Source organism: Streptomyces sp. NPDC031064, assembly GCF_055570965.1.
The window spans coordinates 458,632-500,807 of record NZ_JBVIGF010000007.1 but is presented as its reverse complement, the minus strand read 5'-3'; the positions used below and the strand labels follow the sequence as shown (position 1 = coordinate 500,807).

Annotated in this window: 38 protein-coding genes and 1 rRNA gene; 31 read left to right on the top strand and 8 right to left on the bottom strand. The window is 73.2% G+C overall.

What is annotated here, in order from left to right:
- The 3 genes from rrf to ACZ46W_RS26660 form a co-directional block, all read left to right on the top strand.
- A 5S ribosomal RNA gene (gene rrf, locus ACZ46W_RS26670) occupies positions 1–92 on the top strand; the annotation flags it as partial.
- 264 nt (positions 93–356) lie between these two features.
- Complete coding sequence (locus ACZ46W_RS26665) at positions 357–1,226, top strand: hypothetical protein (RefSeq protein WP_468342387.1); 870 nt, start codon at positions 357–359, stop codon at positions 1,224–1,226.
- Positions 1,166–1,888, top strand: a complete 723-nt coding sequence (locus ACZ46W_RS26660; protein WP_468342382.1) for a tetratricopeptide repeat protein — start codon at positions 1,166–1,168, stop codon at positions 1,886–1,888. Before ACZ46W_RS26665 ends, ACZ46W_RS26660 begins: the two co-directional genes overlap by 61 nt.
- A 55-nt stretch (positions 1,889–1,943) precedes the next feature.
- Here the strand turns inward: ACZ46W_RS26660 and ACZ46W_RS26655 are convergent, their stop codons facing one another.
- Positions 1,944–3,230 (bottom strand): DUF1015 family protein, encoded by a 1,287-nt coding sequence (locus ACZ46W_RS26655; protein WP_468342302.1) that lies wholly within the window; start codon positions 3,228–3,230, stop codon positions 1,944–1,946.
- Between the two features lie 74 nt (positions 3,231–3,304).
- Between ACZ46W_RS26655 and ACZ46W_RS26650 the strand changes: the two genes are divergently transcribed.
- The 4 genes from ACZ46W_RS26650 (at position 3,305) to ACZ46W_RS26635 (ending at position 7,464) form a co-directional block, all read left to right on the top strand.
- A complete protein-coding gene (locus tag ACZ46W_RS26650) occupies positions 3,305–4,336 on the top strand; it encodes an HAD-IIA family hydrolase (protein WP_468342299.1) in 1,032 nt (343 codons plus the stop codon).
- A 52-nt stretch (positions 4,337–4,388) separates the two neighbouring features.
- Complete coding sequence (locus tag ACZ46W_RS26645) at positions 4,389–5,447, top strand: FecCD family ABC transporter permease (protein ID WP_468342296.1); 1,059 nt, start codon at positions 4,389–4,391, stop codon at positions 5,445–5,447.
- A complete protein-coding gene (locus ACZ46W_RS26640) occupies positions 5,444–6,487 on the top strand; it encodes a FecCD family ABC transporter permease (protein WP_468342293.1) in 1,044 nt (347 codons plus the stop codon). The genes ACZ46W_RS26645 and ACZ46W_RS26640 overlap by 4 nt, the downstream gene beginning before the upstream one ends.
- A gap of 80 nt (positions 6,488–6,567) precedes the next feature.
- Positions 6,568–7,464 carry an ABC transporter ATP-binding protein gene (locus ACZ46W_RS26635; protein WP_468342290.1) on the top strand — a complete coding sequence of 299 codons (897 nt, stop codon included), beginning with the start codon at positions 6,568–6,570 and terminating at the stop codon, positions 7,462–7,464.
- 178 nt (positions 7,465–7,642) lie between these two features.
- On the opposite strand, the gene ACZ46W_RS26630 is transcribed toward ACZ46W_RS26635, so the two are convergent.
- Entirely contained in the window at positions 7,643–7,990 is a 348-nt protein-coding gene (locus ACZ46W_RS26630; protein WP_468342287.1) for an SCP2 sterol-binding domain-containing protein, read from the bottom strand.
- Between the two features lie 42 nt (positions 7,991–8,032).
- On the opposite strand from ACZ46W_RS26630, the gene ACZ46W_RS26625 reads away from it, so the two are divergent.
- Genes ACZ46W_RS26625 through ACZ46W_RS26615 form a run of 3 tightly spaced genes read left to right on the top strand, consistent with a single transcriptional unit; the run spans position 8,033 to position 10,060 of the window.
- Positions 8,033–8,314, top strand: coding sequence for a hypothetical protein (locus tag ACZ46W_RS26625; RefSeq protein ID WP_468342284.1), 282 nt, complete (start codon positions 8,033–8,035; stop codon positions 8,312–8,314).
- 7 nt (positions 8,315–8,321) lie between these two features.
- Positions 8,322–9,137, top strand: a complete 816-nt coding sequence (locus tag ACZ46W_RS26620; protein WP_468342281.1) for a TlyA family RNA methyltransferase — start codon at positions 8,322–8,324, stop codon at positions 9,135–9,137.
- Positions 9,134–10,060 (top strand): NAD kinase, encoded by a 927-nt coding sequence (locus tag ACZ46W_RS26615; protein WP_468342278.1) that lies wholly within the window; start codon positions 9,134–9,136, stop codon positions 10,058–10,060. The genes ACZ46W_RS26620 and ACZ46W_RS26615 overlap by 4 nt, the downstream gene beginning before the upstream one ends.
- Before the next feature lie 235 nt (positions 10,061–10,295).
- Here ACZ46W_RS26615 and ACZ46W_RS26610 read toward each other — a convergent pair whose 3' ends face one another.
- Entirely contained in the window at positions 10,296–11,609 is a 1,314-nt protein-coding gene (locus tag ACZ46W_RS26610; RefSeq protein ID WP_468342276.1) for an FtsX-like permease family protein, read from the bottom strand.
- 196 nt (positions 11,610–11,805) lie between these two features.
- On the opposite strand from ACZ46W_RS26610, the gene recN reads away from it, so the two are divergent.
- The 3 genes from recN (at position 11,806) to ACZ46W_RS26595 (ending at position 15,548) form a co-directional block, all read left to right on the top strand.
- Positions 11,806–13,524, top strand: a complete 1,719-nt coding sequence (gene recN / locus ACZ46W_RS26605) for a DNA repair protein RecN (RefSeq protein ID WP_468342379.1) — start codon at positions 11,806–11,808, stop codon at positions 13,522–13,524.
- Positions 13,525–13,598: 74 nt separating this feature from the next.
- Positions 13,599–14,378, top strand: coding sequence for a hypothetical protein (locus ACZ46W_RS26600; RefSeq protein ID WP_468342273.1), 780 nt, complete (start codon positions 13,599–13,601; stop codon positions 14,376–14,378).
- A gap of 90 nt (positions 14,379–14,468) precedes the next feature.
- Entirely contained in the window at positions 14,469–15,548 is a 1,080-nt protein-coding gene (locus ACZ46W_RS26595; RefSeq protein WP_468342270.1) for a glycosyltransferase family 4 protein, read from the top strand.
- A gap of 508 nt (positions 15,549–16,056) precedes the next feature.
- Here the strand turns inward: ACZ46W_RS26595 and ACZ46W_RS26590 are convergent.
- A complete protein-coding gene (locus ACZ46W_RS26590) occupies positions 16,057–17,688 on the bottom strand; it encodes a PucR family transcriptional regulator (RefSeq protein WP_468342377.1) in 1,632 nt (543 codons plus the stop codon).
- 169 nt (positions 17,689–17,857) lie between these two features.
- Here ACZ46W_RS26590 and ACZ46W_RS26585 point away from each other — a divergent pair, with 169 nt between their 5' ends.
- Positions 17,858–19,384 (top strand): APC family permease, encoded by a 1,527-nt coding sequence (locus ACZ46W_RS26585; protein WP_468342267.1) that lies wholly within the window; start codon positions 17,858–17,860, stop codon positions 19,382–19,384.
- Between the two features lie 11 nt (positions 19,385–19,395).
- Positions 19,396–21,015, top strand: coding sequence for a flavin monoamine oxidase family protein (locus ACZ46W_RS26580; RefSeq protein WP_468342264.1), 1,620 nt, complete (start codon positions 19,396–19,398; stop codon positions 21,013–21,015).
- Here the strand turns inward: ACZ46W_RS26580 and ACZ46W_RS26575 are convergent.
- A complete protein-coding gene (locus ACZ46W_RS26575) occupies positions 21,012–22,817 on the bottom strand; it encodes a glycoside hydrolase family 15 protein (protein WP_468342261.1) in 1,806 nt (601 codons plus the stop codon). The genes ACZ46W_RS26580 and ACZ46W_RS26575 overlap by 4 nt on opposite strands.
- Positions 22,818–23,321: 504 nt before the next feature.
- Between ACZ46W_RS26575 and ACZ46W_RS26570 the strand changes: the two genes are divergently transcribed.
- The 11 genes from ACZ46W_RS26570 (at position 23,322) to ACZ46W_RS26520 (ending at position 36,038) form a co-directional block, all read left to right on the top strand.
- The gene (locus ACZ46W_RS26570) at positions 23,322–24,986 is read left to right on the top strand and encodes a CTP synthase (protein WP_468342259.1); all 1,665 of its coding nucleotides are present in this window, start codon (positions 23,322–23,324) and stop codon (positions 24,984–24,986) included.
- A gap of 85 nt (positions 24,987–25,071) precedes the next feature.
- Positions 25,072–25,698, top strand: coding sequence for an NUDIX domain-containing protein (locus ACZ46W_RS26565; RefSeq protein WP_468342256.1), 627 nt, complete (start codon positions 25,072–25,074; stop codon positions 25,696–25,698).
- A gap of 152 nt (positions 25,699–25,850) precedes the next feature.
- On the top strand, positions 25,851–27,908 hold the full coding sequence (locus tag ACZ46W_RS26560; protein WP_468342253.1) for a tetratricopeptide repeat protein: 2,058 nt from the start codon (positions 25,851–25,853) through the stop codon (positions 27,906–27,908).
- 142 nt (positions 27,909–28,050) lie between these two features.
- Positions 28,051–29,166: an alanine dehydrogenase gene (gene ald / locus ACZ46W_RS26555; RefSeq protein WP_468342374.1), complete on the top strand. Its 1,116-nt coding sequence runs from the start codon at positions 28,051–28,053 to the stop codon at positions 29,164–29,166.
- Positions 29,167–29,612: 446 nt separating this feature from the next.
- Positions 29,613–30,638 (top strand): ParA family protein, encoded by a 1,026-nt coding sequence (locus ACZ46W_RS26550; protein ID WP_064072041.1) that lies wholly within the window; start codon positions 29,613–29,615, stop codon positions 30,636–30,638.
- The gene (locus ACZ46W_RS26545; protein WP_468342370.1) at positions 30,635–31,159 is read left to right on the top strand and encodes a hypothetical protein; all 525 of its coding nucleotides are present in this window, start codon (positions 30,635–30,637) and stop codon (positions 31,157–31,159) included. Before ACZ46W_RS26550 ends, ACZ46W_RS26545 begins: the two co-directional genes overlap by 4 nt.
- 50 nt (positions 31,160–31,209) lie before the next feature.
- Positions 31,210–32,361, top strand: coding sequence for a segregation and condensation protein A (locus tag ACZ46W_RS26540; RefSeq protein WP_468342250.1), 1,152 nt, complete (start codon positions 31,210–31,212; stop codon positions 32,359–32,361).
- Positions 32,361–32,942 carry an SMC-Scp complex subunit ScpB gene (scpB, locus tag ACZ46W_RS26535; RefSeq protein ID WP_468342247.1) on the top strand — a complete coding sequence of 194 codons (582 nt, stop codon included), beginning with the start codon at positions 32,361–32,363 and terminating at the stop codon, positions 32,940–32,942. Before ACZ46W_RS26540 ends, scpB begins: the two co-directional genes overlap by 1 nt.
- A complete protein-coding gene (locus ACZ46W_RS26530; RefSeq protein WP_366131497.1) occupies positions 32,942–34,060 on the top strand; it encodes a pseudouridine synthase in 1,119 nt (372 codons plus the stop codon). Before scpB ends, ACZ46W_RS26530 begins: the two co-directional genes overlap by 1 nt.
- Positions 34,061–34,269: 209 nt before the next feature.
- Positions 34,270–35,013, top strand: coding sequence for an NUDIX hydrolase (locus tag ACZ46W_RS26525; protein ID WP_468342244.1), 744 nt, complete (start codon positions 34,270–34,272; stop codon positions 35,011–35,013).
- Positions 35,010–36,038 (top strand): ADP-ribosylglycohydrolase family protein, encoded by a 1,029-nt coding sequence (locus ACZ46W_RS26520; protein ID WP_468342241.1) that lies wholly within the window; start codon positions 35,010–35,012, stop codon positions 36,036–36,038. Before ACZ46W_RS26525 ends, ACZ46W_RS26520 begins: the two co-directional genes overlap by 4 nt.
- A gap of 13 nt (positions 36,039–36,051) precedes the next feature.
- On the opposite strand, the gene ACZ46W_RS26515 is transcribed toward ACZ46W_RS26520, so the two are convergent.
- The 3 genes from ACZ46W_RS26515 to ACZ46W_RS26505 are packed head-to-tail and all read right to left on the bottom strand — an operon-like array spanning position 36,052 to position 37,590.
- Positions 36,052–36,744: a nucleotidyltransferase domain-containing protein gene (locus tag ACZ46W_RS26515; protein ID WP_468342239.1), complete on the bottom strand. Its 693-nt coding sequence runs from the start codon at positions 36,742–36,744 to the stop codon at positions 36,052–36,054.
- Positions 36,745–36,754: 10 nt separating this feature from the next.
- Positions 36,755–37,201, bottom strand: a complete 447-nt coding sequence (locus tag ACZ46W_RS26510; protein ID WP_468342236.1) for a Rieske (2Fe-2S) protein — start codon at positions 37,199–37,201, stop codon at positions 36,755–36,757.
- A 53-nt stretch (positions 37,202–37,254) separates the two neighbouring features.
- Complete coding sequence (locus tag ACZ46W_RS26505) at positions 37,255–37,590, bottom strand: DUF952 domain-containing protein (RefSeq protein WP_468342233.1); 336 nt, start codon at positions 37,588–37,590, stop codon at positions 37,255–37,257.
- A 100-nt stretch (positions 37,591–37,690) separates the two neighbouring features.
- Here ACZ46W_RS26505 and aroH point away from each other — a divergent pair, with 100 nt between their 5' ends.
- The 5 genes from aroH to der all read left to right on the top strand — a co-directional run bounded on the left by aroH (position 37,691) and on the right by der (position 42,077).
- A complete protein-coding gene (gene aroH / locus ACZ46W_RS26500) occupies positions 37,691–38,053 on the top strand; it encodes a chorismate mutase (protein ID WP_366131503.1) in 363 nt (120 codons plus the stop codon).
- Positions 38,050–39,135 (top strand): prephenate dehydrogenase, encoded by a 1,086-nt coding sequence (locus ACZ46W_RS26495; protein ID WP_468342229.1) that lies wholly within the window; start codon positions 38,050–38,052, stop codon positions 39,133–39,135. Before aroH ends, ACZ46W_RS26495 begins: the two co-directional genes overlap by 4 nt.
- A 132-nt stretch (positions 39,136–39,267) precedes the next feature.
- On the top strand, positions 39,268–39,930 hold the full coding sequence (gene cmk, locus ACZ46W_RS26490) for a (d)CMP kinase (protein ID WP_468342367.1): 663 nt from the start codon (positions 39,268–39,270) through the stop codon (positions 39,928–39,930).
- A complete protein-coding gene (locus ACZ46W_RS26485) occupies positions 39,927–40,571 on the top strand; it encodes a lysophospholipid acyltransferase family protein (protein WP_468342226.1) in 645 nt (214 codons plus the stop codon). The genes cmk and ACZ46W_RS26485 overlap by 4 nt, the downstream gene beginning before the upstream one ends.
- Positions 40,572–40,628: 57 nt before the next feature.
- Positions 40,629–42,077 carry a ribosome biogenesis GTPase Der gene (gene der, locus ACZ46W_RS26480; protein WP_468342223.1) on the top strand — a complete coding sequence of 483 codons (1,449 nt, stop codon included), beginning with the start codon at positions 40,629–40,631 and terminating at the stop codon, positions 42,075–42,077.
- The last annotated feature ends 99 nt before the right edge of the window (positions 42,078–42,176 follow it).

Sequence of the window (42,176 nt, the reverse complement as noted above, 5' to 3'; positions counted from 1 at the left end):
CGCCCGGTTACATTCCGAACCCGGAAGCTAAGCCTTTCAGCGCCGATGGTACTGCAGGGGGGACCCTGTGGGAGAGTAGGACGCCGCCGAACAATCTTTGAAGGACCCTTGGTCCCAGCGTTCATGCTGGGACCAAGGGTCCTTTTTGTTTTTGCTTGATCTTTTCTCGAAGCGCGTCGGGCGCCCGGCTGCGCGAGAATGACTGCGGTACCCGAAGACAGGAGCCATAGCCATGTCCACCAACTCCCCCGACGATCGTCCGGAGCGCGAGCCGCGTCGTAGGGACGGTGGTGAGCGGGGCGGCTTCCGTGGGCCGCGTCGCGACGACAACCGTGGCGGTGGCGGCGGGTTCCGTCGTGACCGTGACGACCGTGGCGGTCGCCCGGCCGGCGGCGGTGGCGGCTTCCGTCGTGACGATCGGCGCGACGATCGGCGCGACGACCGTGGCGGGTTCCGTAGGGACGACCGCCGTGATGACCGTGGTGGATTCCGCCGCGATGACCGCCGCGATGACCGCCGGGACGATCGGCGTGACGACCGGGGTGGGTTCCGTCGGGACGACCGTCGGGATGACCGGGGTGGATTCCCGCGTGACGACCGTGGGTTCCGTCGGGACGACCGGGGCGGGTTCCCGCGTGACGACCGCGCGCCTCGCCGGGACGACCGTGGTGGCCGTCCGGCGGCCGGCGGTGGGGGTTTCCGGCGCGATGACCGGGACCGGGACCGTGGCGGCTTCCGGCGTGACGACAACCGGGGCGGCGGTGGCTTCCGCAGGGATGACCGCCGCGACGATCGTGGCGGGTTCCGCCGGGATGACCGCCGGGATGACCGCCGGGACGATCGGCGTGACGACCGTGGTGGGTTCCGGCGCGACGACCGTCGGGATGACCGGGGCGGTTTCCCGCGCGACGACCGTGGGTTCCGTCGGGACGACCGCCGGGACGACCGGGGCGGTTTCCCCCGCGACGAGCGGGCGCCTCGGCGGGACGACCGGCGGGACGACCGTGGTGGGTTCCGTCGGGACGACCGCCGGGATGACCGGGCGCGTGGGCCTCGGCGTGATGACCGTGACCGGGGTGGGTACCGCGGGCGGGACGACCGCGGTGGGTTCCGCGGGCGGGACGACCGGGATCGGCGTGACCGGGAGCGGGAGCCCATCAAGCGGCTGCCCATTCCGCCGGAGGTCACCGGTGACGAGATCGACAAGGACGTCCGGCAGGAGCTGATGAGCCTGCCGAAGACGCTGGCCGAGGACGTCGCCAGGAACCTGGTGATGGTGGCCAAGCTCATCGACGAGGAGCCGGAGAAGGCGTACGCGTACTCGCGCATCGCGCTGCGGCTTGCCTCGCGCGTGGCCGCCGTCCGGGAGGCCGCCGGCTTCGCCGCGTACGCGACGCAGAAGTACGCGGAGGCGCTGGCCGAGTTCCGGGCCGCCCGGCGGATGACCGGGAGCGTGGAGCTCTGGCCCGTCATGGCGGACTGCGAGCGCGGTCTGGGGCGGCCTGAGCGGGCGCTGGCGATGGCCGGTGAGCCCGAGGTGCAGAAGCTGGACAAGGCCGGCCAGGTCGAGATGCGGCTGGTCGCCGCTGGGGCGCGCAGGGACATGGGGCAGCTCGACGCCGCGATCGTGACCCTTCAGAGCCCGGAGCTGGCGTCCAGCTCCGTACAGCCGTGGACGGCGCGGCTGCGGTACGCGTACGCCGACGCCCTGCTGGAGGCGGGGCGTGAGGACGAGGCGCGGGAGTGGTTCGCCAAGGCGCTGGAGGCGGACAAGGACGGTTCGACCGACGCCTCCGACCGGCTGGCGGAGCTTGACGGCGTCGAGTTCGTCGACGCCGCCGTGGAGGACGGGGAGGAAGTCGAGGCGGACGACGAGTCGCGCGACTGACTGACGTGAGAAGGGGCGGTACCCTCGCGGGTGCCGCCCCTTTCGTCTGTCTGCGTCAGTCGACGTCCAGGCTGCGCAGCACCAGGCCCGTGGCGGGCTTGGGGCCGAAGGAGGTCGACTTGCGGGGCATCGTGACGCCCTGGCGGGCCAGGTCGCGGACGACTTCCTCGCGTACCGGGTGCATCAGGACCGCCGTGCCGCCGCGGCGTCCGGCCTGGGCGACGGCGGCCTCGGCGTCGTGGATGTAGGTGATGTCCTCGGGGGTGTCGGGGACGCGCCAGATGTCGTCGATGAGCGAGGCGTGCAGGACGGTGGCGTCGAGCGTGCGCCAGGCCTCCGGGCGGTTGGCGGGGACCGTACGGGCGAGGAGGTCAGGGGCGGGGCGGTCGATGAGGTGGAAGGGGCCGGTGCCGCCGCCGGTGAGGAGGAAGGCGTTGCCCTCCGAGGCGGCGTCGGCGAGGGCGTCCAGGGCGGCCGGGAGGGGGCCGTCGACCGTGCGGACGCGGAAGGTGTCGTCCAGGGCGGCGAGCGCGTCGGCGACCGGGAGGCGGTTGAGGAGCCGGTGGATGGCGCGGACCTGGAGCGGGTAGCGGGCCGTGTCGATGAGGAGGACGAGGCCGTAGTTCCAGGGGCCCGGCGTGGGGTGTTCCTCGCGGAGGCGCAGGTAGGTGGCCCAGCGGTGGTGGCCGTCGGCGATCAGTGCCTGGTGCCGGCCGAGGTCGTCGGCGACCTCGGCCAGGGCGGCCGGGTCGGTGACGGACCAGAGCCGGTGACTGATGCCGTCCTCGGTGGTCGTGGCGAGGAGGGGCGCGCGGAGGACGGTGCGCTCGATGACGGCGGTGGCGCCGGTGGCGGTGCCGTTGCCCCGGTAGGTGAGGAGCAGCGGGTCGAGGTTGGCCGCCGTCGTGCGCATGAGGGAGGCGCGGTCCTCGACGACGTGCGGTATGACGTCCTCGTGGGGCAGGACGATGCCCTCGGCGGGGGTGGTGAGTTCCAGGGCCCCGATGAGGCCGCGCTGGAGGAGGTCGCCCTTGCGCTGCTCGTACACGTAGAGCGCGGGCTCGGCGTCGGCGGCGAGGACGCCGTCGGAGAGCCAGGCGTGGAGGGTGTCGGCGGCCTGGCGGTGGCGGGCCTCGGTGGTGGCCGCTTGCGGCAGGATCAGCCGGACGATGTTGTGCGGGTCGGCCGACTCCAGGTGGTGGACACCGTCGGGCCGTACGACGACGTCGTACGGCGGTGAGGTCACCGCGGCAAGGCTCCCGACCCGTTCGGGGACATAGCGCAGCCCGCGGAAAGGTGTCAGGTGCAGACCGCCGTTGGCCGCAGAACCTGTGGTGTTCATCCCTGCATCGTATGTGGATCGAGGGTATGAGCGATGATCGGGGCATCGGCTTTCGTGAGCGAGGAGTTCGGGACATGGGGCAGCGGGGCAGGAACCGGCCGGGTGGCAGTGCGCGCGCGCTGAGCGAGGCGTACGACACGGCGCTGCTCGATCTGGACGGGGTGGTGTACGCGGGCGGGGAGGCGATCCCGTACGCGGTGGAGGCGCTGGGGGTGGCCCGTGACGGCGGGATGCACCTGGCGTACGTCACCAACAACGCGCTGCGGACGCCGCACGCGGTCGCCGCGCACCTGACGGAGCTGGGGGTGCCGGCCGAGCCGTCCGATGTGATCACCTCGGCGCAGGCGGTGGCGCGGATGATCGCCGAGCAGCTCCCGCGGGGCTCGCGGGTGCTGGTGGTCGGCGGTGAGGGGCTGCGGGTCGCGCTGCGTGAGCGCGGGCTGGAGCCGGTGGAGTCGGCCGATGACGACCCGGCGGCCGTGGTGCAGGGGTACGGGGGGCCGGAGCTGCCGTGGGGGCGGTTCGCTGAGGCGTCGTACGCCATCGCGCGCGGGGTGCCGTGGTTCGCGTCCAACACCGATCTGACGATCCCGAGCGGGCGGGGCATCGCTCCGGGGAACGGGGCGGCGGTGGAGGTGGTGCGGATCGCGACGGGTGCCGAGCCGCAGGTGGCGGGCAAGCCGCTGCCGCCGATGCACCGGGAGACGATCCTGCGGACGGGTGCGCAGCGGCCGCTGGTGGTGGGGGACCGGCTGGACACCGACATCGAGGGGGCGTTCAACGGGGGTGTGGACTCGCTGCTGGTCCTGACCGGGGTGACGGACGCGGCCGGGTTGCTGGCCGCCGTGCCGCAGCACCGGCCGACGTACGTGGACGCCGATCTTCGGGGCCTGCTGACCGGGCAGCCGGAGGTGGCCGGGTCGGCGGAGTCCGGCTTCGGGTGCGGCGGGTGGACGGCGTCGGTGAGGGGTGAGGCGTTGGCGCTGGAGGGGGACGGCGACGTCATCGACGGGCTGCGGGCGCTGTGCGCGGCGGCGTGGACGTGCGCCGGGGACGGTTCGTGCGCGCTGGACGCGGGGAAGGCGCTGGCCCGGCTGGGGTGGTGAGGGCCGGCGGTCCGCCTGCGTAGGGCAGGGAAAGGTAGGCTAACCTAACCGGGTGTTGATCGACAGTCCTCCCGAACAGAGCGCGGATCCGACAGCCGCAGCCGAGCCGGCCCGGGGCCGACGCCGTGCGGCGCGCGCGGCGGGGCTGCTGGTCTCCGTCGGTGTCCTGCTGCTGATCTGTGTCGCGAGCATCATGATCGGGGCCAAGCCGGTCCCGCTCGGCGATGTGTGGCACGGCCTGTTCCACAACTCCGGTACGGGCAACGACGTCCTCATCCAGGACCTGCGGGTGCCCCGGACCGTCCTCGGAGTGATCGTCGGTGTCGCGCTGGGCCTGTCCGGCGCGGTGATGCAGGCCCTCACGCGCAACCCGCTCGCCGAACCCGGCCTGTTGGGCGTGAACGCGGGCGCCTCGGCCGCCGTCGTGACCGCCATCAGCTTCCTGGGCGTCACCTCGCTGACCGGCTACGTGTGGTTCGCGTTCCTGGGCGCCGCCGTCGTGTCCGTGGTGGTGTACGTGCTCGGCGGCAGCCGGAGCGCCACCCCGGTACGGCTCGCGCTCGCGGGCACGGCGGCGACGGCCGCGCTGTACGGGTACGTCAACGCCGTGCAGTTGCTGGACTCCGCCGCCCTGGACCGGCTGCGCTTCTGGACCGTCGGCTCGCTGGCCAACGCCGACATGGCGACGATCCGCAGCGTGGCGCCGTTCATCGGCGTGGGCGTCGTCCTCGCGCTGCTGATCGCGCGGCCGCTCAACGCCATGGAGATGGGCGACGACACCGCCCGCGCGCTGGGCGCGCACCTGAACCGGACGCGCGCCCTCGGCATGGTGTCGGTGACGCTGCTGTGCGGCGCCGCGACCGCCGCGTGCGGCCCGATCGTCTTCGTCGGCCTGATGGTCCCGTACCTCGTGCGTGCCCTGACCGGCCCCGACATGCGGTGGATCCTGCCGTACGCGGCGGTGCTCTCGCCCGTGTTGCTGCTGGGCTCCGACGTGCTGGGGCGGGTCGTGGCCCGGCCCTCCGAACTCCAGGTCGGTATCGTGACCGCGCTCGTCGGCGGGCCCGTCTTCATCCACCTCGTACGCCGCAAGAGGATGGCCCAGTTGTGACCGCACGTACCGTGAAGGCCATCCGTACGCCCGGGGGCCTGTCCGTCCGCTACGAGCCGCGCGCGGCCGTCGTCGTGCTGCTGCTGGCGGTGGTGACCCTGGCGGCCGGCGTCGTCCTGATCGGCAGCGGCGACTTCCCGATCGAGCCCGGCGACGTCGTCGCCACGCTGCTGGGCAACGGCACCATGGCGCAGGAGTTCATCGTCCAGGACCTGCGGCTGCCGCGCGTGCTGGTCGCTGTCCTCGTGGGCGCGTCGCTGGGCCTGGGCGGAGCCGTCTTCCAGTCCGTCTCGCGCAACCCGCTGGGCAGCCCGGACATCATCGGTTTCGGGCAGGGCGCCACGGTCGGCGCGCTGAGCGTGATCGTGCTCTTCGGGGGCAGCGCCACGGCCGTGGCGGGAGGCGCCGTCGTGGGCGGTGTGGTGACCGGCGTACTGATCTACCTGCTGGCCTGGAAGCGGGGCGTGCACGGCTTCCGGCTGGTGCTCATCGGCATCGGCGCGGCGGCGATCCTGACCGCCGTCATCCACTACCTGATCACCAAGGCGAACCTGATCGACGCCACCCGTGCCGTGCTGTGGATGACCGGCACCCTCGACGGCCGTGACTGGGCCCAGTTCTGGCCGCTGCTCGCCGTGTGCGCCGTGCTCGTGCCGCTGGTGCTGGGGTACGGGCGGCCGCTGCGGATGCTGGAGATGGGCGACGACGCCGCGTACGCGCTCGGGGTGAAGGTGGAGAAGACGCGCCTGGTGCTGATGGGGTCGGCGGTACTGCTGGTGTCCGTCGCCACGGCCGCCGCCGGCCCGATCACCTTCGTCGCACTGAGCGCTCCGCAGCTCGCCCGCCGGCTCACCCGCGCGCCCGGCCCCAACCTCGCCGCCTCCGCCCTCATGGGCGCCGCGCTGCTGCTCGTCGCCGACTGGACCGCCACCAACGCGTTCGGCGAGCGGGAGCTGCCGGTGGGCGTGGTGACCGGCGTGGTCGGCGGCGTGTACCTGCTGTGGCTGCTGGTGACCGAGCGCAAGGCAGGCCGCATATGACCCCCGCCTCCGTGAACCCCGCGAACCCCGTGAACCCCGCGAACCCCGTGAACGACGAGAAGAACGCCAGGAGTACGTCCATGCAGCAGCGCCTGAGCGCGGAGGCGGTCACCCTCGCCTACGAGCAGCGGATCATCGCCCGTGACCTCTCGGTCGAGATACCCGACAATTCGTTCACGGTGATCGTCGGCCCGAACGCGTGCGGCAAGTCGACGCTGCTGCGGGCCCTGTCGCGGATGCTGAAGCCGACGGCGGGGCGGGTGCTGCTGGACGGCCGGGCCATCCACTCGATGCCCGCCAAGAAGGTGGCCAGGACGCTGGGCCTGCTGCCGCAGTCCTCCATCGCGCCCGACGGCATCACCGTCGCGGACCTCGTCGCACGCGGCCGCTACCCGCACCAGGGCCTGCTGCGCCAGTGGTCCCCGGAGGACGAGCGGATCGTCAGTGAGTCGATGGACGCGACGGGCGTGGGCGAGCTGGGCGACCGGTACGTCGACGAGCTGTCGGGCGGACAGCGCCAGCGCGTGTGGATCGCCATGGCCCTCGCCCAGCAGACCCCGCTGCTGCTGCTCGACGAGCCGACGACGTACCTCGACATCCAGCACCAGATCGACGTGCTCGACCTGTGCGCCGAGCTGCACGAGACCCAGGGCCGCACCCTGGTCGCCGTCCTGCACGACCTGAACCACGCGGCCCGGTACGCCACGCACCTCATCGCCGTACGGGACGGGGAGATCGTCGCGGAGGGCCCGCCGTCCGAGGTGGTCACCGCCGAGCTGGTCGAGCGCGTCTTCGGGCTGCGCTGCCAGGTCATCGACGACCCCGAGACGGGTACGCCGCTGGTCGTACCCGCGTCCAGGCAGGCCCGGTCGCGCGGGTCACGGCCGGCCGCGGCGGGGGCTGGGGCTGTGGCGGGGAGTGCGGCTGTGGCGGCGGGGAGCGCGGCTGCGGCGGGGGAGCAGGGGCTCAGCGGGTGAGCAGCGGCGAGTAGCGGGCTCGGGACGGGGGGCTGGGTGGCCTGGGCTGGGGTGGAGTGGGCTGGGGTGGAGTGGGGCTGGTTACCCGGTCCGGGATGGGTCGGGTGCACGGGCTTGGGGCGCTTGGGTTCCGGTCGAAGGTGGATCGGGCGCCAGCGCTCGGCCACCGGGGGGTGCGCTACAGGAGGGACCTCAGGCGGAGGAGGTCGCGGAAGCCCGCCTCCAGCCTGATCCGGCCCGATGCCCACGCCTTCGCGAAGTTCAGCTCGCCGTCCACCAGCGCCACCAGGTCGTCGCCGGCCATGGCCAGCCGGATTTCGGCCTTCTCGCGGGGCGGGCCGTCCAGCCGGTCCCGCACCTCGATCCGGCCGCCCACCAGGCGGCCCGTGAAGGTGCTGTCCAGGTCGGTGATGTGGCAGCTCAGGGTGCGGTCGAGCGCCGCGGCGCTGCGCACCTCGCCGTTCGCGTGCCGGAGGTTGTCGGAGAGTCTGTCGAGTGCGCTGCGGCACTCCTCGATCGTGGCCATCGTGACCGACCGTACCGCAGCCCTTCGCGGTAGCGTCTGGGCATGAGCGACGTGATGCCCGAGATCCCCGACATCCAGGAAGGTGCCGGGGACCGGACCGTGGAGTCCCGCGAACCGGCCGCGCCCGCGCCCCTCGGCGTCGAGCGGGTGCCGACCGGGCACCCCCGGGTGGACGCGGCTCTGGAGCGGCTCAGTGACGCCGACCACCTCCCGGCGGACGGGCACGTGGAGGTGTACGAGGATGTACACCGGGGGCTGCGGGAGGCGCTGGCCGCGCTCGACGCGGGCCCCCAGCCTTCGCCTTCGTACGAACACAGGAGCTGAACCGAACGTGGCAGGAGTCGCACGCCGCCGTCTCGACGCCGAGCTGGTACGCCGGAAGCTGGCCCGCTCGCGGGAGCACGCGAGCCAGCTCATCGCGGCGGGGCGGGTGACCGTCGGCGGCACCACCGCCACCAAGGCCGCCACCCAGGTCGAGACCGCCGCGGCCATCGTGGTCGCGCAGGACGACGCCGACCCCGACTACGTCTCGCGCGGCGGCCACAAGCTCGCGGGGGCGCTGGCGGCGTTCGTCCCGCGCGGGCTGAAGGTCGAGGGCCGGCGGGCGCTGGACGCGGGCGCGTCCACGGGCGGGTTCACCGACGTCCTGCTGCGCGCCGGAGCCGCGCACGTGGTGGCCGTCGACGTCGGCTACGGGCAGCTCGCCTGGTCGCTCCAGAGCGATGAACGCGTGACCGTCAAGGACCGTACGAATGTGCGTGAGCTGACCCTGGACGCGATCGACGGAGAGCCGGTGGACCTGGTGGTGGGCGACCTGTCGTTCATCCCGCTGGGGCTGGTACTGCCCGCCCTGGCGGGCGTCTCGGCGCCCGACGCCGACCTGGTGCTGATGGTGAAGCCGCAGTTCGAGGTGGGCAAGGAACGGCTCGGCAGCGGCGGGGTCGTCCGCAGCCCCGAGCTGCGCGCCGAAGCGGTGCGCAACGTGGCGCGGCAGGCCGGCGAACTCGGGCTCGGCGTGCTGGGCGTCACCGCCAGTCCGCTGCCCGGCCCGTCCGGCAACGTCGAGTACTTTCTGTGGCTGCGGGCGGGCGCGCCCGCGCTGGATCCGGCGGATGTGGAACGCGCCGTGGCGGAGGGACCTCGTTGAGTTCATCGACAGCGCTTACGACGACTGCTGCACCCCGCACCGTCTTCCTGCTCGCGCACACCGGCCGGCCGGCGGCGGTCCGCAGCGCCGAGCTGGTCGTGCTCGGGCTCCTGCGCAGCGGCATCGGCGTGCGCGTCCTGGCCGCCGAGGCGGCCGACCTGCCGCTGCCGTCGGCGGTCGAGACGGTGCCGGAGGCGTCGCCCGACGTGCTGGACGGCTGCGAGCTGCTGATCGTGCTGGGCGGTGACGGGACGCTGCTGCGCGGCGCGGAGTTCGCCCGCGCCTCCGGGGTGCCGATGCTCGGCGTGAACCTGGGGCGGGTCGGCTTCCTCGCGGAGGCCGAGCGGGACGACCTGGACAAGGTCGTGGACCGGGTGGTCACGCGGGCGTACGAGGTCGAGGAGCGCATGACCCTGGACGTCACCGTGTACAACAACGGTGACGTACTGCACAGCGACTGGGCGCTCAACGAGGCCGCCGTACAGAAGGTCTCGGCGGAACGCATGCTGGAGGTCGTCCTGGCGATCGACGGCCGGCCGGTGACCGGCTTCGGCTGCGACGGGGTGATCTGCGCGACGCCGACCGGTTCGACGGCGTACGCCTTCTCGGCGGGCGGCCCGGTGATCTGGCCCGAGGTGGAGGCGCTGCTGATGGTGCCGATCGGCGCGCACGCGCTGTTCGCCAAGCCGCTGGTGACGACGCCGGAGTCGGTGCTGGCGGTGGAGGTCGAGCCGCACACCCCGCACGGGGTGCTGTGGTGCGACGGGCGGCGCACCGTCGAACTGCCCGCCGGCGCGAGGGTGGAGGTCCGGCGCGGGGCGGTGCCGGTACGGCTGGCTCGGCTCCACCACGCGTCGTTCACGGACCGGTTGGTCGCCAAGTTCGCCCTGCCGGTGTCGGGTTGGCGGGGCGCGCCGCACTGAGGGGCGCGGGGCGGCCGCGCGGCGGTCGGCTTGGCCGCGTCCGGCCGGGTGGGGTCGGGTGGACGTGGTCGCGGTCCGGGCCGGGTCGGGGCCCGGGGCCGGGTCGGGGCCCGGGGCGGCGCCTGGTTGACCCGGGGCCGACCCGGGGCGGACCCGGGAGGAGCCCGGCGCTGCTGGGGGCGTGGCCGGGCCGCCGATGGGCGGGCTGCCGTGCCGGTGGTCCGCCCGCATGGGCCTAGGCGGCCTTGACCACCGATATCGCGCGCCGCCGCATCACCGCCTGTACGGGCAGGCCCGTCGACAGCAGCGTCAGCAGCAGTGTGCCGGCCGCGATGCCGGCGAGCACCGGCCACGGCACGTACGGGAGGGGTGACCCGAAGGCGGCCCGCAGCAGCGGGGCCAGGGTCGCCAGCCCGATCGCCCCGCCCAGTAGCAGGGCGGTCAGCGCGACCGTCAGCGCCTCCCAGGCCGCCATGGCCCGTACCTGGCGGCGCCGGCTGCCGACCACCCGCAGCAGCGCCACGTCGCGGCGCCGCTCGAACGAGACCATCGCGAGCGTGTTGGCCGCGGCTATCGCGGCGAAGCCGGCGTACAGAGCCGTACCGCAGTAGTCCAGCCACACCTCGCTCGCCGTGCCGGTCGAACCCGTGCGGTGCTCGGCTGTCGTACGAGCCGCGATCTTGGTGAAGCCGAACCCGACGACCAGGACCAGCGGGACGACGGCGGCCGCGAACCGCCTCGGCTGGGAACGTACGTTGAGCATCGCCAGCCGAGCGCTCCCGCCCATCCGGCCGGTGACCGCCGACACCAGCCGGGCGACCGGGCCGATGAGGCGCGGGCCGAGCAGTCCCGTACCGACGCAGAAGAGGATGAGGACGAGGAACGCGCCTTGGCCCGCATTCTCGGCGGGCTGCCGCTGGAGCAGCAGGCTCAGGGCGACCCCGCCCGCCATCGCGACCAGCCCGAGCACCGCCCTCGGCCACCCCAGCCCGGGCCGGCCGCCCGACGAGGCCTCCGCGAGCGCCCGGGCGGGGCGCAGCAGCGAGAACCGCAGCGAGGACAGCACGGCGGCGACCGTGGACGTCACGGTGGCGACCGCCAGGCACACCGGCAGGGCGAGCCAGCCGAACCGGAACTCCGCCCCGGCCGGTATCAGCCCATGCGTCGCCATGCCGCCGAACCAGACCCGGGCCAGCAGCCCGCCCAGGGCGAAACCCGCGGCCGCCGCCGGGAGCGAGGCGGCGAGGGCCTGGACGGCAACGGCCCGCCGTATCTGGCCGGGGCGGGCGCCCACCGCCCGCACCAGGGCCAGCTCGCGGTGCTGCTGGGCGATGGCCGTGCCCATCGTCGACGCGACCACGAAAATCGACATGTAGACCGAACCGACGAGCAGCACGAGGGCGATCTCGCCGGTCCCCGGCGAGGTCGGCACCATCAGCATCATCGTCGACGCGCTCACGACGGTGGACGCGAACAGCGCGGCGACCGCCGTGCCGATGAAGGCCGGCCGGTGTGCCCGCAGTGAGGCGAGGGCGAGTCGGATACTCATAGTGATCATGGTGACGGGCGGCGCACGGCCCGCGCCATGACGCTGCTCCCCGGATCGAGAGGGGGGTTATCCCCACTCCGGCGGGTGACAGATGACCGCGGCTTCCGCGCCCCGACCTGCGGCTTCGGCGACGCGGGGCGGGGGCCGTCGCACAGCGGGCCCCGGACCTCGTAAGGTCTTCTCCGTGTTGGAGGAGATGCGGATACGGTCGCTCGGGGTCATCGACGACGCGGTGGTCGAGCTGTCACCCGGTTTCACCGCGGTGACCGGCGAGACCGGCGCGGGCAAGACCATGGTCGTCACCAGCCTCGGACTGCTGCTCGGCGGGCGCGCCGACCCCGCCCTGGTGCGGATCGGTTCGCCGTCGGCGGTCGTCGAGGGCCGGATCAGTGTGCCGCCCGGCGCGGCCGCCGCCGTCCGGGCCGAGGAGGCGGGCGCCGAACTCGACGAGGGCGCGCTGCTCATCAGCCGCACCATCTCGGCGGAGGGCCGCTCCCGCGCGCACCTCGGAGGGCGTTCCGTGCCGGTCGGTGTGCTCGCCGAGCTGGCCGACGAACTCGTCGCCGTGCACGGCCAGACCGACCAGCAGGGGCTGCTCAAGCCGGCGCGGCAGCGCGGTGCGCTCGACCGGTACGCGGGTGACGCGGTGGCCGTGCCGCTCGCCAAGTACACCGACGCGTACCGGCGGCTGCGGGCCGTCACCGCCCAGCTCGACGAGCTGACCACGCGCGCGCGTGAGCGGGCGCAGGAGGCCGACCTGCTGCGCTTCGGGCTGGCCGAGATCGAGGCGGTCGAGCCGCGCGCGGGCGAGGACGTGGAGCTGGCCGCCGAGGCCGAGCGCCTCGGTCACGCCGAGGCCCTCGCGTCCGCCGCCGCGCTGGCCCACGGGGCGCTGGCGGGCGACCCCGAGGACCCGGAGGTCCTCGACGCGACGACCCTGGTCGCGGGCGCGCAGCGGGCGCTGGACGCCGTGCGGTCGCACGACCCGGCGCTCGCCGCGCTCGCCGACCGGATGGGCGAGATCTCGATCCTCCTCGCGGACGTGGCGGGTGAGCTCGCCGGGTACGCCGACAACCTCGACGCCGACCCCCGGCGCCTGGCGGCCGTCGAGGAGCGGCGCGCCGCGCTGACGGCCCTCACCCGCAAGTACGGCTCCGATGTCGCCGCCGTCCTTTCCTGGGCGGAGGAGGGCGCCGCCCGGCTCACCGAGCTGGACGGTGACGACGAGCGGATCGGCGAGCTGGCGGCCGAACGGGACGCCCTGCGCGCCGAACTGTCCGGACTGGCCCAGGCCCTGACGGACGCGCGGACGGAGGCGGCGGCGCGGTTCGCGGACGCCGTCACCGCCGAGCTGGCGTCGCTCGCCATGCCCCACGCGCGCGTGTCGTTCGACATCCGGCAGACCGATGACCCCGACGGTGTCGAGGTCGGCGGCCGTACCGTCGCCTACGGACCGGCCGGGGTCGACGAGGTCGAGCTGCTGCTCGCCCCGCACCCGGGAGCGCCGCCCCGGCCGATCGCCAAGGGCGCGTCGGGCGGTGAGCTGTCCCGGGTGATGCTCGCCGTCGAGGTGGTCTTCGCCGGTACGGACCCCGTGCCGACGTACCTCTTCGACGAGGTCGACGCGGGCGTCGGCGGCAAGGCGGCGGTGGAGATCGGGCGGCGGCTGGCCAAGCTCGCCAAGTCGGCGCAGGTCGTGGTCGTCACGCACCTGCCGCAGGTCGCGGCGTTCGCCGACCGTCAACTGCTCGTCGAGAAGACCAACGACGGGTCCGTGACGCGGTCCGGGGTCACCGTGCTGGAGGGCGAGGACCGTGTGCGCGAGCTGTCGCGCATGCTGGCCGGCCAGGAGGACTCCGAGACGGCCAGGGCGCACGCGGAGGAGCTGCTGGCGACGGCCAGGGCGGACGCCTGACGGCTGACGGCCGACGGCTGACGGCTGACGGCTGACGGTTCATGATGCCGGGCGCGGGTTCGTAAGGTGATCCCATGATCGGTTTCAGCAGGGTCATGGGGCTCGCCGTCGCCGCCGGGGCCGCCCGTGGCGTGTACCGGGCGTTGCGGTCGCGCGGCGACAACGGCCGGCCGGGAGATGGCCGGCCGGACGAGGGCTGGTGGCGGAAGAACCACGCCGGGCGGACCGTCGACCTGTTCGCCGGGCCCGCCGTGGCCGTCGGCGCCGCGCTCGGCGCCCTTCCGGCGGGCGGCAGCGGCCGGGAGCGGGGCGCCGCGGTGCTGGCCGGCCTCGCGGCGGGCGCCTGCGGGGCGTACGACGACAGGAACGGCGACCACCGGCGGGGCTTCCGGGCCCACCTGGGCGCCCTGCGGGACGGCGAGGTCACCAGCGGGGCCGTCAAGCTCTTCGGGGTGGGCGCCGCCGCGCTCGCCGCCGGCGCGCTGCTCAAGGAGCGCCCCGTCGACAAGGTCCTCGCGGGCGTGGTGATCGCCGGTACCGCCCACTTCGTCAACCTGGTGGACGTACGGCCCGGCCGGGCGGCCCTCACGGTCCTCGCGCTCGGCGTGCCCGGCCTGCTGCGGGGCGGGCCGCTCGCCGCCGCGCCGATGGGCGCCGCGGCCGCCGTCGTCGCCGACGACCTCGGCGAGCACACCATGCTCGGCGACGCGGGCGCCCACGCCCTGGGCGCGGCCCTCGGCACCGCGATCGCCGCCGCCAACGGGCGCGCCGGGCTCGCGGTCCACGCCGCCGGGCTGGTCGCCGCCGCGGCGTACGGAGACACCGTCAGCCGCCTGGCGAAGTCACCCGTGTGAGTGATCGCGGGGCACGGTTTACGCCCCGCGACACGGCCGCTTCGCCCCGGCGGTGCCGGAACGTGCGTACGGGCTGGCATTCTTGGGCGCGTGACACTGCGTACGGTCCAAGTGCTGGGCGGCGGCAGCGCGGGCAGCAGCGCTCATGTCAGATCACTCGCCGCCGGGCTGGTGGCGAGGGGCGTACGGGTGACCGTGTGCGCGCCCGCCGAACTGGACCACGACTACGACTTCCTCGGCACCGGGGCCCACTTCATGCCCGTACCGCGCCGCAGCGACCCGGTCGCCATCGGCGCCCTGCGCATGGCGTTCACGGGCGCCGACGTGGTCCACGCCCATGGGCTGAACGCCTCGGTGCGCGCCGGGCTGGCACTGGGCTCGCAGCCCGTACCGCTCGTCGTGACATGGCATACGCGGACGCACGCCGAGGGCGCCCGTGGCCAGTTGATCCGGCTCATGGAGCGAAAGACCGCACGGGCGGCGGCCGTTGTGCTGGGTACGTCGTCCGAACTCGTCGACCGGGCACGGCGGCGCGGCGCCCGCGACGCGCGGCTCGGTCCCGTCTCGATCCCCGCCCCGCACGAGGGCGTCGCCGAGGCGCAGGCGGGCAAGGCGCGGGCGGAACTCGGCGCCATGGACCGGCCGTTGGTCATGGCCGTCGGCGCGCTGGAGCCGCACCGCGGGTACGGCACGCTCCTGGACGCCTCCCGGCTGTGGCTGTGCCACGACCCGGTGCCGCTGGTCGCCGTGGCGGGGGAGGGGCGGCAGCGGCCCGGGCTCCAGCGGCGGATCGACGCGGAGGGCCTGCCGGTGCGGCTGCTCGGGCGGCGCGACGACGTCACGGCGCTGCTCGCGGCGGCGGACGTGGCGGTGCTCCCGAGCCGCTGGGAGGCGCGCGCCCCGCTCGCCCAGGAAGCCCTCCGGCTCGGTGTCCCGCTGGTCGCCACGGCGGTGGGCGGGGTGCCGGAACTGGTCGGCGACGCGGCGGTGCTCGTGCCGTACGGGGACGCGGGCGCGCTGGCCGCCGCGGTCTCGGCCCTGCTGGCCGACCCCTCGCGGCGGGCCGCGCTGGCGGCGGCGGGGCGGGCACAGGCGGCCACGTGGCCGACGGAGGACGAGACGATCGCCCAGGTGCTGAGCGTGTACGACGAGCTGTGCTCGGGTGGGTGACGTTTCCCCCACCCCGCCCCTTCCCGAAACCGGGGGCTCCGCCCCCGGGCCCCCTGCCGAGCGGCCGTCCGCCGTGCGGCCCGCTGCCGGCCGGCCCCCTCTCCACGGCCCCGTGCGGCAGCTTCGCGCCGCCGGGAGTGTGCCGGCTCCTCCGGGCCTGCTGCCCGGCGAAAGCTATAGGGCTGGTCGCCCTGCCCGTGCGCGGCAGCTTCGCGCCGCCGGATGCGTCGGCTCCGTCCCTCGGCCCGTGCCGGGTGGCCCCCGACCGCCTGGCGGGAGCACGCCGGGGGCTACGACCCGCCCCCCCCGCGAGCCCAGCGCCCGCCGCCCAGGTGCCGGGGGCTGAGCCGATCCGCGGGGCCTACGCCCCGCCCCCCCCCGCGCGCCCAGCGCCCGCTGCCCAGGTGCCGGGGGCTGAGCCGATCCGCGGGGCCTACGCCCCGCCCCCCCGCGCGCCCAGTGCCCGCCGCCCGGCGTCGGGGGTTGAGCCGACGGGGTACGAGCCCCCTCATGCCGTGTGGCGGCGCGCTCTGAGGGCCAGGGAGAGGGCCAGGACGGTCTGCGGGTCGTCCAGGTCCGTGCCGAGGAGGTCGCCGATGCGGGCCAGGCGGTTGTAGAGCGTCTGGCGGTTGAGGTGCAGTTCACGGGCCGTTTCCGCCTTGCGCCCCGCATGCGCCAGGTACGTCTCCAGCGTCGGCAGCAGGGGCGGACGCGAGGTGCGGTCGTGGTCGCGCAGTGGGCCGATCGCCCGGTCCACGAAGGCGGCGAGGGCCGCGCCTTCACCATGGTGGCGCAGCCGCCACAGCAGCAGGTCGATGTCCAGGCGCCGTGCGTCGTACCAGGGGCGGTCCGGCAGACCCTGTGCCGCGGTCGCCGTCTCCGCCGCGTGCCGCAGGCCCGCCGACGCCGCCGCCCAGTTGCCCGCGACGCCCACCACCACGACCGGTGCCCCGGCCCCCGCACGTTCCAGCCCGGCCCGCGCCACGCCGGCCCGCAGCGCCGCGGCCACCCGGTCGGCCACCGCCGCCCGCTCCGACAACGTGCGCAGGCCCAGCAGGAGCGGCACCCGGCCCTCGACGGGGCGGACGCCCAGCAGGACCGGGACGCCCACGGCGGACAGCTCCTCCAGCACGGCGCGGGCCAGCACGGACCAGTTGCCGGACGGCATCACATCGGACGCGAGGCGCATCACGACCGGCAGCAGGGGGCCGTCTCCCGGCTTGAACCCCAGCACGCGCGCCTGCGCGGGCGCGTCGTCCGCCGTGATGCGGCCCTCCGCGAGGTCGGTGAGGAAGTCGCCCCGGCCCCGCGCCGCCAGCTCCTCCTCCTGCCGCGCCTGCATCAGCACCACGGCCAGGATGCCCGCCGCCCGCTCCGCCGCCATGCGGTGGACGGGGAGCAGCGCGCCCGAGACGGACAGGAGCACCAGACGGGCGCGTACCGCCGCCGCGCCCGGACCGCCGCCCGGCACGTCCACCAGCACCGCGCCGGACGGCGGGCCGGACTCCCGCGCCTCCCGCTGCCCGCGCAGCCCCTCCCACACCTGGAGCGGATCGGCCGGCTCCGCCCCGCCGCCGGCGGCGTACAGGAGCTGGCCGTCCGCGGTCTCCAGGAACACGGGGTTGCCGGCGAAATCGGCGAGGATGCCCAGCACCTGTGGCACCCCGCCGCCGCCCAGCAGCGCCTCCGTGCACCGCCGGTGCACGTCCTCGGCCCGCCGCAGCAGCGCGTAGTGCCCGTTGACGATCTCGGTGTGGACCTCCTCCGTCACCGAGACGAAGGGGACCTCGCGGTGGAGCTGGACCAGCGGCAGCCCCGCCGCCCGCGCGGTCTCCACGATCGTCGCGGGCAGCCGGGAGAACCTCGGCCCCAGCTCCACCACCAGCGCCGCGATCCCGCGCTCCGCCAGCCGCCGCACGAACGCCCGCTGCTCGGCCGGCCGGGCACCGAGCCCCAGCCCGGTCGTCAGCAGCAACTCGCCGCCCTTCAGCAGCGACGCGATGTTCGGCACCTCGCCGGCGTGCACCCAGCGCACCGTCCGGTGCAGCCGGTCCGCCCCGGTCACCACCTCCGGGAGCCCACCGCGCAGCCCGGGCAGCTCCAGCGCCCGCTGCACGGTGATCCCGCCCTGGTCGTTCATGGAGGTCATCGAGGTCATACGGCCGGACGCTACCCGCGAGCGTGTTCCCAGGACATCACCGGGAGATGACGACTGCCGGCAGCGGGCGACAACTCGTCGTGCCGGCCCGCCATTTGCGCGACCGCCTGTCGATTGTGGCGTACGTCACTCGGGAGGAAGGTGTCCGGCCATGGCAGAGAATCCCACCCCAGCAGGCCGCGAGGTGCAGCGGCTCAAGGCGAACTCCGTCGGCCTCGTCGGCGTCGTCTTCATGGCGGTCGCCACCGCCGCACCGATCACCGCGATGACCGGCAACCTGCCCATCGCGGTCGGCTTCGGCAACGGCACCGGCGCCCCGGCCGGCTACCTCTTCGCGACCCTCGTCCTCACCGTCTTCTCCGTCGGCTACGTCGCCATGGCGAAACGGATCACCGCGGCCGGCGCCTTCTACGGCTACATCAGCCACGGCCTCGGCCGCATCGCCGGTATGGCCTCCGGCATGCTCGCCGTCCTCGCGTACATCGTCTTCGAGGCCTCGATCGTCGGCGTCTTCGCCTACTTCACCAAGACGACCGTCGCCGACCAACTGGGCGTGGACCTGCCGTGGATCGTGTACGCGGCCGCGATGCTGGCCGTCACGGGAGTCCTGGCGTACTTCGACATCAACCTCACCGCCAAGGCCCTCGGCGTGATGCTCGTCGCCGAGGTCGCGGTGCTCTTCGCGGTGGCGACGGCGGTGCTGATCGCGGGCGGCGGGCCCGACGGCATACCGGTCGAGCCCATCAACCCCGCCAACGCCTTCACCGGCGCCTCCGCCGGACTCGGCCTCTTCTTCGCCTTCTGGTCGTGGGTCGGCTTCGAGTCGACCGCGATGTACGGCGAGGAGTCCCGCGACCCCAAGCGCGTCATCCCGCGCGCCACGCTCGTCTCCGTCGTCGGCGTGGGCCTGTTCTACATCTACGTCTCCTGGATGACCATCGCCGGCAACGGCCTCGACGGCGCGGTGAAGGTGTCCGGGTCCGCCAGCCCGCTCGACCTGTTCTTCGACCCGACCCGGTCGTACATCGGCGCTTGGGCCGTCGACGCCTTCCAGTGGCTGCTGCTCACCGGCTCGTTCGCCTGCGGGATGGCCTTCCACCAGTGCGCCTCGCGCTACCTGTACGCCATCGGCCGCGAGGGCTTCCTCCACCCGGCGCTCGGCCGTACGCACGCCACGCACGGATCGCCGTACATCGCCTCCTACGTGCAGAGCGCCATCGCCGTCGTCCTCGTCGGAGCCTTCTGGCTCACCGGCCAGGACCCGTACATCCACCTGTACACGCTGCTGGCGATCCTCGGCACGATGGCGATCCTCATCGTCCAGACGCTGTGCTCGTTCGCCGTCATCGGCTACTTCCGCAAGAACCACCCCGAGGACCGGCACTGGTTCCGGACGCTCACCGCACCGCTCCTCGGTGGCATCGGCATGACGGCGGTGGTCGTCCTGCTGGTGCTGAACATGGAGACCGCTGCGGGTCTCGCCGCCGACTCCCTCTTCTTCACCCTCATCCCGTGGATCGTCGGCGCCGTGTTCTTCGGCGGCCTGGGGCTCGGCTTCTACCTGAAGGCCAAACAGCCCGAACGGTACGAGATCATCGGCCGGATCGTCCTCGAGGACGCGGCCGAGCGTGACGACGACACCCAGCAGCACGACGACCAGCCCGCCGCGACCGTCTGAGGAGCACATCCATGTCCCGTACGCCCCTGATGCGCGCCCTGCGCGACATAGCCGCCCACCGCGCCGCCGCCGAACGGCTCGGTATGCCCGTCGCCGCCGTGCGCGGCTCCACCCGCCGCGAACTGCTCCAGCGCGCCGCCGCCCTCGGCCTCGCCGCCGGTGTCGGCACCGCCGTGGCGGCCACACCCACCCGGGCCCACGCCGCGACCGCCCCGCGCATCGCCGTCGTCGGCGCCGGAATCGCCGGCCTGACCGCCGCCCTCACCCTCAAGGACGCGGGCCTGAACTGCACGCTGTACGAGGCCAACCCGACCCGCGTCGGCGGCCGCATGTGGACGAAGCGCGACCACTGGGCGTACGGCCAGACCTCCGAGATCGGCGGCGAGCTGATCGACACCAGCCACAAGAAGATCCAGGAGCTCTGCCGCCGTTTCAACCTGCCCCTGGAGGACTTCCTCGGCGGCGGGCCGGCCGGCGCCGAGGAAGTCCTGTGGTTCGACGGCGCCTACTACCCGCGCCACCAGGCCGACGAGGACTTCAAGGCCGTCTACCAGCAGCTCCACCGGGACCTCCAGGAAGCCGGCGAGGTGAAGTGGAACCAGTCCACCCCGGCCGGTACCGCCCTGGACAACATGTCGATATACGACTGGATCGAGAGCCGTGTCCCCGGCGGGCACTCCTCGCCCCTCGGCCAGTTCATCGACGTCGCCTACAACGTCGAGTACGGCGCCGAGACCACCGAGCAGTCGTCCCTGGCCCTCGTCCTGCTGATGGGCTACCAGACCAATCCGGGCCACTTCAACGTCTGGGGCCTGTCCAACGAGCGCTACCACATCACCGGCGGCAACGACCAGCTCCCGAACGCCATGGCGAGGTCACTGCCCTCCGGCACCCTCCGCATGGGCTGGTCCCTGACCGCCGTACGCGCCAACGCGGACGGCACCCAGACCCTCACCTTCAGCGAGGGCGGCACCACCCGCACGGTCACCGCCGACCACACCGTCCTGTGCGTACCGCTGCCGATCCTCAAGCGGCTCGACCTGACCCAGGCGGGCTTCGACCCGCTCATGAAGGACCTGCTCCGTGACGCGCGCATGGGTCACTGCACCAAGCTCAACATGCAGTGCGGCACCCGCCCCTGGCGCGGCACCGGCCCCTGGCCGGGCGTCTCCGCCGGGGACTGCTTCACCGACACCGACGTCCAGCAGACCTGGGACACCACCAAGATCCAGCCCGGCACGGGCGGCATCCTCATCCAGTACAACGGCGGCACCCTCGCCCAGTCCCTGACGCCCGCCGGGCCGTTCTCCACCGAGTCCGACCCGTACGTCCGCGACCTCGCCGCCCGCCGCCTGCGCGGCATCGACGCCTTCTTCCCCGGCACGTCCCGGACCTGGACGGGCCGCGCCCAGCTCTCCGCCTGGCACCACAACCCGTACACGCTGGGCGCGTACTCGATGTGGCCGGTGGGCTACCTGCACCGGTACGCCGGGTACGAGGGCACCGCCCAGGGCCCCGGCGGCCGCATCCACATCGGCGGCGAGCACTGCTCCTACGACTTCCAGGGCTTCATGGAGGGCGGCGCGACCGAGGGTGAGCGCGCCGCCCGGGAGGTCATCGCGGCGTGTTAACCGCCGTACGCGCCCGAGGCGGTCAGCCGCAGTGCCGTGTCGATCAGCGGCACGTGGCTGAACGCCTGCGGGAAGTTCCCGACCTGGCGCTGCAGGCGCGGATCCCACTCCTCCGCCAGCAGCCCCAGGTCGTTCCGCAGTCCCAGCAGCTTCTCGAACAGCTTGCGGGCCTCGTCGACCCGGCCGATCATCGCCAGGTCGTCCGCCATCCAGAACGAGCACGCCAGGAACGCGCCCTCGTCGCCCGGAAGGCCGTCCACGCCCTCCTCCGCGCCCTCGGTGGGGTAGCGGAGGATGAAGCCGTCCTCCGTGGACAGCTCCCGCTGGATCGCCTCGATCGTGCCGATGACCCGCTTGTCGTCCGGCGGCAGGAACCCCATCTGCGGGATCAGCAGCAGTGAGGCGTCCAGCTCCTTCGAGCCGTAGGACTGCGTGAACGTGTTGCGCTCCGGGTCGTAGCCCTTCTCGCACACGTCCCGGTGGATCGTGTCGCGCAGCTCGCGCCACTTGTCCAGCGGCCCGTCCGCGTCGCCCGACTCGATGAGCTTGATCGTCCGGTCGACGGCGACCCACGCCATCACCTTGGAGTGCGTGAAGTGGCGGCGCGGCCCGCGCACCTCCCAGATGCCCTCGTCGGGCTGGTCCCAGTGGTCCTCCAGGTACCGGATCAGCTTGAGCTGGAGGAGCGAGGCGTAGTCGTTGCGCGCCAGGCCCGTCATGTGGGCCAGGTGCAGGGCCTCGGTGACCTCGCCGTACACGTCGAGCTGGAGCTGGTTGGCGGCGCCGTTGCCGACCCGGACCGGGGCGGAGTTCTCGTAGCCCGGCAGCCAGTCCAGCTCGGCCTCGCCGAGCTCGCGCTCACCGGCGATGCCGTACATGATCTGGAGGTTCTCGGGGTCGCCGGCGACCGCGCGCAGCAGCCACTCGCGCCAGGCACGGGCCTCCTCGCGGTAGCCGGTGCGCAGCAGCGAGGACAGGGTGATCGCCGCGTCCCGCAGCCAGGTGTAGCGGTAGTCCCAGTTCCGTACGCCGCCGATGTCCTCCGGCAGGGAGGTGGTGGGCGCGGCGACGATGCCGCCGGTCGGGGCGTACGTCAGCGCCTTCAGCGTGATCAGTGAGCGGACCACGGCCTCGCGGTAGGGCCCCCGGTAGGTGCAGTGCTCGACCCACTCGCGCCAGAACTCGGACGTGGCCTCCAGCGCGCCCAGCGGGTCCGCCTTCGGCGGCTGCGGGTGGTGCGAGGGCTGCCAACTGATGGTGAAGGCGACCCGGTCGCCCTCCTTGACGGTGAAGTCCGAGTACGTGGTGAGGTCCTCGCCGTGCGTCTCCACATCGGTGTCGAGCCAGATGGAGTCGGGACCGGCGACGGCGACCGTCCGGCCGTCGACCTGGTGCACCCAGGGCACCACGCGGCCGTAGGAGAACCGCATCCGCAGCGCGGACCGCATCCGCACCCGGCCGCTGACGCCCTCGATGATCCGCACGAGCTGCGGGGCGCCGTCACGCGGCGGCATGAAATCGGTCACGCGGACCGTGCCACGGCCCGGCGTGTCCCACTCGGATTCCAGGATCAGCGAGTCCCCGACGTACCGGCGCCGGTCGGCGGCGGGCGGCTCGGCGTCATCGGCGTGCGCCGGCCCGATCCGCCAGAAACCGTGCTCCTCGGTACCGAGGAGTCCTGCGAAGACGGCATGCGAATCGAAGCGGGGCAGGCACAGCCAGTCGGCCGTCCCGTCCCGGCAGACCAGGGCGGCGGTCTGCATGTCTCCGATGAGTGCGTAGTCCTCGATGCGCCCGGCCACGTGCAATCTCCAGTCGAACGGCAACGTTCGCCCCCGTGGGGCGCTTTCTGGGGTCAAGGTCAAGGATCGCCGACGAGCACGACGTGCCCGGTGACGGGCGGGGGTGGTGCCGTTGTGGGGGCCTGGCTCGGCAGCGGGTTTCCGAGCAGGATACGACGCCCTCCGGCCCTCTGTGTGATCGTTCCGGTAGAGCTGTTGAGCAGAACGAGTGACCCTGGTCTCCCTCTGCGAAACCCCCGGCCGCGTCGTGCGCAGCCGGTATCGGCACGCGTGCGCTGCGTGTCCCCGGAGCCTCCCGCGACGGCGGCGCGGCGCGGCGCGTGTGGGCGGAAGCGGGGGTGCCGGGTCGCTGATACCCTGGTAGCCCGTGGACCGGTGGGCGCCGCACCTCGAATCGGCGGCCCCCGAACCGCAGCGACGGCACCCCCGGAACTCCCCGGAATCCTCCGGACCGGACGCCGGTACGCACCTCCAGACCGCGACCACGGGAGCCCCCTCTTGGCCATGCCGCCCAAATCCACGACGACCAAGCACATCTTCGTCACCGGGGGTGTCGCGTCCTCCCTCGGCAAGGGCCTGACCGCCTCCAGCCTGGGTGCGCTCCTCAAGGCCCGGGGCCTTCGGGTCACGATGCAGAAGCTCGACCCGTACCTCAACGTCGACCCGGGCACGATGAACCCGTTCCAGCACGGCGAGGTGTTCGTCACCAACGACGGCGCCGAGACCGACCTGGACATCGGCCACTACGAGCGGTTCCTCGACGTCGACCTCGACGGCTCGGCCAACGTCACCACCGGCCAGGTCTACAGCCAGGTCATCGCCAAGGAGCGGCGCGGCGAGTACCTCGGCGACACCGTGCAGGTCATCCCGCACATCACCAACGAGATCAAGTCCCGCATCCGCCGCATGGCGACGGACGACGTGGACGTCGTGATCACGGAGGTCGGCGGCACGGTCGGCGACATCGAGTCGCTGCCGTTCCTGGAGACCGTCCGCCAGGTCCGCCACGAGGTCGGCCGCGACAACGTCTTCGTCGTGCACATCTCGCTGCTGCCCTACATCGGCCCGTCCGGCGAGCTGAAGACCAAGCCGACCCAGCACTCCGTGGCCGCGCTGCGCAACATCGGTATCCAGCCGGACGCGATCGTGCTGCGCGCCGACCGTGACGTACCGACCGCGATCAAGCGCAAGATCTCGCTGATGTGCGACGTCGACGAGGCGGCCGTGGTCGCGGCCATCGACGCCAAGTCGATCTACGACATCCCGAAGGTGCTGCACACCGAGGGCCTGGACGCGTACGTGGTGCGCAAGCTGGACCTGCCGTTCCGCGACGTCGACTGGACGACCTGGGACGACCTGCTGGACCGCGTGCACAACCCCGACCACGAGGTCACGGTCGCGCTGGTCGGCAAGTACATCGACCTGCCCGACGCCTACCTGTCGGTGACCGAGGCCATGCGCGCCGGCGGTTTCGCCAACAAGGCCCGCGTCAAGGTCAAGTGGGTCACCTCCGACGACTGCAAGACGCAGGCGGGCGCCGCCAAGCAGCTCGGCGACGTCGACGCCATCGTCATCCCCGGCGGCTTCGGCGAGCGCGGCGTCAACGGCAAGGTCGGCGCCATCCAGTACGCACGCGAGAACAGGATCCCGCTGCTGGGCCTGTGCCTGGGCCTCCAGTGCATCGTGGTCGAGGCCGCGCGGAACCTGGCGGGCATCACGGACGCCAACTCCACCGAGTTCGACCCGGCCACCTCCCACCCCGTCATCTCGACGATGGAGGAGCAGCTCGCCTACGTCGAGGGCGCGGGCGACCTGGGCGGAACGATGCGCCTGGGCCTGTACCCGGCGAAGCTCGCCGAGGGCTCGATCGTCCGCGAGGTCTACGGCGACCAGCCGTACGTCGACGAGCGGCACCGTCACCGCTACGAGGTGAACAACGCCTACCGCGCCGAGCTGGAGAAGAAGGCGGGCATCGTCTTCTCGGGCACGTCCCCGGACAACAAGCTCGTCGAGTACGTGGAGTACCCGCGCGAGGTGCACCCCTACCTGGTCGCCACCCAGGCGCACCCGGAGCTGCGCTCGCGCCCGACCCGCCCGCACCCGCTCTTCGCGGGTCTGGTGAAGGCGGCCGTCGAACGGCAGCAGGGGGCGCGGAAGACGGGCAAGTAGTCCGCTAGAGATACGGTTGACCGGGGTACGGGCCTGATCACGGCACGTGCCCCGGTTTTCTTCTGCACGAGGGAGGACGTCTTACATGACCATCAAGGACACGCCCGAGGAGTGGCAGGTCACCGCGTCGACGGTGCCGTTCCGTGGCAACAAGACGAGTGTCCGCGCCGACGACGTGGTCATGCCGGACGGGTCCGTCGTACGCCGGGACTACCAGGTCCACCCCGGCTCGGTCGCCGTCCTCGCCCTCGACGACGAGGACCGGGTCCTCGTGCTGCGCCAGTACCGCCACCCGGTGCGGCACAAGCTCTGGGAGATCCCGGCCGGTCTGCTGGACGTGCCCGGCGAGAACCCGCTGAGCGCGGCGGTGCGCGAGCTGTACGAGGAGGCGCACGTCAAGGCCGAGAAGTGGAACGTGCTCACGGACGTGTACACCACCCCGGGCGGCTGCGACGAAGCCGTGCGGATCTTCCTCGCGCGCGGTCTGTCGGCGGCGGAGGGCGAGCGGTTCGAGGTGGCCGAGGAGGAGGCCGACATGGAGGTCGCCCGGGTGCCGCTCGACGAGCTGGCACGGGGCGTCCTGGCGGGCGAGCTGCACAACAACTGCCTGGTCGTGGGCGTGCTGTCGGTCCTCGCCGCCCGCGCGGGCGACGGCCTGGACGCCCTTCGTCCGGCGGAAGCCCCCTGGCCGGCCCGCCCGTTCGAGGCATAGACCCCGGGCCGGTGTGACGATCGGCTGATCCGATTGAGGGACTCGGCGGCCGTGGTCCACGAGGTGCGTACCGGAGGCTGAACTACGCTCGGATCGCCCGCCCGGGGATCCGGCGGGATCAGCACGTGCGCAGGCGGACGGGAGCGTGGCCCGTGACGGATCAGGCGGTGGACTTCGGCGGCTCGGGCGGTGCGGACCGGTCCGGTACGCGGGCCGGGCGCCGTCGGTTCTTCGGGCGGGTGCGCGAGCTCAAGGAGCTGCGCGCCGACATCGCCCGCGCCGGGCTCGACACCCTCGCCGGGCGGCCCTCGCCGCGCGCCCGGGTCCTGCTGATCGCCGGACGGCCCGGCAGCGGGCGCACCGCCCTCGCCGAGGAACTCGTCGGCGACCTCGCCCGCGGCTACCGCGACGGCGTGCTGCGCGCCCGGCTCACCGAGCCCGGTGGCCGGCCGGTGCCCGTCGAGCGGGTCGCCCGCGGGCTGCTGGACCGGATCGGCGTCCCCGCCCCCGCCGGGGCGGGCGAGGACGAGCTGACCCAGCTCCTCCGGGACACCTTCGCCGAGCGCCGCGCCCTGCTGCTGCTGGACGACGTCGCGAACGCCGAGCAGGTCGACGCGCTGCTCCCCGACAACCCCGACTGCCTGGTCGTCGCCGTCGCCCGGGGCCCGCTCACCGGCATCCCGGACGTACGGCCCTGCACCGTCGGCGGACTGGACGCCAAGTCCGCCATCGAACTGCTCGACAGCTTCACCGGCTCGGTACGGATCACCGTCGACCCGCAGGCCGCCGAGACGCTCACCGAGCTGTGCGGCGGCCAGCCCGCCGCCCTCGTGCTGGCCGGCGGCTGGCTCGCCGCCCGCCCCATGTCGTCCGTCGCCGACCTCACCAAACGGCTGCGCTCCCTGCCCGACGAGCCGGACCGCCCGGCCGCCTCCCGCCCGCTGGCCCGCGCCTTCCGGCTGGCCTACGAGGCGCTGCCCGCGCCCGCCGCGCGCATGCTCCGCCTGCTCGCCCTCGCCCCGGTCGGTCTCGCCGACGCCCACACCGCCTCCGCGCTGGCCGGCTGCTCGGTGTCGGCGGCCCGGTCGATGCTGGAGGGGTTCGCCGCCTTCGGGCTCCTCCACGAAGCGGACGCCGAACAGTACGAGGTGCCCGGCTGCCTGATGCCGCTGCTGAGGGAGCGGCTCGACACCGAGGACCGGCCCGCCGAGGTGCAGCTCGCCCGCGCCCGGATGCTGGAGCGGACCGTACGGCTGCTCCAGTCCTGCCGGGCGGTCACCGAGCCGGAGGGCTCGCCCGCCCGGCGCAAGCTCGCCGGGATGCCCCGGGCGCTGCGCTTCCCGAGCCGCGAGGCCGCCGCCGAGTGGCTGCGCACCCGGCAGCCCGCGCTGCTGGCCGCCGCCCGGGTCGCCGTCGCCGACGGGGAGCTCGACACCCTGGCCCGCCGCCTGGTCGCCGCCCTCGTCCGGGTGCTCGCCGCGCACCGGGGCACCGAGGAGGCGGCGCCCGAGCTGTACGGGCTGCACCAGCTCGTGCTGGACGTCGCCGAGCGGCGTGGCCTGCACCGCGAGCGGGCCGCCGCCCTGCTGAACCTCGCCGACCTGGACGCCCGTACCGGCCGCACCACCGACGCGCTGGCCCGCTACCGGGCCGCCCTGGACGCCGGAAGGCTCGCGAACGACCCGTACGCGATCAGCCGCGCGATGGAATCCGTAGGGGGCGCGTACCAGGAGCTGGGGGACTGGCAGCGGGCCGCCGACTGGTACGGGCGGGCCCTGTCCCAGCGCCTGGCCCGCGACGAGCGGGCGGACCAGGCCCGGCTGTACGGCAGGCTCGGTGCCGTACACACCTACGAGGGCCGGTACGGCGAGGGCTTGCGGAACTGGCGGGCGGCCGCGGCCGGATATCGCCGACTCGGTGATCTCGCGGGCCACGCACGGGCGTTGAGCGAGGCGGCCCGGGTCCAGGAGTACGCCGGCCGGCCGCAGGACTGCCTGCGCACCTGCGAGGAGGCCGTGGAGTGGGCGCGCCGGGCCAAGGACGTGCGGCTTCTCGCGGCGCTCCAGCTCCGGCTCGCGGACACGCTCGACCGGCTCGGCGACCCCGCAGCGGCCCGGCTGCACCGGGCGGCGGCTGACCGACTGCTGGGAACGGAGGACTCCGCCGGTGGGGCTGCCTACGAAATCCGCAGTGCTTCAGCCAAAGATTAGGGCTTTGCAAGGCTAGACAACGGCAGACCCTTCAATAGACTGGGTGAGCCGCGATTGACCGCGGTGTATCCCGGTGCGTCCTGTGCATCCGGGTATGTATTGCATTGCCCCCGTACCCCCAAAGCCAAGGACCGTGATCGACGTGAAGGTCGGCATCCCCCGCGAGGTCAAGAACAACGAGTTCCGGGTGGCCATCACCCCCGCCGGCGTGCACGAGCTCGTCCGCAACGGCCACCAGGTCTTCATCGAGCAGAACGCCGGAGTCGGCTCCTCGATCACGGACGACGAGTACGTCGCCGCCGGCGCGCAGATCCTCCCCACCGCCGACGAGGTGTGGGCCACCGCGGACCTGCTGCTCAAGGTCAAGGAGCCGATCGCGGAGGAGTACCACCGCCTCCGCAAGGATCAGACGCTCTTCACCTACCTCCACCTCGCCGCCTCCCGCGAGTGCACGGACGCCCTGATCGAGTCCGGCACCACCGCCATCGCGTACGAGACGGTCGAGACCGCCAATCGCGCCCTGCCGCTGCTCGCCCCGATGTCCGAGGTCGCGGGCCGGCTGGCCCCGCAGGTCGGCGCCTACCACCTGATGCGCTCGGCCGGTGGCCGCGGCGTCCTGCCGGGCGGTGTCCCGGGCACCCACGCCGGCGAGGCCGTCGTCATCGGCGGTGGCGTCTCCGGCTGGAACGCCACCCAGATCGCCGTCGGCATGGGCTTCCACGTGACCCTGCTCGACCGTGACATCAACAAGCTGCGCGAGGCCGACAAGATCTTCGGCACGAAGGTCAAGACCGTCGTCTCCAACGCCTTCGAGCTGGAGAAGGCCGTCACCGAGGCCGACCTCGTCATCGGCGCCGTCCTCATCCCGGGCGCCAAGGCCCCGAAGCTGGTCACCAACGAGCTCGTCGCCAAGATGAAGCCCGGAAGTGTCCTTGTCGACATCGCGATCGACCAGGGCGGCTGCTTCGAGGACTCCCGTCCGACCACGCACGCCGAGCCGACGTTCACCGTCCACAACTCGGTCTTCTACTGCGTCGCCAACATGCCGGGCGCGGTGCCGAACACCTCCACGTACGCGCTGACCAACGCCACGCTGCCGTACATCGTCTCGCTGGCCAACAACGGCTGGGTCGAGGCGCTGCGCCGCGACCCGGCGCTGGCCAAGGGCCTCAACACCCATGACGGCAAGGTCGTCTACAGGGAGGTCGCCGAGGCTCACGGCCTCGAGCACGTCGAGCTGAGCTCGCTCATCGGCTGACGCCCGTCAACGGGAACAGTCAACCTCACACATCCGGCCGGACCTTGCTCGACGAGGTCCGGCCGGACGTGTGTCCGGCGGCCTCCTGACCGACGCTCAAGTCGTCTCGAACGTAACCCTTTAACCGTTTCGCACACCCGCGAAACGTGTCGATGCGTGGCCGTGCGCCCTTGACAGGGGAGTGTTTCTTTGCCGACACATCGGCCCGCGTCCGGGCGATTGTGTTGCTGCGGAGCGGTGACACGCCATAGAGTCGCCAACCGTCGGCATGGTGCCACGCTGACCTATCGATAAGTTTCCTGGCCACTTCCAAGGAGGTAAGACGACTTGTGAATGAGTCGACATTTACTCCCGGAGGTGGTCAGCCAGGAACGGTCGGCGATGCCGGCTCGGTCGCTGTCCGAACCTTCGCGGCCGGCCAGCAGTACATGACGACAGCCCACACGATGAAGATGATGGACGGCCAACACGTGAACGCCATGGCCGGCAACGAGAGTGGCCGAGAGTCCACCCACTTCGCCGCCTACGACGAAGTCCCCGAGGGGCACTTCTACGACCCTGACGCCGAGTACGAGCCCGACCCCGAGTACGCGGCCACCCTCGCCCCCGACGCTGCCCGCCAGCGCCGCGAGCGGATCGGCCCCACCGGACGGCCCCTGCCGTACTTCCCGATCCCCGGACCGCTGACCGACCACGGTCCCGCGAAGATCATCGCGATGTGCAACCAGAAGGGCGGCGTGGGCAAGACGACGTCGACCATCAACCTGGGTGCCGCGCTCGCGGAGTACGGACGGCGGGTCCTGCTCGTCGACTTCGACCCGCAGGGAGCCCTGTCGGTCGGTCTCGGCGTGAACCCGATGGAGCTCGACCTCACCGTCTACAACCTGCTCATGGAGCGCGGCATGTCGGCGGACGAGGTCCTGCTGAAGACCGCCGTGCCCAACATGGACCTGCTGCCCAGCAATATCGATTTGTCAGCCGCTGAAGTGCAGTTGGTGAGCGAGGTCGCGCGCGAGTCCACGCTCCAGCGGGCGTTGAAGCCGCTGCTGAACGACTACGACTACATCGTGATCGACTGTCAGCCCTCGCTCGGTCTGCTGACCGTCAACGCGCTGACGGCCGCTCACAAGGTGATAGTGCCGCTGGAGTGCGAGTTCTTCGCGCTGCGTGGCGTCGCGCTGCTGACCGAGACCATCGAGAAGGTCCAGGAGCGGCTCAACCCGGAGCTGGAGCTCGACGGCATCCTCGCCACGATGTACGACTCGCGCACGGTGCACAGCCGGGAGGTGCTCGCGCGCGTCGTCGAGGCCTTCGACGACCACGTGTACCACACGGTGATCGGCCGGACCGTGCGCTTCCCGGAGACCACGGTCGCGGGTGAGCCGATCACCACGTACGCCTCGAATTCGGTCGGTGCGGCCGCCTACCGCCAGCTCGCCAGGGAGGTGCTCGCCCGGTGTCACGCCGAGTGAGTCTGCCCGGTGCCGACGAGTTGTTCCGTACGACAGGGGGCATGGCGCTTCAGTCGTCCACCCCGCGCCGCCAGAACGGTGAGCCGCGGGTGCCGGCGCCGGCCGGCGAGAGTGACACCTCGGCGGCGGCCCCCGCCTCCGCCTCCGCTCCGGAGGAGCACTCGGCCGCCGAGGCGGACGCGGCGGAGCCCCGCAGCCGGGCGGCGGAGGACCCGGCGCCCGCGCCCGCCGCGCCGGCCTCGCCGCCCGCGAAGGCGGCCGCCCCGGCGCCGGCCCGCCGCCGGGGACGCGCGGCGAACCGGCGGCCCAGCGGACGCGAACGGCACGACGAGAAGATCACCGTGTACGTCTCCGCCGAGGAACTCATGGACCTGGAGCACGCGCGCCTGGTCCTGCGCGGCGAGCACGGCCTCGCCGTCGACCGCGGGCGCATCGTCCGCGAGGCGGTCGCCGTGGTGCTGGCCGACCTGGAGTCGCGCGGCGACGCGAGCATCCTCGTGCGGCGCCTGCGCGGGCGCTGACGGTAGCCTGCGCGGGCCGCCGCCCGTTTCCGCTTCGCCCCTGGACCAGGATGCCCCCGACCGACGCTCCCACCCCCCGCCGCCGCGCCCTCGGCCGCGGCCCGGGGGCCGCACGGCCGGAGGCCCCCGGCTCCCGGGCGCCGGAGCCGCCGCCCCCGCCGGCCGCACCGGCCGTACCGGAGCCGGTCACGCAAGCCCAGGAGGCCGCCCGGGGGCCGGTCCGCGAGCCGGTCGCCGAGAGAGCCCCCGAGCCGGTCGCCGAGCCCCAGGAGCCCGCCCCGGCCGCCGCGGAGCCCCTCACGGCCGCCGCCGAGCCCCAGGACCCCCTCACGGCCGCCGCCGAGTCCCAGGAGCCCGCCCCGGCCGCCGCCGAGCCGGCGCCGGAACCCGTTCCGGACGTCACGGACGGGCGGTTCACCGTGCGGCTGGCGAACTTCGAGGGACCCTTCGACCTGCTGCTCCAGCTCATCTCGAAGCACAAGCTGGACGTCACCGAGGTCGCCCTGTCCAAGGTCACCGACGAGTTCATGGCGCACATCCGGGCCATGGGGCCCGACTGGGACCTCGACCAGACCACGGAGTTCCTGGTCGTGGCCGCCACGCTGCTCGACCTCAAGGCCGCCCGGCTGCTGCCCGCCGCCGAGGTGGAGGACGAGGAGGACCTCGCGCTGCTGGAGGCGCGGGACCTGCTGTTCGCGCGGCTGCTCCAATACCGCGCGTACAAGCAGGTCGCCGAGATCTTCAGCGACCGGCTGGACAGCGAGGGGCGGCGGTACCCGCGTACGGTGGGGCTCGAACCGCACCACGCCGAGCTGCTGCCGGACGTCGTCATCAGCATCGGCGCCGAGGGGTTCGCCAGGCTGGCCGTCAAGGCCATGCAGCCCAGGGCCAAGCCGCAGGTGTACGTCGACCACATCCACGCCCCGCTGGTCAGCGTCCGGGAGCAGGCCGAAGTGGTGATCGCCCGGCTGCGCGAGCGGCGCGAGGTGAGCTTCCGGGAGCTGGCCGAGGACGCCCCGGACACGCTCACCGTGGTGGCCCGCTTCCTGGCGCTGCTGGAGCTGTACCGGGAGAAGGCCGTCGCCCTGGAGCAGGACGAAGCCCTGGGGGAGCTCGTCGTGCGGTGGACGGGCACGGACGGTGTGGCCGTGACGGACGAGTTCGACCGCGAGAGCGGCCAGGAGGACCAGGAGGAGACGTGATGGAGCTGAAGCCGGCCCTGGAGGCCGTCCTCATGGTCGTCGACGAGCCCGCCACCGAGGAGCACCTCGCCAAGGTGCTGGACCGGCCGCGCCGCGAGGTCGCCGACGCGCTGCGCGAGCTGGCCGACGAGTACGACGTCCAGCGGCGGGGGTTCGAGCTGCGGCTGGTCGCCGGCGGGTGGCGGTTCTACACGCGCCCCGAGTACGCGGAGGCCGTGGAGAGCTTCGTCCTCGACGGGCAGCAGGCCCGGCTCACCCAGGCCGCCCTGGAGACCCTCGCGGTCGTCGCGTACCGCCAGCCGGTGAGCCGGTCGAGGGTGTCGGCGGTGCGCGGGGTGAACTGCGACGGGGTCATGCGCACCCTCCTCCAGCGGGGTCTGGTCGAGGAGGCGGGCACGGAACGCGAAACAGGTGCGATCCTGTACAGGACGACGAACTACTTCCTGGAGCGGATGGGCCTGCGCGGCCTGGACGAGCTCCCCGAGCTCGCGCCCTTCCTCCCCGAGGCGGACGCGATCGAGGCAGAGACGCAGGAAGGGATCCCGTCGTTCGATCCAGACGACGACAAGACGGAACTTTGATGCGAAGCAGCAGCGGCAGGAACAGCAGCGGAAACAACGGCGGGAGCCGTGGTGGCAACAGCGGCGGCCGCGGCAGCAGCGGCGGCCGCGGCAATTACCGGGGTGCCGGTAACAGCCGCGACGACCGCCAGGGCCCCAAGCGCGGGAGCAACCCGCGCCGCCCCCGCCCCGAGGAGCGCAGCTACGACGTGGGCGGCCCCTCCGAGGCCCCCAAGCGCGGCCGCGGCGCCGCGGCCCGCGGCGGCGCCAAGGGCGGACCCAAGCAGTCCCCCCAGCGCGGTGGCGGCCGCACGACCCCGGCGCGCCCGCGTGAGCTGGACGCCCGGATCGAGGAGCGCAACCGGGAGCGGTACGCGAACAAGCCCCAGATCAAGACCCCCAAGACGTTCGGGGACCAGGAGGGCGAGCGGCTCCAGAAGGTGCTCGCCCGCGCCGGCATGGGCTCCCGGCGTGCCTGTGAGGAGCTGATCGACGCCGGCCGGGTCGAGGTCAACGGCAAGATCGTCATCGAGCAGGGCACGCGCGTCGACCCGGAGAAGGACGAGATCAAGGTCGACGGGCTGACCGTGGCGACCCAGTCGTACCTCTTCTTCGCGCTGAACAAGCCCGCCGGTGTCGTCTCGACGATGGAGGACCCGGACGGCCGCCAGTGCCTCGGCGACTACGTCACCAACCGTGAGACGCGGCTCTTCCACGTCGGACGGCTCGACACGGAGACCGAGGGCATCATCCTGCTCACCAACCACGGTGAGCTGGCCCACCGCCTCACGCACCCGAAGTACGGCGTGAAGAAGACCTACCTGGCCGCCATCACCGGCCCGCTGCCGCGCGAGGTGGGCAAGCGGCTCAAGGAGGGCATCCAGCTCGAGGACGGCTACGCCCGCGCCGACCACTTCCGGGTGGTCGAGCAGACCGGCAAGAACTACCTGGTCGAGGTGCAGCTCCACGAGGGCCGCAAGCACATCGTGCGCCGCATGCTCGCCGAGGCGGGCTTCCCGGTCGAGAAGCTCGTACGGACCGCGTTCGGTCCGATCCAGCTCGGCGACCAGAAGTCGGGCTGGCTGCGCCGCCTGACGAACACCGAGGTCGGCATGCTGATGAAGGAAGTCGGGCTGTAACAGCCCATACCCGTACGAAAGCCCGTGGCCTGCGGAAAGGCCACGGGCTTTCGCGCTTGTGGGGGACGCTCGGTCACCTTTATAGTCAAGGTGACTCTTAAGGAGGCGGCGTTGCGACTCCCCATCACCCTTGCCGCGTACGGCCGGCGGACCTGGACCCACGGGGGTGGCTCAGGCCCCGGCGCCTGCGCGGTGGGGGTGATGCGGGTATGAGCGCGCCGCGCGAGCCGCGTCCCGACGGCTACGACCCGTACGCCTTCGAGCCGTTCGCCGTCACCGTCGACCTGGCCGTCTTCACCGTCCGCGAGGACACGCTCCAGGTCCTGCTCGTCCAGCGCGGCCAGGAGCCCTACAAGGGCCGCTGGGCCCTGCCCGGCGGGTTCGTGCTGCCCCGGGAGTCCGCCGGACAGGCCGCCCGCCGCGAGCTCGCCGAGGAGACCGGCCTGTCCGACGCCACCGCCGCCCGCCTCCACCTGGAACAGCTCCGCACCTACAGCGACCCGGACCGCGACCCCAGGATGCGGGTCGTCTCCGTCGCGTACACCGCCCTCGTGCCGGACCTGCCGGAGCCCAGGGGCGGCGGGGACGCGGCGCACGCGCAGTGGCTGCCGTACGGCTCGTACGGGCCCCTCGCCTTCGACCACGACACGATCCTCGCCGACGCGCACGAGCGCGTGGGCGCCAAGCTCGAGTACACCTGCCTCGCCACCGCCTTCTGCCCGCCCGAGTTCACCCTCGGCGAGCTGCGGCAGGTGTACGAGACGGTGTGGGGCGTCGAGCTCGACCGCCCCAACTTCCGGCGCAAGGTCCTCACCACACCCGGTTTCGTCCAGGCCGTGGAAGGGCCGCCGCGCCTCACCGGCGGACGGGGGAAACCGGCCGCTCTGTACCGGGCGGGAGAGGCCACGGCCCTGCACCCGCCACTGCTGCGACCGGAAGGACGGCAGGAATGATCACGTCCAGGACCATCACCAAGCAGGCGGCCACCGGCTCGCTCATCGGGCTCGCGCTCGGCGACGCGCTGGGCTTCCCGACCGAGTTCAACGACGTCCCGGCCATCCTCGCCAAGTTCGGGCCCTGGCGCGGGATGGCCCTGCCCAAGCCCGCCATCGTCACCGACGACACCCAGATGACCCTCGCGCTGGCCCGTGCCGTCCGGACCGCGCTCGGCCGGGGCCCGCTCACCCCGCTGCGGCTGGTCCGGCCGCTGCGCGAGGAGTTCGTCGACTGGTACCACTCGCCCGAGAACAACCGGGCGCCCGGCCGCACCTGCCTGGTCGCCTGCCGGAAGCTCGACACCGGCGGCGACCGGCCCTGGCAGGAGGCCAGCCAGATCGGCTCCAAGGGCTGCGGCGCCAACATGCGGGTCGCGCCCATCGGGCTCGTCCCGGGACTCGGCCAGGAACAGCGCGCCGGCGCCGCCCAGCTCCAGGCCGCCCTCACGCACGGCCACCCCACCGCGCTGGCCGCCTCCGACCTCACCGCCCGGGCGGTGTACCTGCTCTCGCAGGGCGCCGAGCCGCTGGGCCTGGTCGGGCAGCTCCGCTCGTACGCGTACGAGAACCGCTCCCGCTACCACCAGCAGTGGCTCGGCGACCTGTGGACGTACTCCCACGACGCCACGCCGCAGGCGTTCATCGAGCGCGGCTGGGACGAGTGCGCCGACGCGCTGAGCACGCTGGACGCCGCGCTGCGCACGGCCGACCCCGAGACCGACCCGTGCCTGCTGACGGGCGAGGGCTGGATCGCCGAAGAGGCCCTGACGACCGCCCTCCTGTGCTTCCTGCTCTTCCCGGAGGACCCCCTCACCGCCCTGCGCCGCGCCGCCTGCACCAAGGGCGACTCCGACTCCATCGCCTGCCTGGCCGGCGCGTTCGCCGGTGCCCACCTCGGCGCCGGGGCATGGCCGAAGGAGTGGGCGGACCGGATCGAGTACGGCAGCGAACTGCTGACGCTGGGGGCGCTCTGGGACGCCTGACCCCGCCGGCCGGCTACCCGGCCCGCAGCGCCGACGCCCGGCGGGTGCGGAAGAGGAAGTCCTCGACCGCCCGCCGGTCCGGTTCGGGCGGGAGCGGGGACCTCACGGCCGCCTCGTCCGCCTCGGCGGCCAGCCGGGCCATCCACGACTCGACCTCGTGCCAGGGCACCTCGCCGCGCTTGACCGCGAGCAGCCGCTCGCGCGCGTCCCCCACGTCGATCACCAGCTCGCCCGTGCGGAGCAGGTCACGGCAGCTCGCCAGGAGGCGCAGAAGGTGCATGGCGTGCTTCCAGCGGGGAGCGCCGTACTGGCGGACGTCCGCGTCGAGCTTCTTGCGCTGGCCGGTCGCGTACCGGCCGAACGTCTGGTGCGCCTGGCGGGACAGGAACGCGCCGCGCAGCGCGAGGAGTTCGCGACCGGTGTCGTCGACGTGCTCGACGAGCGGGGAGTGCAGGCACTCCAGGATGTTGGGGTTGGCGCGCAGGGCCAGCTCGCAGAAGCGCTCCAGCTCCCAACTGAACTGCTCCTCCGCCGGGCCCTCTATGTGCGTGGGCGGCTTGTCGAACCGCCACTGGAGCGGGGTGGGGACCAGGAACACACCACGGCGGTCGGTGTCGCTGCCGTCCGTGGCCAGCCCGAAGGCGCGCGACCCCATGACGCAGGAGTAGATCGTGTGGTCGCGCACCAGTTCGTCGGGGGTCGGCATGAGCCAGACCCTACGTCAGGCGGATGCTGTCCCCCGTCACGGTGATCTGCTCGGCGGGCAGCGGCCGGGTGGCCGGGCCGCGGGCGACCGAGCCGTCGGCGATGCGGAACCGGCTGCCGTGGCAGACGCAGTTGATCGTGCCGTTCTCCACCGTGGCGACGATGCACGCCTGGTGGGTGCAGACGGCGGAGAACGCCTTGAACTCGCCCTCCCGCGGCTGGGTCACCACGACCTTGCGGTCCTTGAAGATCGTGCCGCCACCGGCCGGGATGTCGGTGGTGCGGGCCAGCTCGCCGTCCGGCGGCCGCGGCGTAGGCGTGGACGTGGGTGTGGACGTGGGTGGCGCGGGGGAAGCGGGCGACGAGGGGCCTTCGCCGCCGCAGCCCGTGACCAGCGCGGCGGTCGTGGAGGCGGCGGCGACGAGGACGGTACGGCGGGGGGCGGGTGTTGGACTCATGGGCCGCATCCTGGCCCCCGGCGCCCCCCGGGGCGAAGCAACCGCGCTGACACTTACGCCCGGGGAGCGAGCCCCGTGACGCGGCCGGCCCCATCACGGCGGATCTCCCGCACGCCCACGACGGCGGCGCGGTCGAGCGGACCGTACACGTGCGGGAAGCGCCGGTCGGCCGAGCCCTCCCAGCGGACCTCGGCGGTCAGCAGCGCCTCGTCGATCACCAGCAGGAGCAGCGGACCGGGCACGTCCCGGTAGTGGGCCTCGACGATGGCCAGCGCCGTGTCCTCGTCGGGCGAGCAGTGCACGAAACCCTCGGAGGCCAGCGAAGCGGGGCGGTACGGGGCCTCGGGGCCGGCCGTCCATTCGGGCTCCGGTACGACATGAAGCAGCATGCCGACAGTCTGCATGCCGGACACATCCGGCGCGGCCGCCCCGGCTGACTAGGCTGAACGACAGCACACGCGCGAGCGGCACGGACGAAGGAGCAGGCACGTGGCGGTACGAGCGGTCCGAGGGGCCGTCCAACTGGAGCGGGACGACGCCGGGCACATGCGCGACCAGGTCGGCGAGCTGCTCACCGCCGTACTGGAGCGCAATGGCCTCACCGCCGACGACCTGATCAGCATCTGGTTCACCGCGACGCCCGACCTGCACAGCGACTTCCCGGCCGTGGCGGCGCGCGAGCTCGGCATCGTGGACGTCCCGCTGCTGTGCGCCCAGGAGCTGGACATCGCCGGCGCCATGCCCCGCGTGGTGCGCCTGCTCGCCCACGTCGAGACCGACCTGCCCAAGTCCGCCGTCGCGCACGTCTACCTCGGCGCCGCGGCCGCCCTCCGCAAGGACATCGCCCAGTGAGAACCGCAGTCGTCATCGGAACCGGGCTGATCGGCACCTCGGCCGCCCTCGCGCTGACCGGGCGCGGCGTCACCGTCCACCTCGTCGACCACGACCCCGCCCGGGCCCGTACCGCCGCCGCGCGCGGCGCGGGCACCGAGGAGCCGCCCGAGGGCCCCGTCGACCTGGCGATCGTCGCCGTACCGCCGGCGTACGTCGCCGCCACCCTCGCTGAGGCCATGCGCGGCGGGGTCGCCCGCGGCTACCTGGATGTGGCCAGCGTCAAGGGCGGACCGAAGCGGGAGCTGGAGGAGATGGGCCTCGACCTCTCCGCGTACATCGGCACACACCCGATGTCCGGCAAGGAGCGCTCGGGCCCGCTGGCCGCGACGGCCGACCTCTTCGAGGGCCGCCCGTGGGTGCTGACCCCCACCCGGGACACCGACACCGAGGTGCTCAACCTCGCCCTGGAGCTGGTCGCCCTGTGCCGGGCGGTCCCGGTCGTCATGGACGCGGACGCCCACGACCGGGCGGTCGCGCTGGTCTCGCACACGCCGCAGCTCGTGTCGTCGATGGTCGCCGCGCGGCTGGCGGACGCCGACGAGACGGCGGTGCGGCTGTGCGGGCAGGGCATCCGGGACGTGACGCGCATCGCGGCGTCCGACCCGCGCATGTGGGTCGAGATCCTGTCGGCGAACCCCGGCCCGGTCGCCGACGTCCTCGCCGGGGTGGCCGCGGACCTGGACGAAACGGTCGAGGCCCTCCGGTCCCTCCAGTCCGCCGACGAGCACAAGCGGCGCGACGGCGCCACGGGCGTCGAGGACGTGCTGCGCCGCGGCAACGCCGGCCGCGCCCGGGTCCCCGGCAAGCACGGCGGCGGCCCGGTCGCCTACGAGACGGTCGCCGTCCTCCTCAGCGACCAGCCCGGCGAGCTCGCCCGCATCTTCGCGGACGCGGGCCGGGCGGGCGTCAACATCGAGGACGTCCGCATCGAGCACGCGACGGGCCAGCAGGCGGGCCTCATCCAGCTCATGGTCGAGCCCGCCTCCGCCCCCGTCCTCTCGGCGGCCCTCCGGGAGCGGGGCTGGGCACTGCGGCAGTGACCCCCCGGCGGCGGGCGTAACCCGAATGGGTGCAAGGGGTACGGGCAGCAGTCGGTAACCTTGTGCCGGGCCCCTTGGCATCCGGCCGGCCCTCTCCCGCGTACCAGGAAGGTGTCCGACACCGTGGAATCCGTGATCGTCGCCATCGACGGCCCCTCCGGCACGGGCAAGTCGAGCACCTCCAAGGCGGTCGCCGCCAAGCTGGGGTTCAGCTACCTGGACACCGGCGCGCAGTACCGGGCGATCACCTGGTGGATGATCACCAACGGTGTGGACGTCGACGACGCCGACGCCGTCGCCTCCGCGGCCGGCAAGCCCACCATCGTCTCCGGCACCGACCCCTCCCACCCGACGATCACCGTCGACGGCGTGGACGCCTCCGGGCCCATCCGGACCCAGGAGGTCACCTCCAAGGTCAGCGCCGTGAGCGCCGTGCCCGAGGTGCGGGAGCGGATCACCGAGCTCCAGCGGTCCATCGCCGCGAGCGCCGAGCAGGGCATCGTCGTCGAGGGGCGGGACATCGGCACCACCGTCCTCCCCGACGCCGACCTGAAGATCTTCCTCACCGCTTCCCCCGAGGCCCGCGCCGCCCGCCGCTCCGGCGAGCTCAAGGGAGCCGACGTCCACACCACCCGCGAGGCGCTGATCAAGCGGGACGCGGCCGACTCCAGCCGCAAGACGTCCCCGCTCGCCAAGGCGGACGACGCCGTCGAGGTCGACACCACCGACCTCACCCTCCAGCAGGTCATCGAGTGCGTCGTCACCCTCATCGAGGAGAAGCGAGCCGCCGCGTGACCCCACCCTCCGAGAAGGGCGCCGCGGTCGGCCGGGGCATCGGCATCGGCCTGATGTACGGGCTGTGGAAGCCGCGCGTCCTCGGCGCCTGGCGGGTCCCGGCCTCCGGGCCCGTGATCTTCGCCGTCAACCACGCGCACAACCTCGACGGCCCCATGCTGATGGGCACCGCGCCCCGGCCCGTGCACTTCCTGATCAAGAAGGAAGCGTTCAAGGGACCGCTCGGCCCGTTCCTGGAGGGCATCGGCCAGCTCAAGGTGGACCGCGGGGCGCCCGACCGCACCGCCATCACCGGCGCCCTCGACGTGCTGGCGCACGGCGGCGTGCTGGGCATCTTCCCGGAGGGCACCCGGGGCGAGGGCGACTTCGCGTCGCTGCGCGCCGGCCTCGCGTACTTCGCCGTACGCAGCGGCGCCCCCATCGTCCCGGTCGCCGTCCTGGGAAGCACCGACCGCCGCGGACGGTTGATAAAGGCGCTGCCCCCGCTGCGCAGCCGCGTCGACGTCGTCTTCGGTGACGCCTTCCAGGCGGGGGACGGCTCCGGACGCCGCACCCGCAAGGCGCTGGACGACGCCACCGTACGTATCCAGGAGCGGCTCACCGCCCACCTGGAAAACGCCAAGCGCCTCACCGGGCGCTGAGCCAGACTTGAGTAGCGGATCGCTCGATCCGCCGATGATGAACGAGGAACGGACTTCATGAACGACCAGCACGACCACGGGGCACTCGGCGACACCGAGTACGCGGAGTTCATGGAGCTCGCCGCCGAAGAGGGCTTCGACATCGAGGACGTCGAGGGCGCGATCGAGGAGGCCGGGCACGGCCCGCTCCCGGTCCTCGCCGTCGTCGGCCGGCCGAATGTCGGCAAGTCGACCCTGGTGAACCGCATCATCGGCCGCCGTGAGGCCGTCGTCGAGGACAAGCCCGGCGTCACCCGCGACCGCGTCACCTACGAGGCCGAGTGGGCCGGCCGCCGCTTCAAGGTCGTCGACACCGGCGGCTGGGAGCAGGACGTCCTCGGCATCGACGCCTCCGTCGCCGCCCAGGCCGAGTACGCCATCGAGGCCGCCGACGCGGTCGTCTTCGTCGTGGACGCCACCGTCGGCGCCACCGACACCGACGAGGCCGTCGTCAAGCTGCTGCGCCGGGCCGGAAAGCCCGTCGTCCTCGCCGCCAACAAGGTCGACGGCCCCTCCGGCGAGGCAGACGCCGCCATGCTCTGGTCGCTGGGCCTCGGCGAGCCGTTCCCCGTCTCCGCCCTCCACGGCCGTGGCACCGGCGACCTGCTGGACGAGGTCCTCAAGGCCCTGCCCGAGGCCCCGGAGCAGACCTTCGGCACCGCCGTCGGCGGCCCGCGCCGCATCGCGCTCATCGGCCGCCCGAACGTCGGCAAGTCGTCCCTGCTCAACAAGGTCGCCGGCGAGGAGCGCGTCGTCGTCAACGAGATGGCCGGCACCACCCGCGACCCGGTCGACGAGCTCATCGAACTCGGCGGCACCACCTGGAAGTTCGTCGACACCGCCGGTATCCGCAAGAAGGTCCACCTCCAGGAGGGCGCGGACTACTACGCCTCGCTGCGTACCGCCGCCGCCGTCGAGAAGGCCGAGGTGGCCGTCGTCCTGATCGACACCACCGAGTCCATCTCCGTCCAGGACCAGCGGATCATCACCATGGCCGTCGAGGCGGGCCGCGCGCTCGTCATCGCGTACAACAAGTGGGACGAGCTCGACGAGGAGCGCCGCTACTACCTGGAGCGCGAGATCGAGACCGAGATGCAGCAGGTCTCCTGGGCCCCGCGCGTCAACGTCTCCGCCCGCACCGGCCGCCACATGGACAAGCTCGTCCCGGCGATCGAGACGGCGCTGGCCGGCTGGGAGACCCGCGTCCCCACCGGGCGGCTGAACGCCTTCCTCGGCGAGCTCGTCGCGGCCCACCCGCACCCGATCCGGGGCGGCAAGCAGCCGCGCATCCTGTTCGGTACGCAGGCGGGCACCAAGCCGCCGCGGTTCGTGCTGTTCGCGTCGGGCTTCCTGGAGCACGGCTACCGGCGGTTCGTCGAGCGCCGGCTGCGCGAGGAGTTCGGCTTCGAGGGCACCCCGATCCACATCTCGGTGCGCGTGCGCGAGAAGCGCGGCCGCAAGAAGTGACTTCATGACGACGGCGGCGGGGGGGGGGGGGGGGGGGGGGGGGGGGGGGGGGGGGGGGGGGGGGGGGGGGGGTTCCCCCCCCCGCCCCTCGCGTGGTGT

Coding starts and splice junctions, on each gene's coding strand:
- ACZ46W_RS26515 (WP_468342239.1), bottom strand. CDS start 36,744: ATGCCGACCCCCGACGAACTGGTGCGCGACCACACGATCTACTCCTGC.
- ACZ46W_RS26590 (WP_468342377.1), bottom strand. CDS start 17,688: ATGAACGACCAGGGCGGGATCACCGTGCAGCGGGCGCTGGAGCTGCCC.
- ACZ46W_RS26550 (WP_064072041.1), top strand. CDS start 29,613: ATGAAGATGATGGACGGCCAACACGTGAACGCCATGGCCGGCAACGAG.
- scpB (WP_468342247.1), top strand. CDS start 32,361: ATGGAGCTGAAGCCGGCCCTGGAGGCCGTCCTCATGGTCGTCGACGAG.
- ACZ46W_RS26565 (WP_468342256.1), top strand. CDS start 25,072: ATGACCATCAAGGACACGCCCGAGGAGTGGCAGGTCACCGCGTCGACG.
- ACZ46W_RS26600 (WP_468342273.1), top strand. CDS start 13,599: ATGATCGGTTTCAGCAGGGTCATGGGGCTCGCCGTCGCCGCCGGGGCC.
- ACZ46W_RS26650 (WP_468342299.1), top strand. CDS start 3,305: ATGGGGCAGCGGGGCAGGAACCGGCCGGGTGGCAGTGCGCGCGCGCTG.
- ACZ46W_RS26580 (WP_468342264.1), top strand. CDS start 19,396: ATGTCCCGTACGCCCCTGATGCGCGCCCTGCGCGACATAGCCGCCCAC.
- ACZ46W_RS26530 (WP_366131497.1), top strand. CDS start 32,942: ATGCGAAGCAGCAGCGGCAGGAACAGCAGCGGAAACAACGGCGGGAGC.
- ACZ46W_RS26520 (WP_468342241.1), top strand. CDS start 35,010: ATGATCACGTCCAGGACCATCACCAAGCAGGCGGCCACCGGCTCGCTC.
- ACZ46W_RS26610 (WP_468342276.1), bottom strand. CDS start 11,609: ATGAGTATCCGACTCGCCCTCGCCTCACTGCGGGCACACCGGCCGGCC.
- ACZ46W_RS26570 (WP_468342259.1), top strand. CDS start 23,322: ATGCCGCCCAAATCCACGACGACCAAGCACATCTTCGTCACCGGGGGT.
- ACZ46W_RS26540 (WP_468342250.1), top strand. CDS start 31,210: ATGCCCCCGACCGACGCTCCCACCCCCCGCCGCCGCGCCCTCGGCCGC.
- der (WP_468342223.1), top strand. CDS start 40,629: ATGAACGACCAGCACGACCACGGGGCACTCGGCGACACCGAGTACGCG.
- ACZ46W_RS26505 (WP_468342233.1), bottom strand. CDS start 37,590: ATGCTGCTTCATGTCGTACCGGAGCCCGAATGGACGGCCGGCCCCGAG.
- ACZ46W_RS26655 (WP_468342302.1), bottom strand. CDS start 3,230: ATGAACACCACAGGTTCTGCGGCCAACGGCGGTCTGCACCTGACACCT.
- ACZ46W_RS26630 (WP_468342287.1), bottom strand. CDS start 7,990: ATGGCCACGATCGAGGAGTGCCGCAGCGCACTCGACAGACTCTCCGAC.
- ACZ46W_RS26635 (WP_468342290.1), top strand. CDS start 6,568: ATGCAGCAGCGCCTGAGCGCGGAGGCGGTCACCCTCGCCTACGAGCAG.
- recN (WP_468342379.1), top strand. CDS start 11,806: ATGCGGATACGGTCGCTCGGGGTCATCGACGACGCGGTGGTCGAGCTG.
- ACZ46W_RS26525 (WP_468342244.1), top strand. CDS start 34,270: ATGAGCGCGCCGCGCGAGCCGCGTCCCGACGGCTACGACCCGTACGCC.
- ACZ46W_RS26510 (WP_468342236.1), bottom strand. CDS start 37,201: ATGAGTCCAACACCCGCCCCCCGCCGTACCGTCCTCGTCGCCGCCGCC.
- ACZ46W_RS26625 (WP_468342284.1), top strand. CDS start 8,033: ATGAGCGACGTGATGCCCGAGATCCCCGACATCCAGGAAGGTGCCGGG.
- ACZ46W_RS26585 (WP_468342267.1), top strand. CDS start 17,858: ATGGCAGAGAATCCCACCCCAGCAGGCCGCGAGGTGCAGCGGCTCAAG.